This window comes from Caballeronia sp. Lep1P3 (genome assembly GCF_022879595.1).
GTDB lineage: Bacteria > Pseudomonadota > Gammaproteobacteria > Burkholderiales > Burkholderiaceae > Caballeronia.
In genome coordinates, this window is the sequence record NZ_CP084265.1 from 2,216,541 (window position 1) to 2,272,608 (window position 56,068).

General features: G+C 64.0%; 51 protein-coding genes, 5 tRNA genes and 1 pseudogene (2 of these 57 only partly in view). 33 read left to right on the plus strand and 24 right to left on the minus strand.

Annotation, left to right across the window (positions count from 1 at the left end; genetic code table 11):
* The 5 genes from pepN to LDZ27_RS10430 form a co-directional block, all read left to right on the plus strand.
* Nucleotides 1–2,510: the 3' portion of an aminopeptidase N gene (pepN, locus tag LDZ27_RS10410; RefSeq protein WP_244814016.1), read on the plus strand. It extends 229 nt beyond the left edge of the window; the window shows 2,510 of its 2,739 coding nt (coding positions 230–2,739); its start codon lies beyond the left edge, outside the window; it ends in the stop codon at nt 2,508–2,510.
* A gap of 152 nt (nt 2,511–2,662) precedes the next feature.
* Entirely contained in the window at nt 2,663–3,682 is a 1,020-nt protein-coding gene (locus tag LDZ27_RS10415) for a class 1 fructose-bisphosphatase (RefSeq protein ID WP_244814017.1), read from the plus strand.
* 53 nt (nt 3,683–3,735) lie between these two features.
* A tRNA-Thr gene (locus LDZ27_RS10420) sits at nt 3,736–3,811 on the plus strand.
* Nucleotides 3,812–4,408: 597 nt separating this feature from the next.
* Nucleotides 4,409–4,558, plus strand: a complete 150-nt coding sequence (locus LDZ27_RS10425; protein ID WP_244814018.1) for a hypothetical protein — start codon at nt 4,409–4,411, stop codon at nt 4,556–4,558.
* Between the two features lie 249 nt (nt 4,559–4,807).
* Nucleotides 4,808–5,425 carry a chorismate mutase gene (locus LDZ27_RS10430; RefSeq protein ID WP_244814019.1) on the plus strand — a complete coding sequence of 206 codons (618 nt, stop codon included), beginning with the start codon at nt 4,808–4,810 and terminating at the stop codon, nt 5,423–5,425.
* 1 nt (nt 5,426) lies between these two features.
* Here LDZ27_RS10430 and LDZ27_RS10435 read toward each other — a convergent pair whose 3' ends face one another.
* Nucleotides 5,427–6,575, minus strand: a complete 1,149-nt coding sequence (locus LDZ27_RS10435) for an exonuclease domain-containing protein (protein ID WP_244816116.1) — start codon at nt 6,573–6,575, stop codon at nt 5,427–5,429.
* Nucleotides 6,576–7,151: 576 nt separating this feature from the next.
* Nucleotides 7,152–7,448 carry a hypothetical protein gene (locus tag LDZ27_RS10440; RefSeq protein WP_244814020.1) on the minus strand — a complete coding sequence of 99 codons (297 nt, stop codon included), beginning with the start codon at nt 7,446–7,448 and terminating at the stop codon, nt 7,152–7,154.
* Nucleotides 7,449–7,898: 450 nt separating this feature from the next.
* On the opposite strand from LDZ27_RS10440, the gene LDZ27_RS10445 reads away from it, so the two are divergent.
* Nucleotides 7,899–9,050 (plus strand): porin, encoded by a 1,152-nt coding sequence (locus LDZ27_RS10445; protein ID WP_244814021.1) that lies wholly within the window; start codon nt 7,899–7,901, stop codon nt 9,048–9,050.
* A 78-nt stretch (nt 9,051–9,128) separates the two neighbouring features.
* On the opposite strand, the gene greB is transcribed toward LDZ27_RS10445, so the two are convergent.
* On the minus strand, nt 9,129–9,680 hold the full coding sequence (gene greB, locus LDZ27_RS10450; RefSeq protein WP_244814022.1) for a transcription elongation factor GreB: 552 nt from the start codon (nt 9,678–9,680) through the stop codon (nt 9,129–9,131).
* Between the two features lie 145 nt (nt 9,681–9,825).
* Between greB and LDZ27_RS10455 the strand changes: the two genes are divergently transcribed.
* Together LDZ27_RS10455 and LDZ27_RS10460 are read left to right on the plus strand one after the other, a co-directional pair.
* A tRNA-Arg gene (locus tag LDZ27_RS10455) sits at nt 9,826–9,902 on the plus strand.
* A gap of 83 nt (nt 9,903–9,985) precedes the next feature.
* Nucleotides 9,986–10,062 (plus strand) — tRNA-Arg (locus tag LDZ27_RS10460).
* Nucleotides 10,063–10,120: 58 nt separating this feature from the next.
* On the opposite strand, the gene LDZ27_RS10465 is transcribed toward LDZ27_RS10460, so the two are convergent.
* From LDZ27_RS10465 to LDZ27_RS10485, 5 genes are all read right to left on the minus strand, one after another.
* Nucleotides 10,121–10,612, minus strand: a complete 492-nt coding sequence (locus LDZ27_RS10465) for a phage protein NinX family protein (RefSeq protein ID WP_244814023.1) — start codon at nt 10,610–10,612, stop codon at nt 10,121–10,123.
* A gap of 64 nt (nt 10,613–10,676) precedes the next feature.
* Nucleotides 10,677–13,070, minus strand: a complete 2,394-nt coding sequence (locus LDZ27_RS10470) for a bifunctional (p)ppGpp synthetase/guanosine-3',5'-bis(diphosphate) 3'-pyrophosphohydrolase (protein WP_244814024.1) — start codon at nt 13,068–13,070, stop codon at nt 10,677–10,679.
* A 99-nt stretch (nt 13,071–13,169) separates the two neighbouring features.
* Nucleotides 13,170–13,373, minus strand: a complete 204-nt coding sequence (gene rpoZ / locus LDZ27_RS10475; RefSeq protein WP_006025620.1) for a DNA-directed RNA polymerase subunit omega — start codon at nt 13,371–13,373, stop codon at nt 13,170–13,172.
* A 69-nt stretch (nt 13,374–13,442) separates the two neighbouring features.
* Entirely contained in the window at nt 13,443–14,117 is a 675-nt protein-coding gene (gmk, locus tag LDZ27_RS10480) for a guanylate kinase (protein WP_244814025.1), read from the minus strand.
* 9 nt (nt 14,118–14,126) lie between these two features.
* Nucleotides 14,127–15,071: a YicC/YloC family endoribonuclease gene (locus LDZ27_RS10485; protein ID WP_244814026.1), complete on the minus strand. Its 945-nt coding sequence runs from the start codon at nt 15,069–15,071 to the stop codon at nt 14,127–14,129.
* Between the two features lie 289 nt (nt 15,072–15,360).
* Between LDZ27_RS10485 and rph the strand changes: the two genes are divergently transcribed.
* From rph to LDZ27_RS10520, 7 genes are all read left to right on the plus strand, one after another.
* Entirely contained in the window at nt 15,361–16,101 is a 741-nt protein-coding gene (gene rph / locus LDZ27_RS10490; RefSeq protein ID WP_244816117.1) for a ribonuclease PH, read from the plus strand.
* Nucleotides 16,094–16,720, plus strand: a complete 627-nt coding sequence (gene rdgB / locus LDZ27_RS10495; protein WP_244814027.1) for an RdgB/HAM1 family non-canonical purine NTP pyrophosphatase — start codon at nt 16,094–16,096, stop codon at nt 16,718–16,720. Before rph ends, rdgB begins: the two co-directional genes overlap by 8 nt.
* Nucleotides 16,717–17,940, plus strand: coding sequence for a radical SAM family heme chaperone HemW (gene hemW / locus LDZ27_RS10500; protein ID WP_244814028.1), 1,224 nt, complete (start codon nt 16,717–16,719; stop codon nt 17,938–17,940). Before rdgB ends, hemW begins: the two co-directional genes overlap by 4 nt.
* An 11-nt stretch (nt 17,941–17,951) precedes the next feature.
* Nucleotides 17,952–19,160, plus strand: coding sequence for an MFS transporter (locus tag LDZ27_RS10505; RefSeq protein WP_244816118.1), 1,209 nt, complete (start codon nt 17,952–17,954; stop codon nt 19,158–19,160).
* Nucleotides 19,161–19,204: 44 nt separating this feature from the next.
* Nucleotides 19,205–19,294 (plus strand) — tRNA-Ser (locus tag LDZ27_RS10510).
* 331 nt (nt 19,295–19,625) lie between these two features.
* Nucleotides 19,626–22,421 carry a type VI secretion system Vgr family protein gene (locus LDZ27_RS10515; RefSeq protein ID WP_244814029.1) on the plus strand — a complete coding sequence of 932 codons (2,796 nt, stop codon included), beginning with the start codon at nt 19,626–19,628 and terminating at the stop codon, nt 22,419–22,421.
* Between the two features lie 23 nt (nt 22,422–22,444).
* Complete coding sequence (locus tag LDZ27_RS10520) at nt 22,445–27,490, plus strand: colicin E3/pyocin S6 family cytotoxin (protein ID WP_244814030.1); 5,046 nt, start codon at nt 22,445–22,447, stop codon at nt 27,488–27,490.
* Here LDZ27_RS10520 and LDZ27_RS10525 read toward each other — a convergent pair.
* Nucleotides 27,386–28,768: pseudogene (locus LDZ27_RS10525) on the minus strand (IS5 family transposase); the annotation flags it as partial. The gene LDZ27_RS10520 and the pseudogene LDZ27_RS10525 overlap by 105 nt on opposite strands.
* Before the next feature lie 128 nt (nt 28,769–28,896).
* Between LDZ27_RS10525 and LDZ27_RS10530 the strand changes: the two are divergent.
* From LDZ27_RS10530 to LDZ27_RS10550, 5 genes are all read left to right on the plus strand, one after another.
* On the plus strand, nt 28,897–29,160 hold the full coding sequence (locus LDZ27_RS10530; RefSeq protein ID WP_244814031.1) for a hypothetical protein: 264 nt from the start codon (nt 28,897–28,899) through the stop codon (nt 29,158–29,160).
* A 64-nt stretch (nt 29,161–29,224) separates the two neighbouring features.
* Entirely contained in the window at nt 29,225–29,722 is a 498-nt protein-coding gene (locus LDZ27_RS10535; protein ID WP_244814032.1) for an Imm21 family immunity protein, read from the plus strand.
* A gap of 144 nt (nt 29,723–29,866) precedes the next feature.
* The gene (locus LDZ27_RS10540) at nt 29,867–30,253 is read left to right on the plus strand and encodes an Imm10 family immunity protein (RefSeq protein ID WP_244814033.1); all 387 of its coding nucleotides are present in this window, start codon (nt 29,867–29,869) and stop codon (nt 30,251–30,253) included.
* An 8-nt stretch (nt 30,254–30,261) separates the two neighbouring features.
* Entirely contained in the window at nt 30,262–30,522 is a 261-nt protein-coding gene (locus LDZ27_RS10545; RefSeq protein WP_244814034.1) for a PAAR domain-containing protein, read from the plus strand.
* Nucleotides 30,523–30,934: 412 nt separating this feature from the next.
* Nucleotides 30,935–31,255, plus strand: coding sequence for a hypothetical protein (locus LDZ27_RS10550; protein WP_244814035.1), 321 nt, complete (start codon nt 30,935–30,937; stop codon nt 31,253–31,255).
* A gap of 1 nt (nt 31,256) precedes the next feature.
* On the opposite strand, the gene LDZ27_RS10555 is transcribed toward LDZ27_RS10550, so the two are convergent.
* Together LDZ27_RS10555 and LDZ27_RS10560 are read right to left on the minus strand one after the other, a co-directional pair.
* Nucleotides 31,257–31,415, minus strand: a complete 159-nt coding sequence (locus LDZ27_RS10555) for a hypothetical protein (RefSeq protein ID WP_244814036.1) — start codon at nt 31,413–31,415, stop codon at nt 31,257–31,259.
* A gap of 18 nt (nt 31,416–31,433) precedes the next feature.
* Nucleotides 31,434–31,592: a hypothetical protein gene (locus LDZ27_RS10560; RefSeq protein ID WP_244814037.1), complete on the minus strand. Its 159-nt coding sequence runs from the start codon at nt 31,590–31,592 to the stop codon at nt 31,434–31,436.
* Between the two features lie 116 nt (nt 31,593–31,708).
* Between LDZ27_RS10560 and LDZ27_RS10565 the strand changes: the two genes are divergently transcribed.
* Nucleotides 31,709–32,206, plus strand: a complete 498-nt coding sequence (locus LDZ27_RS10565; RefSeq protein ID WP_244814038.1) for a TonB family protein — start codon at nt 31,709–31,711, stop codon at nt 32,204–32,206.
* A 326-nt stretch (nt 32,207–32,532) separates the two neighbouring features.
* The gene (locus LDZ27_RS10570; RefSeq protein ID WP_244814039.1) at nt 32,533–33,837 is read left to right on the plus strand and encodes an MFS transporter; all 1,305 of its coding nucleotides are present in this window, start codon (nt 32,533–32,535) and stop codon (nt 33,835–33,837) included.
* Nucleotides 33,838–33,858: 21 nt separating this feature from the next.
* On the opposite strand, the gene opgC is transcribed toward LDZ27_RS10570, so the two are convergent.
* Nucleotides 33,859–35,043: an OpgC domain-containing protein gene (opgC, locus tag LDZ27_RS10575; protein WP_244814040.1), complete on the minus strand. Its 1,185-nt coding sequence runs from the start codon at nt 35,041–35,043 to the stop codon at nt 33,859–33,861.
* Between the two features lie 222 nt (nt 35,044–35,265).
* Between opgC and LDZ27_RS10580 the strand changes: the two genes are divergently transcribed.
* Together LDZ27_RS10580 and LDZ27_RS10585 are read left to right on the plus strand one after the other, a co-directional pair.
* On the plus strand, nt 35,266–35,445 hold the full coding sequence (locus tag LDZ27_RS10580) for a hypothetical protein (protein WP_244814041.1): 180 nt from the start codon (nt 35,266–35,268) through the stop codon (nt 35,443–35,445).
* A 263-nt stretch (nt 35,446–35,708) separates the two neighbouring features.
* Entirely contained in the window at nt 35,709–37,088 is a 1,380-nt protein-coding gene (locus tag LDZ27_RS10585; RefSeq protein WP_244814042.1) for a chloride channel protein, read from the plus strand.
* Nucleotides 37,089–37,217: 129 nt separating this feature from the next.
* Here LDZ27_RS10585 and minE read toward each other — a convergent pair whose 3' ends face one another.
* From minE to map, 5 genes are all read right to left on the minus strand, one after another.
* Nucleotides 37,218–37,472, minus strand: coding sequence for a cell division topological specificity factor MinE (gene minE, locus LDZ27_RS10590; protein ID WP_008350955.1), 255 nt, complete (start codon nt 37,470–37,472; stop codon nt 37,218–37,220).
* 9 nt (nt 37,473–37,481) lie between these two features.
* Nucleotides 37,482–38,297: a septum site-determining protein MinD gene (gene minD, locus LDZ27_RS10595; RefSeq protein ID WP_244814043.1), complete on the minus strand. Its 816-nt coding sequence runs from the start codon at nt 38,295–38,297 to the stop codon at nt 37,482–37,484.
* 79 nt (nt 38,298–38,376) lie between these two features.
* Entirely contained in the window at nt 38,377–39,159 is a 783-nt protein-coding gene (minC, locus tag LDZ27_RS10600) for a septum site-determining protein MinC (protein WP_244814044.1), read from the minus strand.
* Nucleotides 39,160–39,322: 163 nt separating this feature from the next.
* On the minus strand, nt 39,323–39,847 hold the full coding sequence (locus LDZ27_RS10605; protein WP_244814045.1) for a GNAT family N-acetyltransferase: 525 nt from the start codon (nt 39,845–39,847) through the stop codon (nt 39,323–39,325).
* A 181-nt stretch (nt 39,848–40,028) separates the two neighbouring features.
* Nucleotides 40,029–40,811 (minus strand): type I methionyl aminopeptidase, encoded by a 783-nt coding sequence (gene map, locus LDZ27_RS10610; protein WP_244814046.1) that lies wholly within the window; start codon nt 40,809–40,811, stop codon nt 40,029–40,031.
* Nucleotides 40,812–41,024: 213 nt separating this feature from the next.
* Here map and LDZ27_RS10615 point away from each other — a divergent pair, with 213 nt between their 5' ends.
* On the plus strand, nt 41,025–41,375 hold the full coding sequence (locus LDZ27_RS10615) for a hypothetical protein (RefSeq protein ID WP_244814047.1): 351 nt from the start codon (nt 41,025–41,027) through the stop codon (nt 41,373–41,375).
* 103 nt (nt 41,376–41,478) lie between these two features.
* Here LDZ27_RS10615 and LDZ27_RS10620 read toward each other — a convergent pair.
* The 3 genes from LDZ27_RS10620 to LDZ27_RS10630 all read right to left on the minus strand — a co-directional run bounded on the left by LDZ27_RS10620 (nt 41,479) and on the right by LDZ27_RS10630 (nt 44,412).
* Nucleotides 41,479–41,569, minus strand: a tRNA-Ser gene (locus LDZ27_RS10620).
* A 109-nt stretch (nt 41,570–41,678) separates the two neighbouring features.
* Complete coding sequence (gene serS, locus LDZ27_RS10625; RefSeq protein WP_244814048.1) at nt 41,679–42,977, minus strand: serine--tRNA ligase; 1,299 nt, start codon at nt 42,975–42,977, stop codon at nt 41,679–41,681.
* A gap of 118 nt (nt 42,978–43,095) precedes the next feature.
* Nucleotides 43,096–44,412, minus strand: a complete 1,317-nt coding sequence (locus LDZ27_RS10630; protein ID WP_244816119.1) for a replication-associated recombination protein A — start codon at nt 44,410–44,412, stop codon at nt 43,096–43,098.
* Between the two features lie 220 nt (nt 44,413–44,632).
* Between LDZ27_RS10630 and cytX the strand changes: the two genes are divergently transcribed.
* Nucleotides 44,633–45,937, plus strand: coding sequence for a putative hydroxymethylpyrimidine transporter CytX (cytX, locus tag LDZ27_RS10635; RefSeq protein WP_244814049.1), 1,305 nt, complete (start codon nt 44,633–44,635; stop codon nt 45,935–45,937).
* Nucleotides 45,938–45,977: 40 nt separating this feature from the next.
* Here the strand turns inward: cytX and speB are convergent, their stop codons facing one another.
* Nucleotides 45,978–46,988, minus strand: coding sequence for an agmatinase (gene speB, locus LDZ27_RS10640; protein WP_244814050.1), 1,011 nt, complete (start codon nt 46,986–46,988; stop codon nt 45,978–45,980).
* Nucleotides 46,989–47,102: 114 nt separating this feature from the next.
* On the opposite strand from speB, the gene LDZ27_RS10645 reads away from it, so the two are divergent.
* Entirely contained in the window at nt 47,103–48,017 is a 915-nt protein-coding gene (locus LDZ27_RS10645; RefSeq protein WP_244814051.1) for a LysR family transcriptional regulator, read from the plus strand.
* Nucleotides 48,018–48,211: 194 nt separating this feature from the next.
* Nucleotides 48,212–48,661 (plus strand): hypothetical protein, encoded by a 450-nt coding sequence (locus LDZ27_RS10650; protein ID WP_244814052.1) that lies wholly within the window; start codon nt 48,212–48,214, stop codon nt 48,659–48,661.
* Nucleotides 48,662–48,706: 45 nt separating this feature from the next.
* On the opposite strand, the gene lolA is transcribed toward LDZ27_RS10650, so the two are convergent.
* Both lolA and LDZ27_RS10660 read right to left on the minus strand, forming a co-directional pair.
* On the minus strand, nt 48,707–49,375 hold the full coding sequence (gene lolA, locus LDZ27_RS10655) for an outer membrane lipoprotein chaperone LolA (RefSeq protein WP_244814053.1): 669 nt from the start codon (nt 49,373–49,375) through the stop codon (nt 48,707–48,709).
* Nucleotides 49,376–49,434: 59 nt separating this feature from the next.
* Nucleotides 49,435–51,759: a DNA translocase FtsK gene (locus LDZ27_RS10660; protein WP_244814054.1), complete on the minus strand. Its 2,325-nt coding sequence runs from the start codon at nt 51,757–51,759 to the stop codon at nt 49,435–49,437.
* A gap of 345 nt (nt 51,760–52,104) precedes the next feature.
* Here LDZ27_RS10660 and trxB point away from each other — a divergent pair, with 345 nt between their 5' ends.
* The 5 genes from trxB to LDZ27_RS10685 all read left to right on the plus strand — a co-directional run bounded on the left by trxB (nt 52,105) and on the right by LDZ27_RS10685 (nt 55,933).
* A complete protein-coding gene (trxB, locus tag LDZ27_RS10665; RefSeq protein ID WP_244814055.1) occupies nt 52,105–53,112 on the plus strand; it encodes a thioredoxin-disulfide reductase in 1,008 nt (335 codons plus the stop codon).
* 216 nt (nt 53,113–53,328) lie between these two features.
* Nucleotides 53,329–54,120: a Smr/MutS family protein gene (locus LDZ27_RS10670; RefSeq protein WP_244814056.1), complete on the plus strand. Its 792-nt coding sequence runs from the start codon at nt 53,329–53,331 to the stop codon at nt 54,118–54,120.
* 11 nt (nt 54,121–54,131) lie between these two features.
* A complete protein-coding gene (locus LDZ27_RS10675; protein ID WP_244814057.1) occupies nt 54,132–54,752 on the plus strand; it encodes a trimeric intracellular cation channel family protein in 621 nt (206 codons plus the stop codon).
* Between the two features lie 139 nt (nt 54,753–54,891).
* Nucleotides 54,892–55,545, plus strand: coding sequence for a protein-L-isoaspartate O-methyltransferase (locus LDZ27_RS10680; protein WP_244814058.1), 654 nt, complete (start codon nt 54,892–54,894; stop codon nt 55,543–55,545).
* A 64-nt stretch (nt 55,546–55,609) separates the two neighbouring features.
* Nucleotides 55,610–55,933 (plus strand): rhodanese-like domain-containing protein, encoded by a 324-nt coding sequence (locus LDZ27_RS10685; RefSeq protein WP_244814059.1) that lies wholly within the window; start codon nt 55,610–55,612, stop codon nt 55,931–55,933.
* Between the two features lie 13 nt (nt 55,934–55,946).
* Here the strand turns inward: LDZ27_RS10685 and LDZ27_RS10690 are convergent, their stop codons facing one another.
* Nucleotides 55,947–56,068, minus strand: the 3' portion of a protein-coding gene (locus tag LDZ27_RS10690; RefSeq protein WP_244814060.1) for a GDSL-type esterase/lipase family protein. Its footprint extends 1,489 nt past the window's final position; only the last 122 of its 1,611 coding nucleotides appear in the window; its start codon lies beyond the right edge, outside the window; its stop codon occupies nt 55,947–55,949.

Genomic DNA, 56,068 nt, shown 5'->3' on the forward strand with positions numbered 1-56,068 from the left:
TGGCGCACGCGGATGTCCGTGTCAGCGAAAACGGCTTGTCTATCGGCAATATTCCCGGCGATACATTCGAACTCGTCATCGAAAGCATCTGCAATCCGGAGCGCAACACCACGCTCTCGGGCCTTTATGTGTCGAGCGGCAACTTCTTCACGCAATGCGAGGCGGAAGGTTTCCGGCGCATCACGTATTTCCTCGACAGGCCGGACGTGATGGCCACCTACACCGTCACACTGCGCGCGGACAAGGCGGCGTATCCGGTGCTGCTCTCGAACGGCAATCTGATCGAGGAAGGCGAATTACCCGATGGCCGTCACTTCGCCAAATGGGAAGACCCGTTCAAGAAGCCGAGTTACCTTTTCGCGCTCGTCGCGGGCAAGCTCGTCGCGCTCGAGGAGCGCATCACGACCGGCTCGGGCAAGGAAAAGCTGCTGCAAGTCTGGGTCGAGGAACACGACATCGACAAGACGCGCCACGCGATGGATTCGCTCATCCATTCGATTCGCTGGGACGAAACGCGCTTCGGGCTGGAGCTGGATCTCGACCGTTTCATGATCGTCGCGGTCGGCGATTTCAACATGGGCGCGATGGAGAACAAGGGCCTCAACATCTTCAATACGAAGTACGTGCTGGCAAACCCCGAAACCGCGACCGACACGGACTTCTCGAACATCGAGGCGGTGGTCGGCCACGAGTATTTCCATAATTGGACGGGCAACCGCGTCACCTGCCGCGACTGGTTCCAGTTGAGCCTGAAGGAAGGCCTGACCGTGTTCCGCGACCAGGAATTCTCCGCCGACATGGCCGCCGGCGACGCCGAAGGCGCGGCGAGCGCGGCCGCGCGCGCGACCAAGCGCATCGAGGACGTGCGCGTGCTGCGCCAGATGCAGTTCGCCGAGGACGCCGGCCCGATGGCGCATCCCGTGCGCCCGGAAAGCTACGTCGAGATCAACAATTTCTACACGATGACCGTCTACGAGAAAGGCTCGGAAGTCGTGCGGATGTATCAGACGCTCTTCGGGCGCGACGGCTTCAGGCGCGGCATGGACCTCTACTTCCAGCGTCACGACGGCCAGGCCGTCACCTGCGACGACTTCCGTCAGGCGATGGCCGATGCGAACCATCGCGATCTCGCGCAGTACGAGCGCTGGTACAGCCAGGCAGGCACGCCGCGCGTGACGGTCCGCGCATCCTACGACGCCGCCGCGAAACGCTATACGCTCACGCTCGCGCAAGGCTACGGCGAGACATCGGAAGCCGCGCGCGTCACGCAGAAAGGCCCGCTGCTGATTCCGTTCGCGGTCGGTCTGATCGGCGCGAACGGCGCGGACCTGCCGCTGCGTCTCGAAGGCGAGAAGGAGCCGGGCGGCACGACGCGCGTGCTCGAATTCACCGAGCGCGAGCAGTCGTTCAGCTTCGTCGACGTGGAGGAAGCGCCGTTGCCGTCGCTTCTGCGCAATTTCTCGGCGCCGGTGATCGTCGAATTCGACTATACGAACGAGCAGCTCGCGTTTCTGCTCGCGCACGACAGCGACCCCTTCAATCGCTGGGAAGCCGGCCAGCGCCTTGCCACGCGCGAGCTGCTCGCGCTCGCCGGGCGCGCGGCGAAGGGCGCGGCGCTTTCCATCGACGACGAAGTGATCGCGGCATTCGCCCGCGTTCTCGACGACACGACGCTCACGCCCGCGTTCCGCGAACTCGCGCTGATGCTGCCGTCGGAAAGCTATCTCGCGGAGCAGATGGCCGTGTCCGATCCGGCCGCCGTCCACGCGGCGCGCGTGTTCATGAACCGCCGCCTCGCGTCGCAGTTGCGCGACAAGTGGCTCGCGCTCTACGAGGCGAACCGGACGCCGGGCGAATATCGTCCGACGCCGGAAGACGCGGGCAAGCGCGCGCTCAGGAACCTCGCCCTCGCCTATCTGAGCCAGCTCGACGATCCGGCCGATGCCGTGCGCCTCGCGCAGAAACAGTACGACGCCGCGAACAATATGACCGACCGCTCGGCGGCGCTTTCGGCGCTGCTGCTCGCGAGCGCCAATCCCAACGCCGACTCCGGCTCCGACGCGAACGCCGCCGATGCCGCGCTCGAGGACTTCTACCGCCGCTTCGAGAAGGAAGCGCTCGTCGTCGACAAGTGGTTCGCGCTCCAGGCGACGCAGCGCGGCGGCCCGAAGCGCAACGTCATCGAGATCGTGCGCAAGCTGATGCAGCATCCCGCGTTCACGCTCAAGAACCCGAACCGCGCGCGCTCGCTGATTTTCAGCTTCTGCAGCGGCAACCCGGCGCAGTTCCATGCCGTCGATGGTTCCGGCTACGCGTTCTGGGCCGAACAGGTCATCGCGCTCGACGCGCTGAATCCGCAAGTCGCCGCGCGGCTCGCACGCGGGCTGGAAATGTGGCGGCGCTTCACGCCGGCCTTGCGCGAGAAAATGCACGCGGCGCTCACCGAAGTCGCGTCGAAGGCGAAATCGCGGGACGTGCGCGAAGTCGTGGAGAAGGCGCTCGCGGCGTAACCCTTGTTTCGTCGAGCTTTTTTGCCGCCCGGCGGCCGCCGCGCGACGCTCGCGCGGCGGCCGTTCTTGCTTATGGCGGATGCCGTGACACGGGGGCGTCAGGTGCAACGGTTAGAATCGTGAATATTCGTCTAACGCTCACGGAGCCCAGCATGTCCTCCATTTCCAGCCGTACCACGCTCACGAAATATCTGATCGAGCAGCAGCGCGAACATCAGAACTTGCCGGCCGACTTGCGTCTTTTGATCGAAGTCGTCGCGCGTGCCTGCAAGCAGATCGGCTATCAGGTGAGCAAAGGTGCGCTCGGCGACGCGCTCGGCTCGGCCGGCAGCGAAAACGTGCAGGGCGAAGTGCAGAAGAAGCTCGACGTGCTGTCGAACGAGATCCTGCTCGAAGCCAACGAATGGGGCGGCAATCTGGCCGCGATGGCATCGGAGGAAATGGAAAAGATTTTTCCGATCCCCAACCGCTATCCGAAGGGCAACTATCTGCTGACGTTCGATCCGCTCGACGGCTCGTCGAACATCGACGTGAACGTGTCGATCGGCACCATCTTCTCCGTGCTGCGCTGCCCGGACGGTGCGGAGCCGACCGAAGAGGCGTTCATGCAGCCGGGTTCGGAGCAAGTCGCGGCCGGCTATGCGGTCTATGGCCCGCAGACCGTGCTCGTGCTGACGACCGGCAACGGCGTGAACTGCTTCACGCTCGACCGCGAACTCGGCTCCTGGGTGCTCACTCAGCGCGACATGCAGATTCCCACCGAGACGCGCGAATACGCGATCAACGCGTCGAATAGCCGGCACTGGTACGAGCCGGTGCAGCGCTATATCGGCGAACTCAATGACGGTAAGGACGGCCCGCGCAAGGACGACTTCAACATGCGCTGGATCGCGTCGATGGTCGCGGACGTGCACCGCATCCTGAACCGCGGCGGCATCTTCATGTACCCCGCCGACAAGCGCGACCCGTCGAAGCCCGGCAAGCTGCGCCTGATGTACGAAGCAAATCCGATGGCGTTCATCGTCGAGCAGGCGGGCGGCGCGGCGACCAACGGCGAACAGCGCATTCTCGATATCGTGCCGACGAGCCTGCATCAGCGCGTGGCCGTGTTCCTGGGATCGAAGAACGAGGTCGATCGCGTGACCCGCTACCATCTCGAAAAGAAAATTTGATTCAGCCTATTGCCAAATCGGGAATGCGGTCGCTATAATCTTGTTTCTCTGATGCCGGAATAGCTCAGACGGTAGAGCAGCGCATTCGTAATGCGAAGGTCGGGGGTTCGATTCCTCTTTCCGGCACCACATGATTCAGCACCAAACAAAAACCCGCGTTCATGCAAATGACGCGGGTTTTTGCTTTCCTGTCGTTCAAGCTGCACGTCCTGTCTTTTCGCAACGCACCGAACGTTCGCTCGCCGCACAACGTTCGCTCGCGTTTCTGCGAAACAAGTTCGATCAACTTCCCTTCTCTTCGTGAATTGCCCTGTTGTGTGCGGTTTCGTACCCGACAAACGCTTTTTTGCTTCGCAGCAGGAAGCGTCAACGAAGGTTTCCCGGTATCGTTATACCTATAGAGGAAAGGTTGATTCTGCGATGCGCGCAGCCTCGCAGCCAGGCGCCACGCGGCTTCTGGGCCGTCAGCGAACTGGCTGCGGCGCGCAGTTTTTGCTAAAACTAAGGTAAAGGCGCAGAACTTCGAACCGCAATTTACCGACGTCAGTACGAACGATCATGCACGCTGCGTATCCGCGCGCATTTTGGCTCAAGCAGACGCACAGCCGATCCGATAACGCATAAAGCACAGGAATGAACGTTACGGTCGATGCAGTGCAACGGCGCAAACCACGCAGCGCGCATTGGCCAGCATGACAAATGTCGATGTCACCCGAGGAGAAAATCATGGACGCTAAACCGACGAAGATCCCGACGCCCGACAAAGTGCATTGTCCGGACCCGGAACCGGTGGCGGTCGAGTTCCTCGCAACCGAGCTGCCCGAGCATGTGCGCGCGTTCTTCGACGAACAGCGCAGGTCCGGTTCGATGAGCTGATCGCGCACGCGCTGACTCCGCTGACTCACTCCGCCGCCGTCGTGACAACGACGCCCGCTGCGCGCCGCGCGCACGGACTCCACAGTCCGCATCTGGCACACGCCACGATGCAGCGCGCGCGCTCGTCCTGAACCTGGAACGCAGCCGGGTCATCGCCCGGCTCGCCTCCGCTCTTCTTCTGCGCTTCGTTCCCTTCGATCGCCGGCAAGCGTGCGCTATGCTGCCGCTTTGCCTCGGAACGCCTCGACGATGCATCCTTCATCGACCATTCAGCAACGATCGGGCCGCGCGTTGCGCGCATTGGCCGCCGCATCAGCGCTGCTCATCGCACTGACAACGCCCGCCCACGCCGACGGCGACGACACCGCCTTCACCAATCTGATCGCGCTGGTCTCGCAACGGCTTGCGCTCGCCGAGCCCGTCGCGCGCTGGAAATGGGCTCGCCATGAGCCGATCACCGACGCGCCCCGCGAAAACGCGCTGCTCGGACAGGTTCGCGAGCGGGCGCGCGCGACGCAGGTCGATCCCGAGTTCGCGCAACAGTTCTTCCAAGGTCAGATCGACGCGAGCAAGGACGTGCAGAACGCACTTTTCGCGAACTGGCGCGCGCTCAGGGCCGCGCCGGAAGGCACGCCGCCGGACCTCGCGAACGACACGCGCCCGAAACTCGACCGACTTACGCGCTCGCTCCTGAGCGCGCTCGCGCAAGTGGAACCGATCCGGCATGCCGACGATTGCCCGCTGCGCCTCGCGGACAGTCTCGCGCGATGGAAACACGTCACCCGCTACGACTCGTCGATGAACGCGCCGCTCACGCGTGCGCTGTCGCATGTGTGCGCGAGCGGCGGCGTCGGCGCTATCGGCTGATTCAGAAGGCCGCGTGCGCCGGCGCGTCGAGCGTCAGGGGCGTGAACGCGAGCCCGCGCGCGAGACGCTCGGCCAGAATACGGTACGTGGCGAGATCGAACGACGCCGGATTCGCGCTCGCCGGGAGCGCGAGCGCATCGGACAACGCGGCGACGGTGCCGAGATACTGCCACCTGTCGATGACGTGAAACGCGCGCTCGCCGGTTGCGGCGTCGCGTTCCTCGATCGCGATGGCGCCCGCATGCAGCCACGGAGCGCCGCGCGCATCGCCGGGGCGCGACTTCGGCGCGCGGTTGAGCGCGGGCCGCACTGCCGCGGTCAGTTGCGCTTCGGCAAGCAGCGCGCCGATCTCGCCGCCCGTCGCCCTCCATTCGACGCGCCTCACGAGCGCGGCGAGGCGCAAATCCTTCGCGGAACGCCGCGGCCCGGTCAGATGCGAGCGAACGCGCTGACGCAATCGCACGCTGCGGCCGACGTAGAGCGGTGCGTCGTCGTCGCCGTAAAACACGTAGACGCCGCAGCCGGCCGGAATACGCTCGATCGTCTCCTCGTCGATATGAGCCGCAAGCTGAAACCGGCGCATCACCCGCTCCACGTGCGCGCGGACTAGTTCCGGCGCGTGCGCGCGATGCAGGTGCTGCCAGAATTGCCACAGTAGATCGGCGTCCGCGAGCGCGCGATGCCGCGCGGACGGCACGAGCGCGTGCCGTTCCACGAGCGCATCGAGGCCGTGGCGCGTCTCGGCCGGATAGACCGCGCGCGAGAGCTGGACCGTGCAGAGCACGTCGGGTACGAAGCGCATGCCGATGCGCTTGAATTCGCCCTTCAGGAAACCGTGGTCGAAGTGCGCGTTATGCGCGACGAAGAGCCGCCCGTTCATCCGGTCGAGCAGATCGGCCGCGAGTTCCTCGAAAGTGGGCGCGTTGCGCACCATGGCGTCGTCGATGCCGGTCAGTTGCTGGACGAACGCGGGAATCGGCTTCTGCGGATTGACGAGCGACGTCCACTGCGAGACGCCCTGCGGCCCCGCCTCGACGATCCCGATTTCGGTGATGCGATCGACGCCGAACGTGCCTCCGGTAGTTTCGAGATCGACGAAAACGAGCGGCGCGGGAGGCAGTGCGAGTTGAGCAGGAAGGTCGGCGTGCATCTTCAAAAGGCGGGGATTGCGGCGGATTCGATTGTCGTCCGACGGCGATTCGGGATTGCCCATTCTAACGCAGGCGGGTTTTGCCGGTGAGCGCGACGTGCGATTGTTCGCCGTGAATGTTTGCGCTCGCGGTATCGGTGGTTTCACGGATTCTCAATCGATTTATGCGGATTTAAGTCGTGCGGGATGCGCCTGTTTCGCATCGATATAAATGCGGTGTGCACGCAATCTGGGAAAACCCCGACCTTTATTTGCTCTTTACGGGGATTTTTGTCGTGCTAAGGCCGCGACGCAGAGCCGAGGCTTGAGACCGAGGGCCCGCGCGGCTGACCAGCGACGCGCCCGCGCGCGCTGGCCCGTGGCGCGCCGCCTGCAGGCGGGGGAGCGGGAAACGCTGTTCCCGAATCCGCGTTAGCAATGTTATTGATTTTGACGGCGGCTTTCGAAAGCGCGAACTGGATCTTATATATCTCAAAGTACATCGCTATTATCGCCGATAATTCCGGAATGCGTTCAAACGACGCGTATCAACTTGACTTGACCAATTGCACCGAAATAATCGGCGCACATAAGAACTTAATAGCCGGACACAGAGAGTCCCTCCACGAATATTTCATGCGCATTGAACGATTGCCCGCGCGAACCTTTAAAGATGTCGTCGCGGACTAATAAGGACTTAATCTCACCGTTCACAATCAGCAAAATCCATTCTTTATGGCGGAAATCGTCGAACGAGTCGCATCTCGCGTCCGGGCACGCCGGCCCGCCATCAGCGCGCGCCCCGCCAGCAGCGGCTCTCGCCCCGTGCTCAAGGCGAAAAAAAAGCGCGACCGGGAAGTCGCGCTGACAAAGTTTGGAGATCTTTTCCGTCAACGAAAAAGTCTGCTTCGGAAAGCAGAAATGGCAGTATAGCCACTCGCGTCCGCAATAATTACCATTAGAACGCGCAAACTTCTTTTTCACAAATCTCAACAATCGACGCTTTGGGCATTCGCCGATTCCATACGCGCTTCTATCGTGTCGCACGAGCGCAACGCAGTTCTGTTGACACTGCGCTGCTTACGTCTTTATTCGCCCATAAACCTTTGTATATAAAGAAAAAACAGCGCGCATTCAATCATTGCTGATCGGAGAATGATTTATTGCGTAAAGTGGAACGTCCCATCTGTAACGCCGTCTTTACACTTCGTCTGGTCCGGAAACAAATGTGTCGCGGTGTCACGGACACATTGCTCCTCGAACGCGCCCTCTCGCAGCGCGTCGCAGCGGGGTTTCCTCAAAGCCTGGGTTCCTTAGGCCCAATCTGCTCTCGGAGTTACAAAGATGAAAAAGACTCTCATGGTCGCCGCCCTCACGGGCGTTTTCGCTACCGCCGCCCATGCGCAAAGCAGCGTCACGCTGTACGGCCTGATCGATGCGGGCATCACCTACACGAACAACCAGGGTGGCCACAGCAACTGGAAAGAGACGAGCGGCTCGGTGAACGGCAGCCGTTGGGGCTTGCGCGGCGCTGAGGACCTCGGCGGCGGCCTGAAGGCAATCTTCACGTTGGAAAACGGCTTCAGCATCGCGAACGGCACGCTGGGTCAAGGTGGTCGCGAGTTCGGCCGTCAGGCTTTCGTCGGTCTGTCGAGCAACCAGTTCGGCGCAGTGACCCTCGGCCGTCAATATGACTCCGTGGTCGACTTCCTCGGGCCTCTGGCTCTGACGGGCACGCAATACGGCGGCACGCAGTTCGCTCACCCGTTCGACAACGACAACCTCGACAACACGTTCCGCGTCAACAACTCGGTCAAGTACACGAGCGCGAACTACGCCGGCTTCAAGCTCGGCGCGCAGTACGGCTTCTCGAACGCAGCGGGCGGCTTCTCGAACAACCGCGAATACAGCGTCGGCGCATCGTATAACTACGGTCCGTTGAACATCGCGGGCGCTTACCTGCAACTGAACAACACGCAGACGACGCCGGCAGGCGCGGCGCTGAACACGAACGGCGCAGTCGCCGGCGACGCTCCGTTCGCGGCCGGCCGTCAGCGCATCTTCGGCGGCGGCATCAGCTACGCATTCGGCCCGGCGACGGTTGGCTTCGTGTTCACGCAGACGATGCTCGACGACGCGACGTTCATCACGCCGGCTGGCACGCAGAGCGGCGCGGCAGCTCCCCTCAGCAACGGCCACGTTCGCTTCACGAACTACGAAGTCAACGGCCGTTACAACCTGACGCCGGCTCTGTCGCTCGCAGCGAACTACACGTACACGAACAGCCGTATCGACGGCGTGGCGCCGAAGTGGCACCAGGTCGACCTGCAAACGGCATACGCGCTGTCGAAGCGTACCGACGTGTACCTGCAGGGCGAGTACCAGCACGTGACCGGCACGGACGGCACGAATCTGGGCGCGACGATCAACGGCGTGGGCGTTTCGTCGACGTCGAATCAGGTCTCGGCAACGGTTGGCGTTCGTCACCGCTTCTAAGCCGCAACCGCGATTCAGTTGTGCAAAAGCCGCTCTTCGGAGCGGCTTTTTTCATTTCTACGCCTGGAAACGCATCCATCAACGCGGATAGCGCACGTCCAGGATGTCGATGTGCTGCACGCCGGCAGGCGTATGCAGCGGCACCGTATCGCCGACTCTCGCCTTCAGGAGCGCACGCGCTACCGGAGAAATCCAGCTGACGTGCCCGCGATCGAGATCCACTTCATCGATGCCGACGATCGTCACCGTATGCACGATGCCGTCGTCGCCCGCGTAATCGACCGTCGCGCCGAAGAAGACCTGATCGACGTTCTCCTGCTTGCGCGCATCCACGACTTCCGCGAGGTCGAGGCGCTTCGTGAGGAACCGTATGCGCCGGTCGATCTCGCGCAGCCGGCGCTTGCCATAGATGTAGTCGCCGTTCTCCGAGCGGTCTCCGTTCGACGCCGCCCACGACACGAGCTTGACCACTTCTGGGCGCTCCGTGTCGAGCAGTTGCAACAGTTCGTCACGCAAGCGCTGATGGCCCGCAGGCGTGATGTAGTTCTTCGCGCCGGCCGGCACGTCCGGCTGGGCCAGTTCGAGGTCGTCGTCGCTCTCGTCCGATTCTTTGACAAATGCCTTGTTCATGGTGAAGCTCGATTCCTGTATTCGCGCCAGGCGCGAGAGAAGATTGCTGCCGCAAAGTTACCACGCCGCCTCAACCAGGCAGCGATATTTCAGTGAACGCCCCTTCCTTTTTCAAACGAGCTTGGCTATAATTCCGCTTCTGCGTGCGGCTGTAGCTCAGTTGGATAGAGTACTTGGCTACGAACCAAGGGGTCGTGGGTTCGAATCCTGCCAGCCGCACCACCTTTTCCGGTGTTCTCAAATGAGAACATCATGCGCTTAACCACAAGCGCGCCGAAGTCACATGAAGCAGTACCGTTTTGCGTGCGGCTGTAGCTCAGTTGGATAGAGTACTTGGCTACGAACCAAGGGGTCGTGGGTTCGAATCCTGCCAGCCGCGCCACCTTTTCGAAGGGCCTTCCATCCGGAAGGCCCTTTTTGTTTCCGGCGACGCTTTCGCGTCACGGACGTGGCGGCGACTTGATATCGCCGATGCGCGCGTTGGGCGCCGGCACGTCTTCCGCCGACGCAAACGCCGTCTGTTCGCCAATCGCTTCCGCACGCGTGCCGAGCAAGGTCTGCGGATGCCGGAGAACGATATCGTCGACGGTATCGCCGAATGCGTGCTGCACGAAGGCCCGCAACAGCGCAATGCGCAGCGACGGACCGCGCCCTTCCACCGGTTCGCCATCCTTGCCGAAGGTCGCGGTGCACTCCACTTCGCCGCGGCCCACATCGCTCATTTCGAGCCGGCAGGCGCGCTCCAGCACGACAGAGGCCGCCTCCCACGACGTCGACGGCAGGAAGCGCCCGTCCCACGCTTTCCCTCGGTCGTTGCCGCGAATGGAAAGCGTCTCGCCGCTGTCGGTGAAGTGGATTTCCCTGATGAAGTCGTGAAGGCCGCGCGCCACCCAGTAATCGAGCGTGGGGCCTTCGAGGTCGGATGTGTTCATTGCGGCGCTCTCCATGCTTTCGTTCGACTGACGACACGCATGCACGCCGCGTTCCCGCGCCGGATCAGTAGTCGGCGCGTTCGCGGTCGATGCGCATGCCGCCATCCTGATTACGATGATGCGGCTCGTCGCTCGGACGCTCCCGCGCAATGCGCATCACGTCCAGATTCGTGCGCACGCGGCGCATCACGTTGGCGAGATGCACGCGGTCGCTGACCTGAATGACGAAGCGCAGCATCTTGGCTTCCTGCGAGACGTCCTCGTCCATCGCGATATGGACGATATTCGCGTCCGCCGACGTGATGTCCGCCGCGACGCGCGCGAACACGCCCTTCGTGTTCTTCACGAGCACCTTCACCGCGACGTCGAAGAGACGTCCCGGCTGCGGCGCCCACGCCACGTCGATCCAGCGCCCGGGATCGCGCCGGTGGATGCGCTGCGCGACGCGGCATTCGGTCGTGTGGATCGCCATGCCGAGGCCGATGCCGATATAGCCCATGATGTCGTCGCCGGGAATCGGGCGGCAGCACGCCGAAAGCTGCACCGACATGCCTTCCGTACCCGTAATCACGACTGGCGGCGCCGTGTTCGTGCTGGTGTGCTCGCGCGGCGAGTGTTCGTCGTCGTCGCGGCCGTTCATCAACACTTCGATGCGCTTGGCCATGACCGCCGCCACGCGCCGGCCGAGGCCGATATCCGCGAAGATTTCCTGCCGCGTCTTGTTGCCGGTCCAGAGCACGAGCTTTTCCCAGACCTCGGGCGTAACGTCCGAAAGCGCGAGGCCGTAGCCCTTCAGGCTCTGATCGACGAGCCGCTCACCGAGCTGCACGGATTCGTTCAGGCGCATCGTCTTCAAATAATGACGGATGGCCGAGCGCGCCTTGCCGGTGCGCACGAAGCCGAGCCACGCGGGATTCGGCTTCGAATACGGCGCGGTGATGACTTCGACGATATCGCCGCTCTTGAGCTCCGTGCGCAGCGGCAGAAGCTCGTTGTTGATCTTCACCGCGACACATTGATTGCCGAGATCGCTGTGAATCGAATACGCGAAGTCGAGCGCGGTCGCGCCGCGCGGCAGCGGCATGATCTTCGACTTCGGCGTGAAGACGTAGACCGCGTCCGGGAAGAGATCGATCTTGACGTGTTCGAGGAATTCGCTGGAATCGCCCGCTTCGCTCTGGATGTCGAGCAGCGACTTGAGCCACTGATGCGCGCGCTTTTGCACGTCGTTCAGGTCGGCGCCGCCGTTCTTGTACAGCCAGTGCGCCGCGACGCCCGCTTCCGCGATCTCGTGCATCTTGCGCGTGCGAATCTGAAACTCGATGGGCGCGCCGAACGGCCCGACGAGCGTGGTGTGCAACGACTGATAGCCGTTCACCTTCGGAATCGCGATGTAATCCTTGAACTTCCCCGGCACGGGCTTGTAGAGCGCGTGCAGCGCGCCGATGCACGTATAGCACTCGAGCGCGCTCTCGACGACCACGCGAAAACCATATACATCCAGCACTTGCGAAAACGACAACTGCTTGTCGCGCATCTTCTTGTAGATGCTGAAGATGGTCTTCTCGCGGCCGGTGACTTCGGCGGAAATCTTCGCATCCGCAATCGTGCGCTGCACCGCTTCGAGAATCTTGCCGACCACTTCGCGCCGGTTGCCGCGCGCCGCCTTCACCGCTTTTTCGAGCGTGGCGTAGCGATTCGGATTGAAGTTCGCGAAGCTCAGGTCCTGCAGCTCGCGATACGTGTTGTTCAGGCCGAGCCGATGCGCAATGGGCGCGTAGATATCGAGCGTTTCGCGCGCGACGCGCCGGCGTTTCTCCGGCGGCACCGCGCCGAGCGTGCGCATGTTGTGCAGCCGGTCGGCGAGCTTGACCAGAATGACGCGCACGTCGCGCGCCATCGCGAGCAGCATCTTGCGGAAGTTTTCCGCCTGCGCTTCCTCGCGGTTGCGAAACTCCATCTTGTCGAGCTTCGACAAGCCGTCGACCAGTTCGGCGACCTTCGCGCCGAAGCGCTCGGCGATTTCCGTCTTGGTGACGCCCTGGTCTTCGATCACGTCGTGCAGGAGCGCCGCCATGATCGACTGCGCGTCCAGCTTCCAGCCCGCACAAATTTCAGCGACCGCCACCGGATGCGTGATGTACGGCTCGCCGCTTTGCCGATACTGCCCGAGATGCGCTTCGTCGCTGAAATGGAAGGCCGACTTGACTTCCTTGATCTCGTCGGCGGTGATGTAGCTCGCGAGCGCGTTCGTCAGATTCGCGATGGAAACGACGTCGTGCTTGCGCGGCTGCTCCGGCGTCGCGGTCGGCCCGAACAGATGGCGAAACGACTGTTCGAGAACCGCGTCGATGTACTTGCGCGCCGCGTGCGGCTTGTCGGCATCGAGGAGCGCGTCCTGATCGATGTCGAGATCCGGGTCCACTGCAGCGGAGACGGGCAACGGTGTTTGACTCATGTTCGCCTCCGTGTTCGTCTGACGCGCCGCCTGACCATCAGTTGCGCCGGTTGCAGGAAATGAAACGGGTGTTACGGGAAGAGGTTCGGAAAAGCGCCCTTAGACGGGCACCTTCTTCAACATTTCGACACCGACCTGCCCCGCCGCGATTTCGCGCAGCGCAACGACGGTCGGCTTGTCGCGGCTTTCGATCTTCGGCGTGTGGCCTTGCGCGAGCTGACGCGCGCGATACGTTGCCGCGAGCGCCAGCTCGAAGCGGTTCGGAATTTGTTTCAGGCAGTCTTCGACAGTGATGCGGGCCATGTTTGTTTCCTTCTCAATATGAGTTTTATTCTACCTTATGTGACCGATACGCCCTGGTCACCGGTCGCGTCATTGCGGATGCGTGGGATGAATGCCCAGCTCGACGAAAAGCTGCGTGTGACGCGCGTATTGCGACGTGAAGCGCAGCCGCGTCGCGGTCACGAGACACTGCAGTTCGGTGAGCGCGCGATCGAAGTTCTCGTTGATGACGACGTACTCGGCTTCCGATGCATGCGCCATCTCGCTGCCGGCCGCGAGCAGCCGCCGCACGATCACGTTGGGCGCGTCCTGTCCGCGCTTCTTGAGGCGGTCTTCGAGCGCATCCAGCGACGGCGGCAGGATGAAAATCTCGACCGCGTTGCGAAAGCGCTTCTTCACCTGCTGCGCGCCCTGCCAGTCGATTTCGAGCAGCACGTCGTGGCCCATCTTCATCTGATCCTCGATCCAGAGGCGCGAGGTCGCATAGTAGTTGCCGTGCACTTCCGCGCTTTCGAGAAATTCGCCCTTGTCGTGCCGCTCCATGAACTCGTCGACGGACACGAAGTGATACTGCACGCCATCGGTTTCCATCGGCCGCGGATCGCGCGTCGTGTAGGACACCGACAGACGGATCGCCGGGTCCTGCGCGAGCAGCGCGTTGACGAGCGTGGACTTGCCCGCGCCCGAAGGCGCGACCACCATGAAGAGATTGCCGGGATAGATGCCCGTGTACGTGCTGTGCGAGCGGTGCGTAGTGTTCGGCATGGTCGAGCGTTACTCCAGATTCTGTACTTGTTCGCGCATTTGCTCGATGAGCAGCTTGAGCGTCATCGATGCATCCGCGAGTTCCTTCGCCGCCGCCTTCGAGCCGAGCGTGTTCGCCTCGCGGTTCAGTTCCTGCATCATGAAGTCGAGCCGCTTGCCGACCTTGCCGCCCTTTTGCAGCACGTGACGCGTTTCGTTCAGATGCGCAGTGAGACGCTGCAATTCCTCGGCGATGTCGATGCGAATCCCGTACATCGTCACTTCCTGACGGATGCGCTCGGCGATTTCGTCGCGCGGCACGCTCGTCGTCGCGGCGTTCTCCCCGGTCGCGATGCCGAGCGCGTCCTGCAGGCGCTCGACGATCTTCTGCTGATGCTTCGCGATGAGTTCGGGCACGAGCGGCGTGATGCGCGCGACGATCGCTTCCATTTCCGTCACGTTGTTGATGAGCACGTTCGCGAGCGCCGCGCCTTCGCGCGCGCGCACTTCGATGAGATCGGCGATCGCCTGCTTGCCGCACGCGAGCACGGCTTCGCGCAGCGCTTCGGGCGACACCGAGCTCTCCGCGAGCACGCCCGGCCAGCGCAGGATTTCGCCGGTGCGCATGCGCTCGGCATCGGGGAAGACATCGAGCACCGCGCGCTCGAGCGTCGCGAGTTGCGTGAGCGCATCGCGGTTCAGCGCGCCCGCGTTCGCCGTCTGCTCGACGCGGTTCAGGTTGATGCGGATATCGACCTTGCCGCGCGAGAGCTTCGTCATCAACATTTCGCGCAGTTGCGGCTCGCTTGCGCGCACGTCTTCAGGCATGCGGAAGTTGAGATCGAGAAAACGCGAATTCACCGTGCGCAGTTCGACCGATACGCCGACGCCCGAAGCGCCCGCGCCATTGGGTCCCGCGCCATCCGCGACGACTTCGCGCGTCGCGCTGGCATAGCCTGTCATGCTGTAGATCATGGTACGTCCCGCGATGTGAGCCTTGGCAAACGAAGGCCGGTTCAACGAAACGCCCGGCGCGAGTGAAGGTGCGCTGGGAATGGCACGCGTGGCCGCCGGGCGAGGAATCCGCATTATCCCATTTTTACCGCGCGCGCCCGCCGCCCGACGCCCTTCACGTGCATTGCGTGCATTGCGCTCCGGCAACGCCGGGCGATGATTGACGATAAAATCGCTTCACCCGGCGCACTCGCATGTCCGAACGCGCCCGACCTCTTCTTTTTCGCTCACCATGACCGATTCTCCCCTGCTGACGCCTTCCATCGCCCGTCCGAGCGGCCGCCGCGCAAGCCAGTTGCGCGATGTGCGCATCACGCGGCATTACACGAAGCACGCGGAGGGATCGGTGCTCGTCGAATTCGGCGATACCAAAGTGATCTGCACGGCGAGCATCGCCGAGCGCGTGCCGGAATTCCTGCGCGGCCGCGAGCAAGGCTGGCTCACCGCGGAATACGGCATGCTGCCGCGTGCGACGCACACGCGCAGCGACCGCGAAGCCGCGCGCGGCAAGCAGACGGGCCGCACGCAGGAGATTCAGCGGCTCATCGGCCGCGCGCTGCGCTCCGTGTTCGACCTCAACGCGCTCGGCCCGCGCACGCTACATATCGACTGCGACGTGATCCAGGCGGACGGCGGCACGCGCACGGCGAGCATCACGGGCGCGTTCGTCGCCGCGCACGATGCCGTGACGAAGCTGCTCGCGGCGGGACGCATCGCGCAATCGCCGGTGAAAGATTTCGTCGCCGCGATTTCCGTCGGCATCTTCGAGGGCGCGCCCGTGCTCGACCTCGACTACGACGAAGACTCGCAGTGCGACACCGATATGAACGTCGTGATGACGGGCGCGGGCGGCTTCGTCGAAGTGCAAGGGACGGCCGAAGGCGCGCCGTTCTCGCGCGACGAGATGAACGCGCTCCTCGATCTCGCCGACAGCGGCATCAAGGCGCTGATCGCGAAGCAGAAAGCCGCGCTGGAGATCGAAGGTGTCTGATTCGGATGGCGTCAAGCGCGTAAAGCGCGTCGTACTCGCGTCGAACAACGCGGGCAAGCTGCGCGAGTTCGCATCGCTCTTGGGCGCGGCGGGCATCGAACTGATCGCGCAGGGCGAACTCGGCGTGCCGGAAGCGGAAGAGCCGCATCCGACCTTCGTCGAAAACGCGCTGGCGAAAGCGCGGCATGCGTCGGCATTGACCGGCCTGCCCGCGCTCGCCGACGATTCCGGCCTCTGCGTGCGCGCGCTGAACGGCGCGCCCGGCGTTCATTCGGCGCGTTACGCGATGACCGCCGACGGCGAAAAGAGCGATGCCGCGAACAACGCGCGCCTCGTCGCCGAGCTTGGGAACGAAGCGGACCGCCGCGCGTATTACTTCTGCTCGCTCGTGCTCGTGCGCCACGCGAACGATCCCGAACCGCTCATCGCGGAAGGCCGCTGGCACGGCGAAGTCATCGACGCGCCGCGCGGCGCGCACGGCTTCGGCTACGACCCGCACTTCTTCCTGCCGGCGCTCGGCGCGACCGCCGCCGAACTCGATCCCGCGCGCAAGAACGCGGTGAGCCATCGCGCGCTCGCGCTGCGTGACTTGCTGCAACGGCTCGAGGAACTGGCGTGAGCAGCGGACCGAAGACGATCAACATCGTGCAGGCGTTCACGTCGCCGGGAAGCATCCGGCTGACGTCGCTGCCGCCGCTTTCGCTATACGTGCATTTTCCGTGGTGCGTGCGCAAGTGTCCGTACTGCGACTTCAACTCGCACGAGTCGAAGGACGACACGTTTCCCGAAGAGCGTTATCTGGATGCCCTGCGCGCCGATCTCGAAAGCGCGCTGCCGCTCGTCTGGGGACGTCAGGTGCATACGATCTTCATCGGCGGCGGCACGCCATCGCTCTTGTCCGCGAAGGGCCTCGACCGGCTGCTGTCGGACGCGCGCGCGCTCCTGCCGCTCGACGCCGATGCCGAAATCACGCTCGAAGCGAATCCCGGCACGTTCGAGGCCGCGAAGTTCGCGCAGTTTCGCGCGAGCGGCGTGAACCGGCTGTCGATCGGGATTCAGAGCTTCAACGAGGCGCACCTGAAGGCGCTCGGCCGCATTCACGATGCATCGCAGGCGCGTCGCGCCGTCGAGATCGCCGCGACGCATTTCGACAACTTCAATCTCGATCTCATGTTCGCGCTGCCGCAGCAGTCGCTCGACGAATGCCGGCACGACATCGAGACGGCGCTTGCGTTCGCGCCGCCGCATCTGTCGCTCTATCACCTGACGATGGAGCCGAACACGCTCTTCGCGAAATATCCGCCCGCCTTGCCCGACGACGATTCCGCCGCCGACATGCAGGACTGGATTCACGAGCGCACGCGCGAAGCCGGCTACGAGCGCTACGAAGTGTCGGCGTATGCGAAGCCGCATCGCCAGAGCCGGCACAACCTCAATTACTGGCGCTTCGGCGACTATCTCGGCATCGGCGCGGGCGCGCACACCAAGCTCTCGTTTCCGTCGAAGATCGTGCGGCAGGCGCGCTTCAAGCATCCGTCGACCTATATGGATGCCGCGCTCTCGCCCACCGAAAGCGCGATTCAGGAAGCGCGCGAAGTCGGCCCGCGCGATTTGCCCTTCGAATTCATGCTGAACACGCTGCGGCTCGTCGAAGGCTTTCCGGTTCACGCGTTCGTGGAACGCACGGGCCTTGCGCTGTCGACCATCGAGCCGGCGCTCGTCGAAGCCGAGAAACGCGGACTCATCACGCGCGACTTCGAGCGCATCACGCCGACGGAACTCGGCCAGCGCTTCCTCAACGACTTGCAGGAGCTTTTTCTGAAGGATGCCGCCCAGTGAGCGCGCCGACGATGGCGCCCGGCCCGGTGATGCGGCATCGCCCGTTCGCGCTCTTCTGGAGCGCGCGCGTGATGTCGTCCGTGGCGTTCCAGATGATGTCGGTCGCGATCGGCTGGCAGGTCTATTCGATCACGCACAGCGCTTTCGCGCTCGGTCTCGTCGGACTCGCGCAGTTCGTGCCGATGTTCGTGCTGACGCTCGTCGTCGGCCACGTCGCGGATCGCTACGACCGGCGCACGATCGCCTACGTCTGTCAGGCGATCGAGGGCATCGCCGCGCTCATGCTGTGCTTCGGCGCGTGGCGCGGCTGGAACCACGTCGGCCCGATCTACGCGATCGCCACCATCACAGGCGCGGCGCGCGCGTTCGAATCGCCGTCGATGGCCGCGCTTCTGCCGAATCTGGTCGCGCGCAGCCAGTTGCAGCACGCGAGCGCGTGGTCGACATCGGCGAACCAGACGGCGCAAATCCTCGGCCCGGCGATGGGCGGCCTTCTCTACGGCCTCGGCGCGCTGACGGTGTACGGCGCGGTGACGGTCGCATTTTTCATCGCGGCGTGCGCGGTCGCGGCGATACGCATCGACGCCGCCGTTCGCATGCGCGCGCCGTTGTCGTTCGGGGCGCTGTTTTCGGGCATTGCCTTCATACGCAGCAAGCCCGTGATTCTCGGCGCGTTGTCGCTCGATCTCTTCGCGGTGCTGCTCGGCGGCGCGACGGCGCTCCTGCCCGTATTCGCGCGAGACATCCTGCACACGGGCCCGTGGGCGCTCGGCATTCTGCGCGCCGCGCCGGCGGTCGGCGCGCTCGCGGGGTCCATCTGGCTCGCGCACTTTCCGTTGCGGCGGCGCGCGGGAACGGCGCTTTTCGCTGGCGTGATCGCGTTCGGAATCGCGACGATCGTGTTCGGGCTGTCGCGCAACATCTATGTGTCGCTGATTGCGCTGGCGGCGCTCGGCGCGTCGGATGTGATCAGCGTCGTCGTGCGCATGTCGCTCGTGCAGTTGCAGACGCCCGATGAAATGCGCGGGCGCGTCGGCGCGATCAATTCGCTTTTCATCGGCACGTCGAACCAGCTCGGCGAATTCGAATCGGGGATGACGGCGGGACTCTTCGGCGCGGTGCCGGCGGTGCTGATCGGCGGAGTGGGAACGATCGTCGTCGCGCTGCTATGGATGCGCCTTTTTCCCGCGCTCAGGGCGACGCGCACGCTCGAAGGCTGAGCGCGCTTGCGCCGCGAGACTTGCGCTACAATACGCGCCTTGCTGGAGGTGTGGCCGAGCGGTTTAAGGCACCGGTCTTGAAAACCGGCGAAGGAGCGATCCTTCCGTGAGTTCGAATCTCACCGCCTCCGCCAGAAGGCTAAAGGAAGCCCCGTAAGTTCAGAGACTTACGGGGCTTTCGTTTTTTTCGACGCATGAGATTCCCGCGTCCATGCTGCGTTGCATGGCCACTCGGATCGGGTCGCGACGATCTCCCGAGTGCGTCAGCGCGCACGCGGCACCACTACTTCGTTGACTACGTTCGTCCCAATTGCCGGTCCGACGTCAGCCGTCTAGCCGCGCATCGTTTTCAGAAAGATCGCCTTGCGCATGTAGCCGCGTCTCTCTACAACCATCAGGCAGTGTCAACTCTCGGGCGATCGGCGGTGCTGAACCGGCCATCCCCCGATTTCGCACGGAAGCCCAATGGAAGCACAAAGCAAGCGATCCAGCGCACTCGCGCGCTGGATCACCGGTCGGCAGTCCTATTTTCTGAAGGTGCATTCCGCACGTGAGACGGACGGCCTTTCGATCCACAACGTCCATGCGACCGAGAAGCTCGGCGAGCCGTACTGCATTGCGCTCGAACTGACCGCCAAGGTCGAACTGAAGCGCGCCGACCATCTGGGCCAGCTCGCGCGCTTCACCATCGAGCCGCCGCCGCACGACTGGCGGCAGACCGCCAAACCGGGCGAGCCGCGCACCTTCGACGGCTGTATCACGGGCTTTACGCGCACCAGGAAGACCCGCGATTTCTTCGCCTACAAGGTCGTCGTGGAATCGACGCTCGCGCGGCTCCGGCTCACCAAGGCCACACGCATCTATCAGGATATGTCCGCGCCCGACATCATCCTGTCGATCCTGAAGCAGCGTCACGACTTCCTGTCGCACCAGTACGCGTTCAAGCTGCGCAAGCCGTTCCCAAAGCTCAAGTTTCACATGCAGTACCAGATGTCCGATTGGGACTTCATTCATCTGGTGATGCGGCAAGCGGGACTGTTCTGCTACACGCGCAGCAGCCAGTTCGGGGACGTGGTGACGTTTTCCGATGACGTGGACGGTTACGTCTACCGGCCCGACGTCATCATTCCCTACCGGGAAATCTCGGGACTGGACGCGGGTCAGGAGTCGGTCTATGCGCTCGAAGCGCGCAGCGAGTCGATTCCGGCGTCGATCCGGGTCGCGGACTATAACCCGGCTCAGGCGTGGGAGCGTTTCAACGCGGACGTGAATCTCGCGCGCGACGACAAGACGACCTACGGCGAGAGTTACACCTACGGCACGCATCATCTGAATGCGACCGAGGCGCAGTGGGAGGCGCGTCTGCGCCATGAGGCCGCGCTCTCTCAGCAGATCACGTTCGAAGGCAAGAGCACGGACCACGAGTTCTTTGCGGGGCTGGTGGTGCGGCTCGACGAGAAGCTGCCCGACGCGCCGCATGGCTTGCTACTTACCGAAGTCGTTCACGAAGCCACGCGGGAGAGAGGCTATTCGAACACGTTCAAGGCGATTCCGTGCGAGCGGCCTTATCGGATTGCGCTCGACGAAGCGAACTGGCCCAAAATCGCCGGTACGCTCTCAGCGCGTATCACGACGCGCGATGACGCGGACTACGCACAGCCCGACGAGAACGGTCATTACACGGCGCGCTTCGACTTCGATTTCGAGGACTGGCCCCAAGGCGGCGAGAGCGTTCCGATGCGGCTCGCGAAGCCCTATGCGGGCGCGTTGCAGACGGGGTTCCACTTCCCGCCCTTACGCAACACGGAAGTGGCCGTGGCCTTTATCGGCGGCGATCCGCGATGTCCGTATATCGCCCATATGCATCATCACAGCCGAGCGAGCGACCTGATTCACAGGCTCGACGGCTGGAACACGCGCGCGGCGATTCGCACCCCCAGCAACAACAAGCTGCGCCTCGAAGACGCCAAAGGCAAGGAAGGCGTCAAGCTCTCGACCGACTACGGCGGCAAGACCCAACTCAATTTGGGCTATCTGGTCGACTCCAAGCGTCAGAAAAGAGGCGAAGGGTTCGAACTGCGCTCCGATGAATGGGGCGCGCTGCGCGGCGGCAAAGGCCTGTTTCTGAGCGCCGACAAGCAGGCCAATGCAGGCGGTCAGGCGCTCGATATGTCGGCGGCGATGACGCAGTTGCAAACGGCCCACGCGCGGATGACGAGTCTGTCGCAGGCAGTCAGCAAGGCGAAGGCCGTCGTCGCGGATTGCGAAGCGCAGCAGGCCTTGCTCGAAACGCAGATCAAGGACTTGCAGCAGGCCGTGCTGCTCGCGTCCGCACCGCACGGCGTTGCGCTCACCAGCGGCGAACACATGCAACTGTCGGCGGGCGGGCATCTGTTCACCACGACGGGCGGAAATGCAGACGCGGCGATCGGCGGCAACTTCACGGTCGCGGCGGGTAACGCCGTGTCGTTGTTCGCGAACGCCCAAGGCATCAAAGCGGTCGCCGCCGCTGGAACCATCGACGTGCAGGCGCAAGGCGATGCGCTCAATCTCGCCGCGCTAAAAGGCGTGAGCCTATCGAGCACCAATGACGCCATTACGCTCACCGCCAAGACCGAGCTGATGCTCTATTGCGGCGGCTCGTACATCAAGCTCACCAATACGGGCGTCGAAATTGGCAGTCCGTCCGATGTGATGCTGAAGGGGCCGCTTCGGATCGGCGGCTCCGCGACCAAACAGAACGCACTTCCCCTCATGCCGAAGCAGGAGCAGACCGGCATGCAGCTCTGGCACACCTACCCGAACGGCGAGCCGGTGAAGAACGCGGGCTATCGCGTGGACTTCCCGAACGGTTCGTGGCGCATGGGCAAGCTCGACGAAAACGGGCGCGGCACGGTCGCGAACACGCCGCGCGGCGGCGGCGCGGTGAGCTACTTCGAGGATGGCTACACCGTCAAGAGCGACCAGCGCAACTGGGCGCAGCCGAAGAACGCACCGGGCGCGCAGGACGCCCCCGCCGATGCAACGGACGCGCCGCCGAGCCTGACCGGTCCCGCGATGGCCGCTGTGTCGAACGCCGCTGCGCAGGCGGCGACGCAAGCCGTTCCCGGGGCGCTGCAGGCGGTCGAGAAGGCGCTGGTTTCCTCTATGGGCCAGCAACTCGGGCAGACGGTGCAGCGCGTCGCTGTCCGTTCCGCGCCGCTCGGCTCGATCGGGCAATCGCTCACGCCGTCCGTCGCGAAAGCCCTGACCTCTGAATAAACCCGCAGAAGAACCACAAGAAGATGGCAACAACGGAAACAGCAAGCAAGCCCGCGCCGCGTCAGATACCGGAAGGCATCAAGCACAACGCGGAAGCACGGCGCGTCGTGCCTTACGACATCACGCCGAAGAACCCGACGCCGAAAACGACGCCTCAACTCAAGCAGGTCGCGGTCCAATCGGTCGAGAACCACGGCCACGAAATCTTCGTCCAGTGCCTCTACATGCTGCCGGTGGTCGGCAACGCGATGTCGCTTTATGACGTAGGCACTGACATTTATCGCATTTGCAGCAAGCCGGGCGAAGCCAAGACGCTGACGGCATGGGGCATTCTCGCGATCGACGCCATCGGCGTGGTTCCGGCTGCGGGCAACGCGAGCCGTCCCGCGCGCGCGGTCGTGAAGGAAGTGTTGCTCGCGTTTGCCAAGGGCGCGGCGATATCGGTGCTGGTCGACCTGTTCTGGGCGACGGCGGGCGGCGACGTGATCGCGTTCATGGAAGAGTTGGACCACAAGCTCAAGTGGTGGCAGCAGGACATCGATCACGGCGTGTACAAAGCGTCGCAAACCGTGCGCAGCTTCGTCCAAAACCCCGTGTCGGCGGCGCAGCAGATGCGCCTCCTCGAGAAGAATACGGGCTTTCTATCGTGGATACCGTCGGGCGAGACCATCGCGCTGCACGGCATCGACGAGTTGCTGAAGGTGTCCGGCCAGCGTCAGACGATCCTCAAGTGGCTCGATGACTTCGACCGCAACCGCAGCGCGATGCTCAAACAGGCATTCGGCGATGTGGCCACCGCCGGCTCGCTCATCTTCATGGCCGCGCAGATCGTCGCCGAGATCAAAGCGCGCAAGGCGCGCGGCGTTCCTTCGCATTCGGCGCACGCCGCGCCCGGGACCGCGCACGAGCCGCACGTCAAATCCGGCGAACACCGAGAAACGACGCAAATGGGCGCGAAGGCGAGCGACCTGCCGACCAAGAAGGGCTGCGGCTGTCCGGCCACCGCCAGCCCGAAGCCCGTCAATTACGCGCTGGGTGACGAACATCTGGAGCAGACCGACTTCGCGCTCGACGGCATCGTGCCGATCGTGTGGACGCGCAGCTATCGCTCCAGCCTTGCCGCCTACGACGACAGCCCGCTCGGTGCGCGCTGGTCGAGTCCGTATCACCTGTCGCTCGAAGAGCGCGACGGCGCGTTGACCTTCTTCGACCCGGACAACCGCGCCGTGCCGCTGCCGAAGGTCGAGGTGGGCGAAGCGGTCGAGGTGCCGACCGAGCAATTGACGGTGAGCCGCCCCGACCGGCGCAGCGTGCGACTGGCGTACCCCGATGGCGCGCGCGAGGACTACGAACTGCACGGCACGACCACGCGGATTCGGTATCGCCTCACCGCGCGCACCGGTCGCGACGGCCTCGGGCTGAGCTTCGGCTACAACGAAAGCGGCGAACTCGTCACGATCGGCGACGGCGCAGAAAACAACCTGCGGCTCGAATACGAGCGCGGGCGCGTCGCTGCGATCTATCGGAACGGCGTCGCGGGCCTCGAGCGTGAAGCGATCGCCCGCTACGCCTACAGCGAGCAAGGCGACCTGATCGAGCATCAGGACGTGCTCGGCCATACGCGCGCCTACGCCTATCAGCATCACCTGCTCACGCGCTATACGGATTTCAACGGCAAGCGCGCCAATCTCGAATGGGACTGGACCGGCAAGCGCTCGGGCGTGCCCGCGCCCGTCGATGCGCGCTGTGTTCGGACGTGGCTGGGCGACGAAGCCGACGCTCGGGTGGAAATTATGGCGCGGCAGGATATGCGCGACGAAACGCGCTTCGAGTATCACCGCGAGCATTGGTACACCAAAGTCACCGACGCGGACGGCCACGCGACGATGCACCGCTACGACCAGCACAACCGCATCGTGTTGGTCGAATACCCGGACGGCACCAGCGACGCGTTCAACTGGAACGAGAACAATCAACTCGTCAGCACGAAAAACGCGCTCGGGCAGGTCCAGCGCTTCGAATACGATGCGCAGGGGCGCGTGACGGCAGTTACCAATGCCCTCTCTCAGACCACGCGCACCGAGTACAACGCCGACGGCTTGCCGGTGAAGGTCACGGACGCCAACGGCGACACCACGACGACCGATTACGACGCGCTCGGGCGTCCCGTATCCGTGACCGATCCGGCAGGCCGCACCACGCAATATTCGTGGAGCGGCAACGGGCGTCTGCTCTCGCTGACCGACCCGAAAGGCGGCGTGAAGCGCTTTCGCTATGACGGCGGCGGCCGGCTGGCCGAATCGACCGACTGCTCGGGCCATTCGACGCATTTCGGTCACGACGAGCGCGGCCATCTGTCTCGCGTGACCGATGCCGAAGGCAATCAGACGGTCTACCGGCGCGATGCGCGCGGGCAAATCAAGACGATCACGCGCGCCGATGGCGTCGAAGAACAACTCACATGGGACGGCAACGGCAATCTCAAAACCTACCGCGACGGCGCGGGTCAGGTGACGGAATACACGTACACGCCGCTTAACCAGATCAGTTCGCGCAATGTCGTCGATCGCCGCACGGTGAGCTTCGAGGAGCGGTGGAATCACAGCGTCCGGTACACCTATGACAAACGGGGACGGCTCGTCCAACTCACCAACGAGAACCGCGACACCACGACGTTCCGATATGACTCGCTCGGGCAACTGATCGAAGAAACGGGCTTCGACGGGCGCGCGATCAACTACGAATGGGACGACGCGGGACGGCTGGTGGCTTCGCGTGAAGGCGACACCACCACGCGCTACGAGCGCGACCCGCTCGGGCGGTTGACGAAGCGCGATGTGAACGGGCACGCTTCTGAGCGCTTCTACTATGATGCGCGCGGACGGCTCGTGACTGCGCAGAGCAGCGGCAGCAAGGTCCGTCTGCATTACGACGATGCGGACAACCTGATCGCCGAAGAACAACTGATCCATCCGGGCGGCGGCGACTATCTGAGCGTCACGCGCCACGAATACGACGCGCTCGGCAACCGCGCAAAGACGATCCTGCCGAACACACGCACGATCGACTGGCTGCGCTACGGCTCGGGCCACGTGCATGGCGTCCTGCTCGACGGCAAGCCGCTGCTGGACTTCGAGCGCGACAAGCTGCATCGGGAGACTGGCCGCACGCATCGCAGCTTCACGCAGTCGCGGCAGTACGATCCGGTTGGACGGCTCAAGCAAATGTCCGTGCGCCATGCGAGCGCGGCGAATCTGGCCGCCGAACTCGCGGGGCGCAAGTTTCACTACAGCGCGGCGGGGCATCTCGCGCGCATCGACGATCGCGCGCGCGGCGCGACCGAATACACCTATGACCCGGTCGGACGGTTGCTGCGTTCGGTTACATCCGATCTGAAAGAAGTGTTCGCCTATGACTTGGCGGGCAATCGCGTCGATCCCGAGAAGGTGGCCGCGCGCCCCGTGGTCGAGTCGGTCGAGGAGCGCGCGACGCGCGAAGCACGCGAGAAGGCTGACGACGACGCATGGCTGCGCGCGCATCCCGGCGAACGCTACGCGCCGGCCCGACCGAACCGGCTCTGGGAGGGCGACAAGAAGATTCGCGCGTGGCGCGAGGCGCTGCCCAAGTGCATCGGCAATGTGCTGAAGGAACTCGACCGCGTGAAGTATGAATATGACGCGCGCGGGAACCTGATCGCCAAGACCGACGCGGACGGCGTGCGGTGGCGGTACGAGTGGGACGCGGCGAATCGGCTCAAGGAAGCGCGACGCTATCCGCGCATTCCATCGCAATTCGATCAGCGGTATGGCGGGCAGCAAGTCGACCCGGACCCGCAGCCGGAGCTTGTGGCGCGGTACGGCTATGACGCCTTCGATCGGCGCGTGTACAAGCGCGTGCAGGCCGCGAGCGGCCCGAGCGAGACGACGCTCTTCACATGGGACGGCGACGTGCTGCTCATGGAAGAGCGCTTCGAGGCATTGCCAAGCGAGTACGGGCGCGAACGCAGGTCCGAGAATCGCGGATTCAGCATCGTGCGCGAAGATGCGAGCGACGAGTACTCGCTGCCGGTCGCGCAGCGCATGCACTCGCTCGATGGCGGTTATCAGTGGACGCGGGCGTCGCTCTACCTGCACGAACCGGGGACGTTCGTGCCGCTCGCGCGGCTGGACGAAACGTTGGTCGAACCGGCGTTTCTCGCAACCGGCACGGACGGCCAGTTCGTGCAGGTGCCGGCGAAGTCACGGCATGCGACGCTGTTCTATCAGAACGACCATCTCGGCACGCCGCAGGAATTGGTCGATGATTCGGGTAAGGTGGTGTGGCTCGCGCGGTACAAGGCGTGGGGTGGATTGAAGCGTGCGCCTTACGGCAAGCCGGACCCGAATGAGGCGGATAACGCGATTCGGTTTCAGGGGCAGTACCAGGACGAAGAAACCGGACTGCACTACAACCGGCATCGGTATTATGATCCGCGAAACGGGCGCTATATATCTCAGGACCCCATTGGGCTTGAGGGCGGCCTCAATCCATTCGAGTTTGCCCCCAACCCTGTTTCTTGGATTGACCCTCTTGGGCTGAGTAACAAATATATCCCGGCACCTAAGGACTTGCCCGGCTTCCCAGATGCAATACGCGCAAAGCCAAAGACTTCCGTTCAACGTGGCGGAGGTCTAAGAAAGCGATGGAAGCGCGCCGATGGCTGCATCTGTGAATGGGATTCTCAGCATGGCGAAGTGGAGGTTTACAACAAACGAGGCAAGCACCTAGGCGCCTTCGACGCCACGACAGGAAATCCCATCGCAGGGAAAGCTGCCAACCCCAGAAGGACTATTGAGTCTCACCTGCAAAATTCGATCTCGCTCGCGCGTGCTCCCGAGTGGTCGATCGGGGCGCAGTCCCACCTTTCCATCTCGGACGGTCGCGCGGGGCGCGAACAAGGCTTCGGGCGAGTCTTTGAACCAGCAGCGCAGCCACGCAAGAACAAAAAATATGGGCGCAAGCCCCAGGCGGACGATGGCGCGCAACAGCCAGCGCAAGTTGTAGCCCGCCGCGCACAACACTGCGTGTAACGCGTCGCCGATTTGCCCTTTTAGCCAGCAACGCCGCATGCCGTGCTCCTGTTTTACGTGCCCGATGATCGGCTCGATCGCTTGGCGGCGCTTTAACCACTTTCGCTGCGTACTGCTTAGCGCCTTGTGTTTACCTCGATGAATCAGCTGCACCGGCGCAACATCGGCATCCACACCGCGAAATCCGAGGTCGGCCAGCACGATCTTCGGCGTCGGCGTGCCCGGCAAATCCTGCAGCAAGATGTTCGTTTGTTCAAGTTGCGCGGCCAGCGTGTGCCCGTCGTAAGGGTTGCCTGCAAACGAGCGCGCACCGACGATCAGACCCTGCTTCTCCGTGATCGCGAGACTGACTTTGACACCGAATTCGTAGGGCTGGCGGGCCTTGCCTTTGGATATGCATTCCACTTCTGGCGCGTGAAGCGCGTAGAGTTTGTGCTTGTCCTTCGCACGCTGACGGCAGATACGCCAGGCGCGCTCCAGCCAGATTCGCAAGGATGCCTGTTGCTCAGCGGATGCACCCGATAATTTGCGTTCGATGTCACGCAGCAATCGTCCGAGTATCGTGCGCTGACGCTTGAGCACCCGGCGCAGACGCTTGAACTGTTTGGCATGCGCATAGCCGCCTGCCCGGCGACGCAACTGTTTCCCCTCGCGCTGGTAGGTCTGCTTGAGCGTCAGTCCGGCGCGTTGGGCGAGCCTTGCGAGTTTTCCTCGTGCAACCTCCAGCAAGCGGCTGTCAGTCGGGTAGGCAATTGCTTTCTCCTGGACCGTCGTATCGACAATCACGCGCTCGAACTCGGCCGGCCTTACGGCTTTCATTTGCACGGCCGCCGCAATTGTTGTCGCGAGCATCTCCTCGACGCCGGCTTCGCCCAGCGCCTGCCGAAAGCGCACGAGGTTGGTCGGATCGCATGGCAGGCGCGGCTGGAAATAGTCCTCGCCGCAGAAGTACTGGAAGTACACGTCTTGTGCCCAGCGCTCGCAAACCGACTCATCACTTTCGTTGTATGCGTGCTTCAGGTAGAGCAGTCCGACCATCAGCCGGGTCGACAGGCGCGGACGTCCGGCAGCGCTATGGCCCGCGCCCGCCAGCTTGGGCGCCGTGCCGAACAGATCAACCTCTGCGCTCAGCCGGCCTTCGCGAGCACGCCGCTCGAAGATCGGTGTCAACGTCGCTTCTATCGACGTCCAGGGCATTCGGTTAGCCAGTACGGCCAGCGGGTGCCGCAAATCGATCATTGCATCCAGGCGGCTGCGGAAGAAATCCGGTGTGCTCATCGGCGCTTCTCACTCCCAGAACATAGGCCAATTCCATATTGGAACTGGGAGTTCCGCAACCCTCTGTTTGCACCTATTACCACGCAGCGCCTGGCTTCACGGCATTCTGCAAGACCGACTATTGAACCATGAGTAAATTTGAATTACATCGATATGTGTCGGCGTTCGAGAAGAACGGCGACGCGCATGTTTGCGACGTCGAGTTCGTTGAGGTACCCCGCATGAGTTTTCTGCAAGCAACTTTCAATGTACCCGCCGAGGACCCAATGTACGACATCGCAGCCATAGACATACGCATCGCCGAGGAACTCAGACCGTATCTTCCGTATGCGTTGGACCTCCAAAGCTACGATTATTTTCTGGAATGCGATCAACAGGAGAGAAGCGATTGACATTAAGCGTGCAGCCCAAAGCAGGCTGGCCGAGTCACTCAGGCTATAAGGAGGGCAATGATTCATGAGTAAGTTCAAGTTCTCGTCATGGCTGTCAAGTTCTGAGGGGCCCCTCGTCGTTATGGACGAGGCCAAAGCCGCTTCGTGGAACGGGATCGATGGCCAACCATCAGACTACGATCTCGCATGTCAGACGCGCGACTACACAAGCAAGCTAACAGTGCATGGCGCGGGGGCGCTAGTGCTTGCAGACGAGCCGTTGCAAACGGCCATTGCTACGGCGGCCGATACGCTTTTGCTTGTGAGATGGAAATGGGCGGACGGCGAAGCCGATGTGCAAGCGGAAGTCGAGAAAATGGATCTCGGTACCGTTTCTTATGTTGAGAAGTTGGACGTCGAATGGATCGATAGACAGCTTGTCATGTTCGACGCGGCAGATGTGTTCGATCCCCGAAGGTGTCTAGCTTTCGTAACTAGTTCACGCAGAAACAAAATATTGACCTTCATGTACGAGCCTACCCCTCGTACATCCCTTTTGGTTCATGCTTTCAACCCGTTCTGAACGACGCAAGTGTTCAAGGAGAGTACTGGATGACCTCAATTGCATGCGTCGGCGACACTACCACTCGCGGCGGTCGCGTCATCACCGCCTCGGACGCGATGGACATCCATGATGGCCGGTCGCAAACGAAGGGTGCAAACAACCATGAAGCTGAAGTTCACGGCCGGCGACGTAAGCTATGCACTGGAAGATGGCATCCATATGCTCAGTTTGGTTGATGATCCAAGCTCGCCTCACGACTACGTAATATTTCAACGAGGCACTGATTTCGACGACCAAGATCGTGCCTTGGGCCAGGATACATACTACGTAGAGATCGCTGAGAATGGCGTCGCAGGATATGGCGGCGTCGCTTCAATATCCTATCGGGACCGTGCTCTAGAGATTCGCCTCGAGGGAAATGCGAAATGGCGACAGCGTCTAGAACTGGTAGAAGTCGAGTTTAAGACCAGTTCCGCCCAGTCTGAAATGCTCAAGCAGGGCTTACTGAATGTATTTGCAGGAACATCCACCGACTTATCTTTTTCTTAAGAAATGCGATGACTTCAATTGCATGCGTAGGCGACACCACCACTCACGGCGGTCGCGTCATCACCGGCTCGGACACGATGGACATACTTGGCAAGCAGGTCGCCCGCGTCGGCGACCTTGTATCGTGCCCCGAACACGGCACGAACATCATCGTCCAAGGGTCCGACATGCTGACCGACACCAACGGCCAGCACGTCGCGTTGCACGGGCATCTGACGGCGTGCGGTTCCCGGTTGCTCGCCTACGGAGAACACGGGTCGATCGAGTGAGCGCATTCCGAGGCGCTATGTGTCCGCACTTGATGCGCAAGGTGCGCAAGGGTACGAAAGGCATGAACCCTAAGTTTCGGGTACCACAATACCACGCTGCTTCGCGGACCCGTCTCCCTGCCCCTTTGCGCTCGACATCGCCTCTAACGCTTCAACCGAAAATTCAGACAAACCGCATATCAATCCCTCAAGCCCCAACGTATCTTGACAACGCTCCTGCCGCACGTATCCCCCACATCGTGCGACGGGAGGCTTCAATGGGAAGGTTGGCATTGGCCTCGCGAAATTACGCGAGGCCTTTTTTTCGCCGACGCGCGAAATCATCCTCGTCGCAGAAGAGACGAAACCGACTGAACGCCGCCCATCGCCCGCACTCTAACCGCGCTCGACGACTCAACGCGGACCTCTGCCCATGAAGCGCGCTGGCCTGACAAGCTCCATCCTGACGCTCGCCTGCTGGTGCGTCGCCGCACCGGCTCACGCCGATGCCCCGCCAAACGCCCAATGGCGCGCCGCCGAAACGACCCTCTTCGATCTCGTACAGAACGGCTACGGCATCGTCGCGGTGACGAGCGTCGCCACGCGGTCGTCGGGCTTGCCTGAAGACACGTACATCCTGCAAAAGACGAACAGCGTGTACCGCTGCGTCGAAACGCGCGCGGGAGAATCGGCGGCATCGCACTCGAGCGCACCGCCACGCTGCGCCGAACTGGTCAAGCCCTATACCCGCTAGCTCAGTTATCGTCGGACCTCACCGGCCGCTCGTGCGGCGCCGGCTCGGCCTTGTCGGCGTCGGGCGTAACGGCGGCCGGATCGTCGTTCGTGGGTGGCTCCGGCTGCTGCGCGGGCGCATCGGCGCCGCTCTTCGTGACGGGATCGTTGGCAGATGGCATGTCATCCTCCGCAAGCCTTCAGCCCACCGGTGCCTCGCCCTCGCCCGGCTGTTTGCCGGGATGATCGTGCGGCGCCTGCTTGCGGCCCTCGTCGTCGCGCTCCGGCAGCTTGCTTTTCTCGTTGTCGCTGTGCTCGACCGGCTGGGCGTCATCGGGACGATTCGGTTCGCTGCTCATGGCTCCCTCCGTTGTACGTTCGAATGTGTCATCGCAACGTGAGCAAATCTCGCACCCGGAAGCGCGTTTTCCTGTCTACGATGTAGACATCGCTCCCCAAGCCGACTTTCATCGCCATGATCGCATCGCCCAGCGGGACTATCCGAACTATCGCGGCCTGCCTTGCCATATCGTCTCTACTCACGACGACGGCCTGCACCATCACGCCGCCGCCGAGCGTCGTGGAGGCGCGCGCCGCCGCACCCAGGGCGGTGCCGGCCGCCACGCTCGACGACTACAAGGCGCGCATCGCGCAACGCATCTTCGAGCGCAATCCGTCGCTCGTGCTGCACGGCACGCCGCAGGCCATGCTTCGCTCGTTCGTGCTCGTTTCCTTCACGGTGGATCGCGGCGGGCGGCTCGTGCGGTCGTCGGTGTATCGCACCAATGGCGACGACGAAGCCGAAGCCACCGCGCTCGCCTCGCTTCGACGCGCTGCGCCCTTGCCCGCGCCGCCCGCGCGTTTGCTGAACGGCAGCGGCCAGATCGAGCTGTTCGAAGGCTGGATGTTCAACGACAACGGACAGTTCCAGTTGCAGACATCGCACTCGCCGCAGGCGACGAGCATCGACTAGCCGGCTCACGCCTTCGCATGGCGCTCGCCCGGCGCGCTCGCTATAATTTTCGGCACCCCTGCCGGCCCCGTCCGGCGCGGCCTTCGCCGTGCGCCCACCCGGCGCGTCGTGCGAAGCGCCGAGGCCCGCGCGTGGCGCTCATTGCGCCGCCATACGCCCGCCACGCCCGCTTAGCGCACCACTCCCGCGCAGTTCGAGCCATCGCGCCGCATTCCCGAAGACGCATGACCGCACGCTCATCCGGCGCGCGCGTCGCCCATTGCCGTCGATGCGCGGCACCGTTTCATACACTCGCATTACAAAGCAATACGACAAACGGAGACACCATGTCATCACCCTCGCTTTCCGCCGCCAAGCCCGGCGACAAAGCCCAAAGCACCTCGCGCGTGATTTTCGCGAGCTTCATCGGCACCGCGATCGAGTTCTACGACTTCTACGTGTACGCGACCGCCGCCGCGCTCGTCATCGGACCGGTGTTCTTTCCGCACGGCTCGCCCGCCGCGCAAGCGTTGTCCGCGTTCGTCACGTTCGGGATCGCGTTCCTCGCGCGGCCCGTCGGCTCGTTTCTGTTCGGCCATTTCGGCGATCGCGTCGGACGCAAATCGACGCTCGTCGCCTCGCTGCTCGTGATGGGGCTTTCGACGACGCTCATCGGCTTCGTGCCGGGCTACGACTCGATCGGCAGCCTCGCGCCCGTGCTGTTGTGCGTGCTGCGCTTCGGGCAAGGCATCGGTCTTGGCGGCGAATGGGGCGGCGCGGCGCTGCTCGCCACCGAATATGCGCCGCAAGGCAAGCGCGGCCTGTTCGGGATGTTCCCGCAGCTCGGGCCGTCGGTCGGTTTTCTGGCGTCGAACGGGCTCTTTTTCGGTCTCGCGATTTCGCTGTCGGACGCGCAGTTCCGCAGCTGGGGCTGGCGCGTGCCGTTCATCGTCAGTTCGGTGCTCGTCGCGCTCGGGCTTTACGTGCGCCTGAAAATCGCGGAGACGCCCGCGTTTCGCGCCGCGCTCGAGCGCAAGGAGCGCGTGCGCGTGCCGATCGCGACGCTGCTCGGCCGCTATCTCGCGCCGACGCTGCTCGGCGCGCTCGCGATGGTCGTCTGCTACACGCTCTTTTATATTTCGACGGTGTTCTCGCTGTCCTACGGCGTCGCGACGCTGCACTTCTCGCGCGAGAAGTTCCTCGGCCTGCTCTGCTTCGCCGTGCTCTTCATGGCGATCGCCACGCCGATCTCGGCCATCGCGAGCGACCGCTTCGGCCGCAAGCCGGTGCTCATCGTCGGCTGTGCCGCGGCGATCCTCTCCGGCTTCGCGATGCAGCCGCTGCTCGGAAGCGGCAATACGGCCTACGTCGCCCTTTTCCTGACGATCGAACTGTTCCTGATGGGCGTGACGTTCGCGCCGATGGGCGCGCTCTTGCCCGAACTTTTCCCGACCAACGTGCGTTACACCGGTGCGGGCGTCGCGTACAACCTCGGCGGGATTCTGGGCGCATCGGTGGCGCCGTATATCGCGCAACTGCTCGCGAATCGCGGCGGGCTGGCGTGGGTGGGCGGCTACGTGTCGGCGGCGGCGGCGGTAAGCCTGCTCGCAGTGCTGGCGATGCGCGAAACGCGCGACATCGCGCTCGAATGAATTCGGCGCGCTTGCCCGGACTCAGCGCTCGCGGCGGTTGCCCGCGTGCGCGGCAACGGGCCTTCCATCGACGACAGGCAAACGCGGCCGCGCGCGCGCGTCTTCGGCGGCCCTGGCAGCGTGCGTCGCCTTGCGCGCTGCCCAGAAGCGCGCGAGCCATAGCAGAAAGCCGACCGCAATCGCATCCGCGACGAGCCCCGCGAACCAGTGCGACGGATACCGCCCGAGGTTCTCGACGCCCATCGCCCGCAGCGCCGAATCCAGCGCGAGCGACACGCACGCGCCCGCGATGAAACACACGAGCCCCTGCTGCCCGACCGTCACCACGGAAGGCAGCTTGTGCGCGAGCTTGCCGATCCATCCGGCATAGACCGCCCGCGCGACGATCCACGCGACCGCGCCGAAACTCACGATGCGCAGCGTCGCGAGGTTCTGCTTCATATATCCGGGCGGCGCCTGCGTCTCCAGAAAGAGCTTGGCGAACGCGAACGTCAGCGCGAGGCCGATGGCCGCGCATGTCAGCACGCGCGCGGTCCGGCCGGCGTGGAAGTCGTCGCTGATCGGCTGCACGCGCGCGAGCACGCCCGTCATGAACATGAGCTGCCACGCGAGCGGATTGAACGACCACGCCTGCGCATACGACGCCGGCAGCGCGTTCGCCAGCGGCGTCGCGGCGAGCCAGACGAGCAGGCTGCCGAACATCGCGACGATCGGCCGGCGCGCGGCGAGCGGCACGACGGCCGGCACCGCGAGCGCGAAGAGCGCATACATCGGCAGGACGGAAGACAGATACGGCTGCTGGCGCAAGAGCGCCACATCGAAGACGAGGCCGAACGGACGCGCGAGCAGCGCCGGCCATGCCGTGTACGCGAGCATCGGCGAATCGATCTTGAGCAGCATCAGAAGCGCGCCGCCGATCAGCATCAGAAACGCGGTCAGCAGATACGCACGATAAATCTCCCAGCTGCGCCTGAAAAAGCGTCGGCGAGCGGCGCTATTGCTGCGGCGAGTCGCAAGCGCCGTATATGCCGCCGCCGACGCGTAACCGCCGAGAAACACGAACACTTCCGCCGAATCGCAGAACGCGTATTCGTGCAGCGTGAAATGCGACAGCACGCTTCCCGATATATGGTCCACCGCAATGACGAGCAGGACGATTCCCCGAAAGAAATCGACTTCGAGCGAACGTGTCGTCGGGGAAGTCATCTGGCGAATGCTCCTCGGACTGCGGTCGGGCGCGCCTGCCGGATGGTCGCGCGCATACGGGGTTTGTACCTAGCGTCGAAACAAGATTCCCCTGGCAACGTATATTCAAGGTAACACCCGGAGTCAGTCGGCAAGCTGGCGGCAGAATGACTTTCCTGTCCGCTTGGACCCGCGCCTTGCGACCGCCGATGGACAAAAACGGGGCATCGAATGGAGGCCGTCATGCGCATTCATCTGCAAAGCTCGCATCTCGTGGCGATGATCGCCATCGCGCTCTCGGTGGCGCTCTTGCTCGCGATCCGGTTCCGTCCGAAGACATGGCGCGGCGTGGTCTGCGAAGCGCTGGTCGCCAATCTCGGCGCCATCGCGGCGATCGTCGCGTTCGAAGTGCTGACTACCTGACAATTTTCGCGACGACCTTTCGAATGCGTTGAACTTCGGCAAGAGCGGGCGGTCGGACTCTGCAATGCCGTTCAAGCCGCCCAGAACGGGCGGCTTGAACGGCGCACTTCTCCTCTCCGCTCCCGGTAGAACGGGGGCGTTTCCTGGGCGCTCGGCGAAAGCCTCGCGCCTATTCTTTTTTCTGGCTTCGCTTCTCCCGCAGGCGCTCGCGCGGATGTTTTCGGGATGATCGCTATAATCGGCGCTTTGCCGGTGGCCATCGCATGTTCAGAGCGCTTCGTTCCCTCTCGACTATCACCACGCGCCGCACGCGCAGTCTCTGGCGGCGCTACGGCATCTTCTGGCTCGGCGCCATTCTCGTCGGTCTCGTCGCCGTGTACTACGCGCGGCTCATCGACTGGGGCTACGGCCTCTTCATGCACTATCGCGCGGAATATGCGTGGCTGCCGCTCATCGTGACGCCGGCGGTCGCGGCGCTGTGCGTCTTCGTCACGCGCAGTTTCTTTCGCGGCTCGGAGGGCAGCGGCATTCCGCAGGTCATCGCGGTGCTGAACAGTCCGACATCGGCGGCGGGCGGGCGGCTGCTCACCGTGAAGATTCTCGCGAGCAAGATCGCCGTGTCGTTTCTGGCGATCCTCGGCGGCTTCACGATTGGCCGCGAAGGTCCGACCGTGCAGGTCGGCGCGGCGCTCATGTTCAACATGCGGCGCTTTTATCCGCGCTCGAATGCGCTGATCGAACGCCAGCTCGTCCTGGCCGGCGCGGCGGCGGGTTTATCGGCGGCGTTCAACACGCCGCTCGCGGGCATCGTGTTCGCCATCGAGGAACTCACGCGCAGCTTCGAAGTGCGCGCGAGCGGCGTGCTCATCACGGGCATCATCATCGCGGGCGTCGTCGCGCTCGGGCTCAACGGCAATTACACGTACTTCGGCACCATCGACATCGGCGCGCATTTCCCGAAGCTGCTCGCCGTGGCGGTCGTCGTGACGGGAGTCCTGACCGGCATCGCGGGCGGCCTCTTCTGCTGGCTCTTGCTCAATACGAGCAAGTGGATTCCCGCGCCGCTGCGCAGGCTGCATGCGTCGCAGCCGGTCGCGTTCGCGGCGCTGTGCGGTCTCGTCATCGCGGCGGTCGGCCTGGTGTCGGGCGGCACGACGTTCGGCAGCGGCTACGCGGAAGCGCGCGGTCTGCTCGAAGGACGCGAGCATCTGTCGGCGTTTTATCCGCTCCTCAAGATGGTCTCGATGATCGGCTCGTATCTTCCCGGCATTCCGGGCGGCATCTTCGCGCCGTCGCTGTCGATCGGCGCGGGCTTCGGCAACGTGCTGCACATGGTCTTCGCGGACATGCAATTGCCGATGCTCATCGCGCTCGCGATGGTCGGCTATCTCGCCGCCGTGACGCAGTCGCCGATCACCGCGTTCGTCATCGTGATGGAGATGATCAACGGCCATGCGCTCGTGATCTCGCTGATGGCGACCGCGCTCATTTCCAGCCGCGTCTCGCGCGCGTTCGCACCGCCGCTCTACGAAGCGCTGTCGGAACGTTACATGACGCCGCTCGCGCATCCCGAGGCGCCTTCGCCGGAAGTGCCGGACGCGGGCGAGGAGCCCGTTACCGAGGACGCCGCCGCGCAGAAATGAGTACGCGCAAAACGGCTCGCAAACGATAGCGCATGAAAGCAAAAAGCCAGGACCGGCCGGTCCTGGCTTTTTATATGGCTACCCGCGATGCGATGCGATGCGATGCGAATGCGAATGCGAATGCAGGCGCTACGCCTGCGGAATCTCTATCTTCACTTCCAGCACCTCGAGATCGTCCTGACGTTCGAGGCTCACTCGAATATCGTCGTCGGAAATCTTCACGTACTTCGAAATCACGGCAACCAGTTCCCGTTGCAACGCCGGCAGATAATCGGCGGCGGCTTTGCCACCCGCGCGCTCGTGCGCAATGATCAACTGCAAGCGTTCCTTCGCGACCGTAGCGGACTTCTTCTTCTCGCCCAGCAAAAACGAAAGAATCGACATTGCGTCCCCTTACTTGGTGCCGAAGATGCGTTGCAGCAGACCGGGCTTCTGATAATCGGTGAAGCGCAGCGCCTTTTCCTCGCCGAGGAAACGCGACACCACGTCCTTGTACGATTCCGCGACATCCGTGCCGTCCAGGTGCACGGCCGGCAAACCCTGATTCGACGCGTGCAGCACCGCTTCGGATTCGGGAATCACGCCGATCAGCTCGATGCGCAGGATTTCCTGGATGTCGCTGAGCGACAGCATCTCGCCCTCGGACACGCGCTTCGGGTTGTAGCGCGTGATGAGCAGATGCTCCTTCACGGGCTCCTTGCCTTCCATCGCGCGCTTCGTCTTCGACGCGAGAATGCCGAGAATGCGGTCCGAGTCGCGCACGGACGAGACTTCCGGATTCGTCACGATGAGCGCTTCGTCGGCGAAGTGCATTGCCATGAGCGCGCCCGACTCGATGCCGGCGGGCGAATCGCAGACGATGTACTCGAAGTCCATCTTGATGAGTTCGTTGATGACCTTCTCGACGCCTTCGAGCGTGAGCGCGTCCTTGTCACGCGTTTGAGACGCGGGAAGGATGTAAAGGTTCTCGCACTTCTTGTCCTTGATGAGCGCCTGGTGAAGATTCGCTTCGCCCTGGATCACGTTGATGAGGTCGTACACCACGCGGCGTTCGCAGCCCATGATGAGGTCGAGGTTGCGCAGACCGACGTCGAAGTCGATCACGGCCGTCTTGTGGCCGCGTATGGCGAGCGCCGACGCGAAGCTCGCGCTGGTGGTCGTCTTCCCGACGCCGCCCTTCCCCGAAGTCACCACAATGATTTTTGCCATACAAGTACCTTGTGTTCGTCAAATAGGTCCGCTCGCGGCTCCCGAGCACGCGCGCGCCAGTCGCATGCGGCGCGCGGCTTCAGGTGAGACGCAGCGGTTCGATCATCAGTTTTTCTTCGTCCAGCCAGATCTGCACGGGCTTGCTCGCCACATCGGCGGGAAGCGGGTTCTCGGTGGTGCGGTAGATTCCCGCGATGGAAATGAGTTCCGGCTCGAGGCAGGTGCAGAAGATCCGCGCGTCGAGATTGCCGTGCACGCCCGCGAGCGCGCGGCCACGCAACGGCGCATAGACGTGGATGTTGCCTTCCGCGATGACCTCGGCGCCATACGACACGAGGCCGAGCACGATCAGGTCGCCCTTCGCGTAGACCTGCTGGCCGGAACGCAGCGGCCGGTCGATGATGGTCGCCGGTTGCGGCAGCGCGGGCGGCGGCTCCTTCGCGACGGCCGCTTCGATGACGGCGGCGGCTTCCGTGTTCGGCTTCGCTTCGTCGACCGAGGGCTTCGGCGCGCCGCGCCGGTCGCGTGCTTCGAGCACGGGCAGCCCGCCCGCGCTCGCCCATTGAATCGCCCACGTCTGCGACGGCTGCGCGACGATGCCCACAGGCCGCATGCGCACGCTCTTCAAAAGCGCTTCGACGTCGGCGAGCGAAACCTTCTCGCCTTCGCCGCCGTTCCCCTGACTCGCGAGACGGCGCACGTCGATGGCGACGACATCGCCCGCGAAGAATTCGGGCGTCGCTTCGAAGCGCCGCGTGAGTTCGGCGCGAAGGGCATCGAGGTCGGGAGTCTTGACGACGAAGAGAAGCGTGTCGACGGAGCCGCTGCGCAGTTCGAAGAAGGGCGTTTTGTTGAGCGACATAGGAACGAGCAAAAATTTTGCGTATTTTACAGGCGTACACGCGCGCGGCCATATATTTTGCGGCCGATTTTCAGCGATCGGCGACGATGACGGCGTGACGGCGACAGCGTGCGAGGCAGCACGCTCGGAGGGCGCGCGGAAGTGGCGCCCGGCAAGAGAAGGCTTAGAGGTCTTGGCCCGACTTCATGTGGCGCACGTAGAGCGATTCGGCTTCCTGCTCGTGCGAAGGCATCGCGCGGCGATCGCCGGTCGGACCGAATCCGAGGCGCTCGTAGAAGCGCATCGCGGTGCGGTTTTCATCGGCGATCCACGCGTGCACTTCCGATGCGCCCTGATCCGCGAGCCATTGCGACGCGAAGTTGACGAGCAACTCGCCGCCGCGCAGATGACGCACCGCCGGCGCGACCCACAACGCGCTCACGAAGGCGCGCTTGCCATCCGTCTCTTCGATGAACGCATGCACGAGCCCCGCCGGATGTCCTTCCGTATAGAGCAGAAACGTGGCGACCCTCGGCGAGCTTGCGTGAAGCGCGGCGGCTTCGCCGAACGCCGACGGATCGACGAGCAGCGCATCTTCCAGCGTCTCGCCGAACGCATAGGGCGCTTCGCGCAGCGACGCGGTGCGAAGCTCGCGCAGAACCGCGCCCTGTTGCGCGGCGATGCGGCTGACGGTCAGTGAGGGACTCATGCGGGCAATTATCTCTCTGGCTTGCTGGCTCTGCCTGAGCGCCTGACGGCGGCGCAGGCACATGGCCCATTCGCGTAGCTTCAACCGAACGGGCGAGCCCGTCAATTGCTAAATCCGTGGAAAGTGCCTTACAGCGCACACCGAGCGCGCGCCGCGACGCCGCTTGCCTGCGCTCGAGCGCTCATGGCGCCGGATAAGCGCCCGTTCCGTCCGGCCACGGCGTGAGCACTTCGAAGCCGTCGTCGGTGACGGCAACCATGTGCTCCCACTGCGCGGACAGCGAGCGGTCCTTGGTCGTCACGGTCCAGCCATCGCGCGACTGCTGCGTGGCCGCGCGGCCCGCGTTGATCATCGGCTCGATGGTGAAGACGAGACCCGGCTTCAGCCGCAGACCCGCGCCGCGCTGACCGTAGTGCAGCACCTGCGGGTCCTCGTGATACACGCGGCCGATACCGTGGCCGCAATATTCGCGCACCACCGAGAAGCCCTCGCGATGCGCGACCGACTGTATCGCAAAGCCGATGTCGCCGAGCGTCGCGCCGGGACGCACCGCGCGAATGCCCGCGACCATCGCTTCGTACGTCGTCTCGGTGAGACGGCGCGCTTCCTTGTTCGGCGTGCCGGCGTAGTACATGCGGCTCGTGTCGCCGAAGTAGCCGTCCTTGATGATCGCGACGTCGATGTTGATGATGTCGCCGTCCTTCAGTTCCTTCGGGCCGGGAATGCCGTGGCAGACGACGTGATTGACCGACGTGCATACCGTCTTCGGAAAGCCCATGTAGCCGACGTTCGCCGGAGTGGCCTTCAGTTCCTCGACGATGAAGCGGTTGCAGATCGCGTCCAGTTCGTCCGTGGTGACGCCGGGGCGCACGTGTTCACCGATCATCGCGAGGACTTCGGCGGCCAGGCGGCCTGAAATGCGCAGTTTTTCGATGTCGGCGGGAGTCTTGAGCGTGATGGCCATTGAGCGATGCGGATGAATTCGTGCGGCCTTGCGCGCGGGTGCCGAGCCGCCGATCGCGACCATTCGACGCGCGCCGCGCACGAGGACAATGGGGCCGATGATAGCATTGGTGCTCTTGCCGACGGATTGCCGGCAGTCGATAGCGGCTTTAACGCAGCGTCTTCGCGCGAACCTCCGGTCTTTGACCGCGAGCGCGCCTTCCTACGGAGCCTTATGACTTTGCATCGCCTTCCCTTCGCTCTCGCTCTGGCTTCGGCCGTCGGCACGCTTGCCGCGTGCGGCTCGACCAGCGAGCCGGAACTGCGGGCATCGAAGCCCGTGATCTATGTGTCGTCGGCGCGGGCTGCGTCGGATATATCGGAGTGCCTGCAGCGCAGGCTGCCTTCGGCGCGGCTCACGCGGAATCAGGGAACGACGGAGCTTCTCGTTGGATCGAACGCGTGGCTCGTGACCCTGACGCCGTCGGGCTATGGATCGATCGTCAAAGTTCAGCAATCCGCCAGCGACGATGGCGGCGTGCCGGAACCGGAACTGAGGTTCGATGTGGCGCGCTGTACCGTGTAGCACGCGGCGCTTCGGGCGCAGGCCGCGCCCGAACCGGAGACATCGCCGCGCCCGAAAAGCGAAAAACCCCGCAAGTCTTGTCGACTTGCGGGGTTTGGAATTTTGGCGGAAAGGGTGGGATTCGAACCCACGGTACGGGGATACCGTACGCCTGATTTCGAGTCAGGTACATTCGACCACTCTGCCACCTTTCCGTCTACCAGCGTGCTTCTGCCGGCCTTCGTCGAACGGGTCGCTGCTCAACGAAGAATGAAAGTATATCGGAGACGCGAAACTTTTCAAGCCTCAATTTGCAAATAAACGTCAGCCCGCCGTCGGCGCTTCGATGCGTTCGGCGCCGCGCATGTAGGGACGCAACGCCGCGGGAATTGTCACCGAGCCGTCCGCGTTCTGGAAGTTTTCCAGCACCGCAACGAGCGTGCGACCGACCGCCAGCCCCGAGCCGTTGAGCGTATGCACGAACTCCGGCTTGCCCTGCGCGTTACGAAAGCGCGCCTGCATGCGCCGCGCCTGAAACGCCTCGGTGTTAGAGCAGCTCGAGATCTCGCGATACGTGTTCTGCGCGGGCAGCCAGACTTCGAGATCGAACGTCTTCGCGGCCGAGAAGCCCATGTCGCCGGTGCACAGCGTAATCACGCGATACGGCAATTCGAGCTTCTGGAGAATGGCTTCCGCCTGGCCGACCATCTCGTCGAGCGCCGCATACGAGTGCTCGGGCGCGACGACCTGCACCATCTCCACCTTGTCGAACTGATGCTGGCGAATCAGGCCGCGCGTGTCGCGGCCATACGACCCGGCCTCGGACCGGAAGCACGGCGAATGCGCCGTCAGCTTCACGGGCAGCGAGCTCGCCTCGAGGATGCTGTCGCGCACGGTATTCGTGAGCGATATCTCGGACGTCGAAATGAGGTACTGCGTGACCGTATTCTCGTCGCCACCCTTTTCGACGCGGAACATGTCGTCGGCGAATTTGGGAAGCTGGCCGGTGCCGTACAGGATTTCCGGATTCACGATATACGGCGTGTAAGCCTCGGTGTAGCCGTGCTGCTCCGTGTGCGTGTCGATCATGAACTGCGCGAGCGCGCGATGCAGCCGCGCAATCGGCCCGCGCAGCAGCGTGAACCGCGCGCCCGAGAGCTTCGCGCCCGTTTCGAAGTCGAGGCCGAGCGGCGCGCCGACATCGACGTGATCCTTGATCTCGAAATCGAACGCGCGGGGCGCGCCCCAGCGCCGCACTTCGACGTTCTGCGTCTCGTCGTTGCCGACGGGCACGCTTTCGTGCGGCAAGTTCGGGACCGTCAGCATCAGATCGGACAAGCGCTTTTGCACGCCTTCGAGTTGCGCCGCCGACGCCTTCATCGTCTCGCCGATGCCGCCGACTTCCGCCATCACCGCCGACGTGTCCTCGCCGCGTCCCTTCATCGCGCCGATCTGTTTCGACAGGCTGTTGCGGCGCGCCTGAAGCTCTTCGGTGCGGGTCTGGATCTCGCGACGCTCGGCTTCGAGCGCAGCGAAGGCGGCGACGTCGAGCGTATAGCCTCGATCGGCAAGGCGCTTCGCGACGCCGTCCAGGTCTTTGCGGAGGTGTTGAATGTCGAGCATGGCGGGGATGCTTTTGTTGAGTATTCGAAAACGCCGATTCTAGCGCACGGTCATCGGCGCTCGCGGGCAACGCCGCGTCGTCCGGCCAAATACGCCGCGCGCATGAGCGAAACGGCGTTCAACGCTTCTTCTCGTCGCGATGCTCGCGCCGCCAGGCATCGTCCCGTTCCGCGAGGCGCGCGAGCTTCTCGCCGATCTTGCCTTCGAGGCCGCGCGGCGTCGGCTCGTACCAGTGCGGATCGCGCATGCCGTCCGGCAGATAGGTCTCGCCGGCGGCATAAGCGTCCGGCTCGTCGTGCGCGTAGCGATACTCGTGACCATAGCCGAGTTCCTTCATCAGCTTGGTCGGCGCATTGCGCAGATGAACCGGCACGCCGCGCGACTGGTCCTTGCCGACGAAGCGCCGCGCCTCGTTGTACGCGTTGTAGCCCGCGTTCGATTTCGGCGCGACCGCGAGATAGAGGAGCGCCTGCGCGAGCGCGAGTTCGCCTTCCGGCGAGCCGAGGCGCTCGTAGGTTTCGGCGGCGTCGAGCGCGATGCGCGCGCCACGCGGATCGGCAAGCCCGATGTCTTCCCATGCCATGCGCACGATGCGCCGCGCGAGATAACGCGCGTCCGCGCCGCCGTCGATCATGCGGCAAAACCAGTACAGCGCCGCGTCCGGGTTGCTGCCGCGCACCGACTTGTGCAGCGCGCTGATCTGATCGTAGAAGGCGTCGCCGCCCTTGTCGAAGCGACGTAGATTCTCCGCGAGCGCGCTGCCGAGAAGCGCGCCGTCCACTTCCGTTTTCTTCTGCTGCGCCGCCGCGCGCGCGACGATCTCGAGATTGTTCAGCAGCTTGCGCCCGTCGCCGTCGGCCGACCCGATGAGCGCGTCGCGCGCTTCGTCGGAGAACGTGAGGCCGCCGAGTTCCGCCGTCGCGCGTTCGAGCAGTTCCTTCAGTTCGTCAGCGTCGAGGCTCTTCAGCACGTAGACGGCTGCGCGCGAGAGCAACGCGCTGTTCACCTCGAAGGACGGGTTTTCGGTCGTCGCGCCGACGAACACGAAGAGCCCCGACTCGACGTGCGGCAGAAACGCGTCCTGCTGGCTCTTGTTGAAGCGATGCACTTCATCGACGAAAACGAGCGTCTGCCGCCCGTTCGCGCGATGGATCTGCGCCGTTTCCACCGCCTCGCGGATGTCCTTCACGCCGGACAGCACCGCCGAGAGCGAGATCAATTCGGCGCGAAAAGCGGCCGCCATGAGACGCGCGAGCGTGGTCTTGCCGACGCCGGGCGGGCCCCACAGAATCATCGAATGCGCTTCGCCCGATTCGAACGCGACGCGCAGCGGCTTGTTCGGCCCGAGCAGATGTTTCTGGCCGATCACGTCGTCGATACTGCGGGGGCGCAGGCGCTCCGCAAGCGGAACGGTGCCACGGTTTTCTTCGAACATGGTTCTGTGGATGCAAGTGGTGGATGCCGCCGTGACGCCGGGATGCCAAACCCGGCGATAATCGTGCGCCTTTTGCGATGCGCGGTGCATCGGCCATTCGGCCTAGTTTCGCTTTCCCGCGATGCGGCTGCACAATCGGGCGGCGAGTCGAGGAATTATGACAGCCGCGCGCCGCGCACGAAGCCCGCCACACGAACCGACCCTATAAGGATCAATTGCGATGGAGCAAGAGAACACGTCCACCTACGCGCCGCTCGCGCCCGTGCCTGTGGAGCGGCGCGCCTTCGGCACCAGCGACGCCTTCGCGCTGTGGTTCTCGCTCGGCATCGGGCTGCTCGTCGCGCAGGCGGGCGCGCTCCTGGTGCCGGGACTGTCGCTGCCGCACGCGCTCGTCGCAATCGTCATCGGCACGGCGGTCGGCGTCGTGCTGCTCGCGCTCGCGGGCGTGATCGGCACGGACACGGGGCTCGCGGCAATGTCCTCGCTGCGGCCCACGCTCGGCGTGCGCGGGGCATCGGTGCCGGCCGTGCTCAACGCAGTGCAGCTCGTCGGCTGGGGTTCGTTCGAGATCATCGTGATGCGCGATTCCGCCGACGCGCTCGCGAGGCAATCCTTCCATCTGTCGATGCCGCTCGTCTGGACGCTCGTCTTCGGCGCGCTCGCGACGCTGCTCGCGGTGAGCGGGCCGCTCTCGTTCGTGCGGCGCTTTCTGCGCAGCTGGGGCATCTGGCTGCTGCTCGGCGGCGCGGGCTGGCTCACGTGGAATCTGCTGTCGAAGCACGACATTGCCGCGTTGATGGCGCGCCCCGGCACCGGCGATATGGCGTTCGGCGCGGGCATCGATCTCGTCGTCGCGATGCCGCTGTCGTGGCTGCCGCTCATCGCCGATTACACGCGCTTCGGGCGCAGCGCGGGCGGCACGTTCCGCGGCACGCTCTTCGGCTACGGCATCGCGAATCTCTGGTTCTATGCGCTCGGCGCGGTGTACGGACTCGCGGCCGGCGGCGGCGACGCGCTTCTCACCGTCGCGCTCGCGCAGGCGGGCGGCGGCGTGGCGCTTTTCCTGATTCTGATCGACGAAATCGACAACGCATTCGCCGACATTCACTCCGCAGCCGTCTCCACCGGCACGTTCTGGGCGCGCGCGAGCGTCCCGATGCTGTCGGCGGGCTACGGCGCGCTCTGCACACTCGTTGCGCTCGTCGTCGCGATGGGCAAGTACCAGAACTTCCTGCTCCTGATCGGCTCGGTGTTCGCGCCGCTCTTCGGCGTGGTGCTCGCGGATCATTTCGTCGTGAGAAAGCGCCGCGTGGATGCCGCCGCGCTCGGCCGCATCGACGGGCGCTACGGCTACTCGGGCGGCTGGCACGTGAGCGCGTTCGTCGCGTGGGCGGTGGGCATCGCGGCGTATCACGCGATCAATCAATGGCTGCCGAATCTCGGCGCGACGCTGCCGGCGCTCGCGCTCGGCGCCGTGTGCTATCTGCTGCTGGTTTCGACGCGGCGGGCGGCGCTGGCTTCCTGATCCGGCAAAGCGGCGCCGCGCCTGCCGCGCTCAGACGCGCTCAGACGCGCCGCTGCACGCCCGGCAGCACGCACAGCAGTTCGAACGCGAGATTCGCGCCGAGGAGCGCCGTCGTGCCGAACGGATCGTAAGGCGGCGCGACTTCCACCAGATCCGCGCCGACGATATTCAGCCCCCACGCGCCCCGCACGATCTCCAGCGCCTGCGGCACGGTCAGGCCCGCGATCTCCGGCGTCCCGGTGCCGGGCGCGAAGGCCGGGTCGATGCCGTCGATATCGAACGTGATGTACACAGGCCCGTCGCCCATCTGCGCGCGCACTTCGTCCATCAGCGGCGCGAGCGAGCGGTGCCAGCACTCTTCCGTCTGCACGACGCGAAAACCCTGCTCGCGGCACCAGTCGAAATCGCCGGCTTCGTAGCCGGTGCCGCGCAACCCGATCTGCACGACGCGCTCGCAGTCCAGCAAGCCCTCCTCCACCGCGCGACGAAACGGCGTGCCGTGCGCGATTTTCTCGCCGAACATCGTGTCATTCACATCGGCGTGGGCATCGACGTGAATGAGGCCCACTTTCCCATGCTTCGCGGCAATCGCGCGCAGGATCGGCAGCGCGATCGTGTGGTCGCCGCCGAGCGTGATCGGCTTGCAGCCGTGTTCCAGAATCTCGCGATACGCCCGCTCGATGCGGTCGATCGAGTCGAGCAGGTTGTACGGATTGATTGCCACATCGCCGATGTCCGCCACGCGCAGCGAATCGAAGGGCGCGGCGCGCGTCGCCATGTTGTAGGGGCGCAGCAGGACCGATTCGCTGCGCACCTGACGCGGGCCGAAGCGCGCGCCGGTGCGGTTGGACGTGCCGAGGTCGAACGGCACGCCGACGAAACACGCGTCCAGTCCCGCCGCCGAGGCGACATGCGGCAGGCGCATCATCGTCGCGATACCGCCGCAACGCGGCATCTGATTGCCCGACAGCGGTTGCGGACGTTCGGCGCGAGCGTCGCGGAAGTGGGAATCGAAGTGTTCGGCAGGCGCGAAAAGCGAGGATTCATTCATGGCGATCGATGTAGGTGGATGCGGTTCACCCCATTATTACGCGTATCCTGGACGCGATAAAATGCCGGCGAAATCAACTTCACATCGACGACAATCGATCTATCGGCGGCGCGCATGTTCACTCACCTTTCCGACCTCGACCTGCGGCTCATCCGCGTATTCCTCGCGATCGTCGATGCAGGCGGCATTTCGTCGGCTCAGGCGACGCTCAACGTCGGGCAATCGACCATCAGCACACAGCTCGCGACGCTCGAAACGCGGCTCGGCTATCGCCTGTGCGAGCGTGGACGCGGCGGCTTTGCGCTCACTTCGCGCGGCGAGCAGTTCGTCGACGCGTGCCGCACGCTGCTCGCCGCCGTCGATACGTTCGATTCGACGGCGCGCAATGTCGGCAAGAAGCTCGTCGGCACGCTCACGCTCGGCATGATCGGCAACACGCCCGTCAGCGCGAACGCGCGCATCAGCGAGGCGATCGCGCGCTTTCGCCAACGCGACGAATCGGTGCGGCTCTCCGTGCTCGTGCGCTCGCCGGGCGAGCTCGAACAGATGCTGCTCGCCGGGCGCATTCAGATGGCGATCGGCTACTTCTGGCATCGCGTGCCGTCGCTCGAATACGCGGAAATCTTCACGGAAGACCAGCTTGCGTACTGCGGGCGCACGCATCCGCTTTTCGCGCGCGCGGGCGGCATCTCGCTCGACGAGGCCGCCGAGCACGCGTGGGCGTGGCGCAGCTATCCGCTGCCCGAAGCGGGCGCGCTCACGCCGCGCTCCATCGGCGCGGTGGCCGACAACATGGAAGCGGTCGCGATGCTCGTGCTCTCCGGGCAGCACCTCGGTTATCTGCCCGAGCATTTCGCCGCGCCGTATGTGAACGACGGCTCGCTCGCCGCGCTCGATCCCCGCACCATGCGCTACCGCGTGGCGTTTCACATGGTCACGCGCGCCGACCGCGCGCGCGGCTCGCGTGCCGCGAAGAACGATATCGTCGATGCCTTCATCGAGGATATGACTGCGGCACACAGCGTTTAACGCTATATCACTGCTTGTTAGCAGTACTCGATTCCCTAATTGCCGGATCAACTGCGTAGTTTAGAAAAACGCTTGGTCTTTTCATCGGAGTCCTCTTATTATCGTCTGACGCAAAGCGCGAATCGATAAGACAAACGCGCTGACGCGTGCGCGTTATCTCAAGCAAGCACAAGACGACCATCAAGGGGAACACGATGAGCACATCGACGTTGCAAGCATCGGCGGCCTGCCGTATCGCAATCGCGGGCGCGTCAGCCTGTTTCGCGATTTCGGCGAACGCGGTCATTATCGGCGGCGGCACGATCACCTTCAGGGGCGCGCTCGTCGCACCGCCCTTCGCGTTATCGACGCAATCGACAGCAGACAGCGGCGCGTTCTCGGCAAGGCAGACGCAAAGCGGCCAGACGGCGACCGTCGCGTTCACGCCGTTTCCGAACAGCGCACCGAGCGCGAAGGTGTCGATCGACGCGGGCAATCGCGCTACGGAAGCGGATCGCATCACCGCGAGTTTCGCGGACGGCAACGGCAGGCGCGTCGATGCGCGCAGCGGCGCGTTCCATGTGGGCGCATCGGGCGGCGTGTTGACGATGCAGGGCAAAGGGCCATCGGCGAAGCGCGTGACGCTCGTCACCGACTACGACTAGACGCGCCAGAAACTACGCGCGGTTCGGAAGAACCGCGCGTGTCGATCACCCGTTGATGACATCCGCGCCCTTCGGCACGGTGAATTTGAAGGAATCGCTCTTGAGCGGCGGGTTCTTCTGGATGTTCGAGAACGTCAGCAGCGTGACGTTGCCGAATACGTCGTGCAACTCCATCGCCTGCAGATTGCCGTCCTTGAAGCCGATGCCGACGGTCTGAAACTGCGTGTCCTTCGCCTTCGGCGTGAGTTCGAGCCAGTCGATGCCGCCTTTCACGCCGGCATCGCGCAGCGTGAAGTTCTTGTCGAGATCGTTGCTGCCGAAGAGAATCGCCGCCGGGCTCGCGCCGAGCGCCCCGCCCAGGCTGCGCACGGTGACCTGATTCAAGTCCTTGTCGTAGACGTAGAGCTTGTCGCCGTCCGCCTGCAGCACTTGCGAATACGGCTTCTCGTAGGACCAGACGAACTTGCCCGGACGCGCGAACATGAACGTGCCGCTCGAGGTCGCGCCGGTTGCGGGCATCGTCGTCGATGCGCCGTTATTCGCCTTGCCCGGCGCCTTGACTTCCTGCTGCGTGAAGTCGCCGCGGGCCGCATGCACCTGCGACACGAACTGCTTCAGTTGCTCCGTGCCGCTCGCGAATGCATGCGACGCAAAGAGCATCGACGCCGACAACAGCGCCGCGCCCAGTGCCTTCTTCCCCGTATGCTGCTTCATGCCGTGTTCTCCAGTCCGTATTGCATGTTGCGTCTTGCGTCTTGCATCGTGCGCGGCGCTTATTCCGATTCGCGCGCCGGCGCGAGAATCTCGCGGTTGCCGTTCGACGACATCGCCGAGACGAGCCCCGAGTTTTCCATCTGTTCCAGAAGCCGCGCCGCCCGGTTGTAGCCGATGCGCAAGTGCCGCTGCACGAGGGAAATCGACGCGCGCTTGTTCTTGATGACGACCTCGACCGCCTGATCGTAGAGCGGATCGGACTCGCCATCGGTCGCGCCGCCGCCCGCGCCCGCCGCGCCTTCGTCGCCCTCGCCCGCGAGCCCGCCTTCGAGAATGCCTTCGATGTAGTTCGGCTCGCCGTGCTCCTTCAGCTTGTCGACGACGCGATGCACTTCTTCGTCCGACACGAACGCGCCGTGCACGCGCACCGGCAGGCCCGAGCCGGGCGGCAGATAGAGCATGTCGCCCATGCCGAGAAGCGACTCCGCGCCTTGCTGATCGAGAATCGTGCGCGAATCGATCTTCGACGACACCTGGAACGCCATGCGCGTCGGCACGTTCGCCTTGATTAGCCCGGTGATGACGTCCACCGAAGGCCGCTGCGTCGCAAGAATCAGGTGGATGCCCGCCGCGCGCGCCTTCTGCGCGATCCGCGCGATCAGCTCTTCCACTTTCTTGCCGACGACCATCATGAGATCGGCGAGCTCGTCGATCACGACGACGATGTTCGGCAGGCGCGTGAGCGGCTCCGGATCGTCGGGCGTGAGGCTGAACGGGTTCGGAATCTTCTCGTCGCGCTTCTTGGCTTCGTCGATCTTCGTGTTGAAGCTCGCGAGATTGCGCACGCCCATCTTGCTCATCAGCTTGTAGCGGCGCTCCATTTCGGCGACGGCCCAGTTGAGTGCGTGGCCCGCCTGCCGCATGTCGGTGACGACCGGGCACAGCAGATGAGGAATGCCTTCGTAGACGCTCATTTCGAGCATCTTCGGGTCGATCAGAATGAGCCGCACCTGATCCGCGCTCGCCTTGTAAAGGAGCGAAAGAATCATCGCGTTGATGCCGACCGACTTGCCCGAGCCGGTCGTGCCCGCGACGAGCAAGTGCGGCATCTTCGCGAGATCGGCGCAGACCGGATTGCCGCCGATGTCCTTGCCGAGGCCCATCGTGAGCGGCGACGCGCCGTTCGCGTACACCTCCGAGCCGAGAATTTCGGAGAGCTTGACCGTCTGGCGGCGCTGGTTCGGCAATTCGAGCGCCATGAAATTCTTGCCGGGAATCGTCTCGACGACGCGAATCGACACGAGCGACAGCGAACGCGCGAGATCCTTCGCGAGGCCGACGATCTGGCTGCCCTTCACGCCGGTCGCCGGCTCGATCTCGTAGCGCGTCACGACCGGCCCCGGATACGCGGCCACCACGCTCACATCGACGCCGAAATCCTTCAGCTTCTTCTCGATGAGACGCGACGTGTATTCGAGCGTATCGGCGGCGATGGTTTCCTGCGTCTTCGGCGGCGCATCGAGAAGCGAGAGCGGCGGCAGGGTGGAATCGCCCGGCAGGTCCGCGAAAAGCGGCACCTGCTTTTCCTTCTCGGCGCGCTCGGAGCGCGCGGGCGTGGCGACCGGCGGCACGATCACGACCGGTTCGTGGTCCTCGTTCTGCACACGCGAGCGCACGACCTTGCCTTCGCGCTTGGACGCCGCTTCCTCGCCGAGCTTGCGGTCGCGCCCCGCTTCGCGGCGCAGTTGCGCGCCGGTGATGCCGTTGAGAATGGCTTCGCCCGCTTTCTCGCACACGGAGAGCCACGAAAAGCGGAAATAGAGCGACAAACCGATGGCAAGCGCGATCAGCAGGAAAAGCGTGGCGCCGGTGAAACCGAGCGCATGCGAAATATGACGCGCGATGAGATCGCCGACCACGCCGCCCGGCGCGCGCGGCAGTGGCACCTTGAGCGACCACATGCGCAGCGCCTCGATGCCGTCGCTCGCGAGCAGCACGAGCACGAAGGCGAAGGCTTCGGCGAGCCACGTGCGGTCGCGCGGCGCGTCGTCGTCCTTCGCGGCGGCTTGCGCGGCCGGCTCGCTGATGCGCCGGTAATTCGCGACGATGCGCCGCCCGAGCAGCACGACGAGCCAGTACGACGACAGCCCGAAGACGAGCAGCAGGATATCGGACGTATAAGCGCCGACGCGGCCCGCCCAGTTGGAAATGTGATCGACGCTCACCGCGTGCGTCCAGCTCGGGTCTTTCCGGCTGTACGACAGGAGCGCCATGACGAGAAACAATCCGAGCGCGACCTGGAGAATCCAGCGAATTTCGGTGAAAAGGCGCGACATGCGGTGCGGCAGCGCTTGCGCGCTCGCGGAATAGGATGCTTTGGCCATTGATTCGGTGTCGCTTGTCGCGGTCCGCGTGGTTCGGTCGCGGCCGCATGAACGGTGACCTATTGTAAACGCTGCATTGCGGTGAAAGGCGCAAAAACCGGCGCGTTCTTGCAACCTGTAACACTCGTCACATGCGAGCGCGCCGTTATTTCCGCGTGTTTTCTGCGACGCATCGCTATCAAAGCGATTGAAAGGTTCATTCGGAAGCCTTTCGCAGCGGCCTTTATAATTGACGACTTGCATCCAACTACGGGGCATCGGCGACATTCATCGGGTGTCGAACTGCGCTGCGCTGATTCTCGAGCGAAGCCTGGCCGATGCGACCACCAATAACGGACCTCCATCATGTCATCACCGCAACCCGCGCCCAAACACGCCAAAGTGCTGATCCTCGGTTCCGGCCCCGCCGGCTATTCCGCCGCCGTCTATGCGGCGCGCGCGAACTTGTCGCCGCTGCTCGTCACGGGTCTCGCGCAAGGCGGCCAGCTGATGACCACCACGGACGTCGAGAACTGGCCCGGCGACCCGTCCGGCGTGCAGGGGCCGGAGCTGATGCAGCGCATGGAGGAACACGCGCGCCGCTTCAACACCGAGATCGTGTTCGATCACATCCACACGGCGAAGCTCAACGAGCGGCCGTTCCGTCTCATCGGCGATTCGGGCGAGTACACATGCGACTCGCTCATCATCGCGACGGGCGCATCGGCGCAATATCTCGGCAACCCGTCCGAGGAAGCGTTTATGGGCAAGGGCGTGTCCGCCTGCGCGACGTGCGACGGCTTTTTTTATCGCAACGGCGAAGTCGCCGTGATCGGCGGCGGCAATACGGCCGTCGAGGAAGCGCTGTATCTCGCCGGCATCGCGAAGAAAGTGACGGTCATTCACCGCCGCGACAAGTTCCGCGCGGAGCCGATTCTGATCGACCGGCTGCTCGCGAAGGAAAAGGAAGGCGTCGTCGACATCAAGTGGAACCACGTTCTCGACGAAGTCACGGGCGACGAATCGGGCGTCACCGGACTGCGCGTGAAGCACACGCAAAGCGGCGAAACCACGGATATTGCGCTGCAGGGCGTCTTCGTCGCGATCGGTCACAAGCCGAATACCGATCTCTTCGTCGGCCAGGTGGAGATGAAGAACGGCTACATCATCACGAAGGGCGGCACGAGCGGCAACGCGACCGCGACGAGCATCCCCGGCGTGTTCGCGGCCGGCGACGTGCAGGATCACATCTACCGCCAAGCGATCACGAGCGCGGGCACCGGCTGCATGGCCGCGCTCGACGCGCAGCGCTATCTCGAAGCCATCGACGAAACGCCCACGCCGCATTCGATGAGCCACGAGAAGGACCGGTAAGCCGCGCGCCCCGCGCGTCGGGAAGAACGGGCCTCGGTTCGCGCCGCGGCCCGTTTTTTGTTTCCGGACGTGTGAGCGCGCGTTTCGCGCGCACGCATTCGACGGACGGCGCTCGTGGCACCGGGCGTGGCACAATCGGCGCCCTGCGCGTCGTGTCCTTCGAACCCGATCCACAGCCGAGCGCAGCGGACCGCAGCCGACCTCTCTGGCCGAACGATGCCGAAAAATCTTCCTCATCCGAACGAACCGAAACCTCGCCGCGCGCAGGCGCCGCGCGCGCCGGCGCCGGCTGGTCCGAAGCCGGCCGATCCGCGCGATGTCGCCGATGCCGTCAGGCGCGAAGGCTTGACGGGTCTCGCGTCGCTGAAAGACGCGCTGAAGGCGGACACCGAAAAGCGCGAGCGCGAACGCATCGAAGCGGCGCGCGAGAAGCGCGAGGCCGACGCGGGCGCGGACGAGTTCCGCCGCGCCATCGGCGAGATCGAGCCGCTTAGAACGCCGCCGCGCAAGACCGTCACCCGCACGCCGCCGCCGCCCCTTCCGCTGCAGAGCCGCCGCGACGAGGAAGCGGTGCTTCAGGAAGCGCTCTCCGACGAGTACGATCCGGAAAGCCTGCTGGACATCGACGAGACGCTCTTTTATTGCCGGCCCGGCGTGAGCCAGGAAGTCGTCAGAAAACTGCGGCGCGGCGCGTGGATCGTGCAGGCGCAACTGGACCTGCACGGCATGCGGCGCGAGGAAGCGCGCGAGGCGCTCGCGGAATTTATCCGCGAATCGGTGAAGCGCGGCCTGCGCTGCCTGCGCGTGATTCACGGCAAGGGGCTCGGTTCCATCGGCAAGGAGCCGATTCTCAAAGGCAAGGTGCGCGCGTGGCTCACGCAGAAAGCGGAAGTGATCGCGTTCTGTCAGGCGCGTCCGCACGATGGCGGCGCGGGCGCCGTGCTCGTGCTGCTGCAGCCGGGCGGCACGCCGCGTCACCACAATCATCCACAAGACAAGACCCGCTGAACGGACGGACCGTGCATCCGAGACTGACCCTCGCCATCTCCATCATGGAGGCGCTCGCGATCTTCGCCTACGCGCTCTCCGGCCTCATCGAAGCAAGAAAGCGCCGGCTCGACGCGGTCGGCGCGTTTCTCGTCGCGCTCGCCACCGCGTTCGGCGGCGGCACCGTGCGCGACGTGCTGCTCTCGCGCCGCCCGTTCTACTGGGTCGAGCATCAGGACTACGTGGTCGCCATTTTCGCGATGGCGATTTTCGCGCCCTATTTCCTGCGCCTCACGACGCGCCTTTTCGACCAGCGCGCCCTGCTCGTGACCGATGCCATCGGCTTAGGTCTTTTCAGCGTCTCGGGCACGTCCATCGCGCTCGATGCGCAGATGCCCGCGTTCACCGCGACGATGATGGGCGTCACGACCGGCGTGTTCGGCGGCATCATGCGCGACGTGCTGTGCAACGAGATTCCGCTGATTCTGCGCGATTCACGGCCCTACGCGGTTTGCGCGTTCGCGGGCTGCTGGATCTATCTTGGCCTCGCGGAGCTGAACGTCGACACGATCTACAGCGTGCTGCTGTCGACGGCGTTCATCCTCGTCGCGCGCCTGCTCACGTTCAAGCTGGACATCCGGCTGCCGCATTAGCCGGCGGGCGCAGCCGGCGACGCGGGCGGGCGGAAAAACCCGTCGATTTGCTACAATCGCGAAGTCAATCCGCCCCGTTCCGGCCGCTCGCGTCGATGCTTCGGGGCCTGGTCTCCGGTCGTCAACACGCACATAGAACATGAACATCGAGCAAGCGCGTTTCAACATGATCGAGCAACAGATTCGTCCGTGGGAAGTGCTGGACCAGGACGTTCTGAACCTGCTGTCGATCGTCAAGCGTGAGAACTACGTTCCCGCCGCCTACCGCAACATCGCTTTCGCGGACCTCGAAATTCCGCTGCCCGGCGGCGAGCGCATGCTCGCGCCGAAGCTCGAAGCGCGCATCCTGCAGGAACTCATGGTCCACAAGGGCGAAACGGTGCTGGAAATCGGCGCCGGCTCGGGCTACATGGCAGCGCTTCTCGCGCATCGCGGCCGCAGCGTGACGACGGTCGAAATCTCGCCCGAACTGGCCGAACTCGCGAAGCAAAACCTCGCGGCGAACGGCGTGACGAACGCGCAAGTCGTTGTCGGCGACGGCGCGCGCGGCTGGAATCAGGGCGCGCCGTTCGACGTCATCTGCGTGTCGGGCGGGCTGCCGGTGATGCCGCAGGAATTTCTGGAACTGCTCAACATCGGCGGGCGCATTGCCGCGTTCGTCGGCGTAGCGCCCGTCATGGAAGCGCAGATCATCACGCGCATCGACGAGAACCAGTATCGCGTGTCGGCGGTCTTCGAAACCTTCGTCGCGCCGCTGAAGAACGCGCTGCATCCGCCGGCTTTCAAGTTCTGAACCACCGAACCATGCGCCGGGCCGCAAGCGCCCGGCGGCACTCACCGTCCGCGCCGAATCACTCATGCAAAACCTGACCGCACCCGAACTCGCCGCGTGGCTCGCCGATTCCTCGCGCCCCGCTCCCGTCCTGCTCGACGTGCGAGAGCCGTGGGAACTGCAGACCGCGAAGATGGAGGACGTCGTCTCCATTCCGATGCGCGACATTCCCGCGCGCAGCGAAGAACTCGACGACGACGCGCAGATCGTCTGCATCTGTCACCACGGCGCACGCAGCGCGCAGGTCGGCATGTTCCTCGAATCGCGCGGCTTTACGAACATCTTCAATCTGTACGGCGGCATCGACGCATGGTCGCGTCAGGTGGACCCGGCCGTTCCAACGTATTGAATCCGCGGGCTTCTCAGCCCGTGCTCGACCATAACGCCGCGCCGCTCACCGAATAGATGACGAGCCTGCCGTCGTTCTGCATGTAGGCGTATGACCAGGGATGGTTCGGCGTCGCGGTCTCCCAGACTTTCTCGC

What these genes read in the sequence shown, in the direction of transcription:
- minD (WP_244814043.1), bottom strand. Translation starts at nt 38,297, where the DNA reads ATGGCAAAAATCATTGTGGTGACTTCGGGGAAGGGCGGCGTCGGGAAG.
- minE (WP_008350955.1), bottom strand. Translation starts at nt 37,472, where the DNA reads ATGTCGATTCTTTCGTTTTTGCTGGGCGAGAAGAAGAAGTCCGCTACG.
- LDZ27_RS10540 (WP_244814033.1), top strand. Translation starts at nt 29,867, where the DNA reads ATGAAGCTGAAGTTCACGGCCGGCGACGTAAGCTATGCACTGGAAGAT.
- LDZ27_RS10570 (WP_244814039.1), top strand. Translation starts at nt 32,533, where the DNA reads ATGTCATCACCCTCGCTTTCCGCCGCCAAGCCCGGCGACAAAGCCCAA.
- LDZ27_RS10560 (WP_244814037.1), bottom strand. Translation starts at nt 31,592, where the DNA reads ATGAGCAGCGAACCGAATCGTCCCGATGACGCCCAGCCGGTCGAGCAC.
- LDZ27_RS10555 (WP_244814036.1), bottom strand. Translation starts at nt 31,415, where the DNA reads ATGCCATCTGCCAACGATCCCGTCACGAAGAGCGGCGCCGATGCGCCC.
- LDZ27_RS10565 (WP_244814038.1), top strand. Translation starts at nt 31,709, where the DNA reads ATGATCGCATCGCCCAGCGGGACTATCCGAACTATCGCGGCCTGCCTT.
- LDZ27_RS10615 (WP_244814047.1), top strand. Translation starts at nt 41,025, where the DNA reads ATGACTTTGCATCGCCTTCCCTTCGCTCTCGCTCTGGCTTCGGCCGTC.
- LDZ27_RS10425 (WP_244814018.1), top strand. Translation starts at nt 4,409, where the DNA reads ATGGACGCTAAACCGACGAAGATCCCGACGCCCGACAAAGTGCATTGT.
- LDZ27_RS10485 (WP_244814026.1), bottom strand. Translation starts at nt 15,071, where the DNA reads ATGATCTACAGCATGACAGGCTATGCCAGCGCGACGCGCGAAGTCGTC.
- LDZ27_RS10445 (WP_244814021.1), top strand. Translation starts at nt 7,899, where the DNA reads ATGAAAAAGACTCTCATGGTCGCCGCCCTCACGGGCGTTTTCGCTACC.
- LDZ27_RS10550 (WP_244814035.1), top strand. Translation starts at nt 30,935, where the DNA reads ATGAAGCGCGCTGGCCTGACAAGCTCCATCCTGACGCTCGCCTGCTGG.
- rpoZ (WP_006025620.1), bottom strand. Translation starts at nt 13,373, where the DNA reads ATGGCCCGCATCACTGTCGAAGACTGCCTGAAACAAATTCCGAACCGC.
- lolA (WP_244814053.1), bottom strand. Translation starts at nt 49,375, where the DNA reads ATGAAGCAGCATACGGGGAAGAAGGCACTGGGCGCGGCGCTGTTGTCG.
- opgC (WP_244814040.1), bottom strand. Translation starts at nt 35,043, where the DNA reads ATGACTTCCCCGACGACACGTTCGCTCGAAGTCGATTTCTTTCGGGGA.
- LDZ27_RS10535 (WP_244814032.1), top strand. Translation starts at nt 29,225, where the DNA reads ATGAGTAAGTTCAAGTTCTCGTCATGGCTGTCAAGTTCTGAGGGGCCC.
- trxB (WP_244814055.1), top strand. Translation starts at nt 52,105, where the DNA reads ATGTCATCACCGCAACCCGCGCCCAAACACGCCAAAGTGCTGATCCTC.
- LDZ27_RS10470 (WP_244814024.1), bottom strand. Translation starts at nt 13,070, where the DNA reads ATGAGTCAAACACCGTTGCCCGTCTCCGCTGCAGTGGACCCGGATCTC.
- LDZ27_RS10630 (WP_244816119.1), bottom strand. Translation starts at nt 44,412, where the DNA reads ATGTTCGAAGAAAACCGTGGCACCGTTCCGCTTGCGGAGCGCCTGCGC.
- LDZ27_RS10650 (WP_244814052.1), top strand. Translation starts at nt 48,212, where the DNA reads ATGAGCACATCGACGTTGCAAGCATCGGCGGCCTGCCGTATCGCAATC.
- LDZ27_RS10670 (WP_244814056.1), top strand. Translation starts at nt 53,329, where the DNA reads ATGCCGAAAAATCTTCCTCATCCGAACGAACCGAAACCTCGCCGCGCG.
- LDZ27_RS10505 (WP_244816118.1), top strand. Translation starts at nt 17,952, where the DNA reads ATGGCGCCCGGCCCGGTGATGCGGCATCGCCCGTTCGCGCTCTTCTGG.
- speB (WP_244814050.1), bottom strand. Translation starts at nt 46,988, where the DNA reads ATGAATGAATCCTCGCTTTTCGCGCCTGCCGAACACTTCGATTCCCAC.
- LDZ27_RS10435 (WP_244816116.1), bottom strand. Translation starts at nt 6,575, where the DNA reads ATGCACGCCGACCTTCCTGCTCAACTCGCACTGCCTCCCGCGCCGCTC.
- LDZ27_RS10660 (WP_244814054.1), bottom strand. Translation starts at nt 51,759, where the DNA reads ATGGCCAAAGCATCCTATTCCGCGAGCGCGCAAGCGCTGCCGCACCGC.
- LDZ27_RS10585 (WP_244814042.1), top strand. Translation starts at nt 35,709, where the DNA reads ATGTTCAGAGCGCTTCGTTCCCTCTCGACTATCACCACGCGCCGCACG.
- LDZ27_RS10415 (WP_244814017.1), top strand. Translation starts at nt 2,663, where the DNA reads ATGTCCTCCATTTCCAGCCGTACCACGCTCACGAAATATCTGATCGAG.
- LDZ27_RS10545 (WP_244814034.1), top strand. Translation starts at nt 30,262, where the DNA reads ATGACTTCAATTGCATGCGTAGGCGACACCACCACTCACGGCGGTCGC.
- LDZ27_RS10465 (WP_244814023.1), bottom strand. Translation starts at nt 10,612, where the DNA reads ATGAACACATCCGACCTCGAAGGCCCCACGCTCGATTACTGGGTGGCG.
- LDZ27_RS10605 (WP_244814045.1), bottom strand. Translation starts at nt 39,847, where the DNA reads ATGAGTCCCTCACTGACCGTCAGCCGCATCGCCGCGCAACAGGGCGCG.
- LDZ27_RS10520 (WP_244814030.1), top strand. Translation starts at nt 22,445, where the DNA reads ATGGCAACAACGGAAACAGCAAGCAAGCCCGCGCCGCGTCAGATACCG.
- greB (WP_244814022.1), bottom strand. Translation starts at nt 9,680, where the DNA reads ATGAACAAGGCATTTGTCAAAGAATCGGACGAGAGCGACGACGACCTC.
- LDZ27_RS10515 (WP_244814029.1), top strand. Translation starts at nt 19,626, where the DNA reads ATGGAAGCACAAAGCAAGCGATCCAGCGCACTCGCGCGCTGGATCACC.
- LDZ27_RS10430 (WP_244814019.1), top strand. Translation starts at nt 4,808, where the DNA reads ATGCATCCTTCATCGACCATTCAGCAACGATCGGGCCGCGCGTTGCGC.
- LDZ27_RS10580 (WP_244814041.1), top strand. Translation starts at nt 35,266, where the DNA reads ATGCGCATTCATCTGCAAAGCTCGCATCTCGTGGCGATGATCGCCATC.
- minC (WP_244814044.1), bottom strand. Translation starts at nt 39,159, where the DNA reads ATGTCGCTCAACAAAACGCCCTTCTTCGAACTGCGCAGCGGCTCCGTC.
- LDZ27_RS10645 (WP_244814051.1), top strand. Translation starts at nt 47,103, where the DNA reads ATGTTCACTCACCTTTCCGACCTCGACCTGCGGCTCATCCGCGTATTC.
- map (WP_244814046.1), bottom strand. Translation starts at nt 40,811, where the DNA reads ATGGCCATCACGCTCAAGACTCCCGCCGACATCGAAAAACTGCGCATT.
- serS (WP_244814048.1), bottom strand. Translation starts at nt 42,977, where the DNA reads ATGCTCGACATTCAACACCTCCGCAAAGACCTGGACGGCGTCGCGAAG.
- gmk (WP_244814025.1), bottom strand. Translation starts at nt 14,117, where the DNA reads ATGCCGAACACTACGCACCGCTCGCACAGCACGTACACGGGCATCTAT.
- cytX (WP_244814049.1), top strand. Translation starts at nt 44,633, where the DNA reads ATGGAGCAAGAGAACACGTCCACCTACGCGCCGCTCGCGCCCGTGCCT.
- LDZ27_RS10685 (WP_244814059.1), top strand. Translation starts at nt 55,610, where the DNA reads ATGCAAAACCTGACCGCACCCGAACTCGCCGCGTGGCTCGCCGATTCC.
- LDZ27_RS10530 (WP_244814031.1), top strand. Translation starts at nt 28,897, where the DNA reads ATGAGTAAATTTGAATTACATCGATATGTGTCGGCGTTCGAGAAGAAC.
- LDZ27_RS10680 (WP_244814058.1), top strand. Translation starts at nt 54,892, where the DNA reads ATGAACATCGAGCAAGCGCGTTTCAACATGATCGAGCAACAGATTCGT.